Source organism: Xanthomonas campestris pv. badrii (assembly GCF_012848175.1).
Classification (GTDB): Bacteria; Pseudomonadota; Gammaproteobacteria; order Xanthomonadales; family Xanthomonadaceae; genus Xanthomonas; species Xanthomonas campestris_C.
Genome location: NZ_CP051651.1, coordinates 2,702,338 through 2,759,164 on the forward strand (window position 1 = coordinate 2,702,338; position 56,827 = coordinate 2,759,164).

47 protein-coding genes, 1 other RNA gene and 4 pseudogenes (2 of these 52 running past the window's edge) are annotated in these 56,827 nt (G+C 66.9%); 25 read left to right on the forward strand and 27 right to left on the reverse strand.

The features are described from left to right. A protein-coding gene (gene leuS / locus HG421_RS11400) for a leucine--tRNA ligase (RefSeq protein ID WP_169706470.1) crosses the window boundary here: on the reverse strand, positions 1 to 432 show its 5' portion. It extends 2,211 nt beyond the left edge of the window; the window shows 432 of its 2,643 coding nt (coding positions 1-432); its start codon is at positions 430 to 432; the stop codon falls past the left edge of the window. A gap of 67 nt (positions 433 to 499) precedes the next feature. After that, the gene (locus HG421_RS11405; RefSeq protein ID WP_104580525.1) at positions 500 to 1,117 is read right to left on the reverse strand and encodes a DUF998 domain-containing protein; all 618 of its coding nucleotides are present in this window, start codon (positions 1,115 to 1,117) and stop codon (positions 500 to 502) included. A gap of 165 nt (positions 1,118 to 1,282) precedes the next feature. On the opposite strand from HG421_RS11405, the gene trxA reads away from it, so the two are divergent. The 4 genes from trxA to HG421_RS11425 all read left to right on the forward strand — a co-directional run bounded on the left by trxA (position 1,283) and on the right by HG421_RS11425 (position 4,251). Further along, positions 1,283 to 2,143, forward strand: coding sequence for a thioredoxin (gene trxA, locus HG421_RS11410; protein ID WP_169706471.1), 861 nt, complete (start codon positions 1,283 to 1,285; stop codon positions 2,141 to 2,143). 214 nt (positions 2,144 to 2,357) lie between these two features. Beyond that, positions 2,358 to 2,807, forward strand: coding sequence for a DUF4442 domain-containing protein (locus tag HG421_RS11415; RefSeq protein ID WP_169706472.1), 450 nt, complete (start codon positions 2,358 to 2,360; stop codon positions 2,805 to 2,807). A 181-nt stretch (positions 2,808 to 2,988) separates the two neighbouring features. Further along, positions 2,989 to 3,228, forward strand: coding sequence for a DUF378 domain-containing protein (locus tag HG421_RS11420; RefSeq protein WP_169706473.1), 240 nt, complete (start codon positions 2,989 to 2,991; stop codon positions 3,226 to 3,228). 117 nt (positions 3,229 to 3,345) lie between these two features. Continuing rightward, positions 3,346 to 4,251 carry a peptidylprolyl isomerase gene (locus HG421_RS11425; RefSeq protein ID WP_169706474.1) on the forward strand — a complete coding sequence of 302 codons (906 nt, stop codon included), beginning with the start codon at positions 3,346 to 3,348 and terminating at the stop codon, positions 4,249 to 4,251. Positions 4,252 to 4,303: 52 nt separating this feature from the next. Here the strand turns inward: HG421_RS11425 and HG421_RS11430 are convergent, their stop codons facing one another. Then, the gene (locus HG421_RS11430; protein ID WP_169706475.1) at positions 4,304 to 5,191 is read right to left on the reverse strand and encodes a DMT family transporter; all 888 of its coding nucleotides are present in this window, start codon (positions 5,189 to 5,191) and stop codon (positions 4,304 to 4,306) included. A gap of 170 nt (positions 5,192 to 5,361) precedes the next feature. Between HG421_RS11430 and HG421_RS11435 the strand changes: the two genes are divergently transcribed. From HG421_RS11435 to HG421_RS11445, 3 genes and pseudogenes are all read left to right on the forward strand, one after another. Then, entirely contained in the window at positions 5,362 to 6,354 is a 993-nt protein-coding gene (locus HG421_RS11435; RefSeq protein ID WP_169706476.1) for a LysR substrate-binding domain-containing protein, read from the forward strand. Between the two features lie 186 nt (positions 6,355 to 6,540). Then, positions 6,541 to 7,607, forward strand: a pseudogene (locus HG421_RS11440) (DUF2867 domain-containing protein); the annotation flags it as partial. A gap of 78 nt (positions 7,608 to 7,685) precedes the next feature. Next, entirely contained in the window at positions 7,686 to 7,979 is a 294-nt protein-coding gene (locus HG421_RS11445; protein ID WP_029220654.1) for a hypothetical protein, read from the forward strand. 194 nt (positions 7,980 to 8,173) lie between these two features. Here HG421_RS11445 and HG421_RS11450 read toward each other — a convergent pair whose 3' ends face one another. Together HG421_RS11450 and HG421_RS11455 are read right to left on the reverse strand one after the other, a co-directional pair. Beyond that, complete coding sequence (locus tag HG421_RS11450; RefSeq protein WP_429001920.1) at positions 8,174 to 8,929, reverse strand: DUF4349 domain-containing protein; 756 nt, start codon at positions 8,927 to 8,929, stop codon at positions 8,174 to 8,176. Between the two features lie 44 nt (positions 8,930 to 8,973). Then, entirely contained in the window at positions 8,974 to 9,330 is a 357-nt protein-coding gene (locus tag HG421_RS11455) for a GFA family protein (RefSeq protein ID WP_169706478.1), read from the reverse strand. 228 nt (positions 9,331 to 9,558) lie between these two features. On the opposite strand from HG421_RS11455, the gene HG421_RS11460 reads away from it, so the two are divergent. Beyond that, positions 9,559 to 11,367: a DUF885 domain-containing protein gene (locus HG421_RS11460; RefSeq protein WP_169706479.1), complete on the forward strand. Its 1,809-nt coding sequence runs from the start codon at positions 9,559 to 9,561 to the stop codon at positions 11,365 to 11,367. Between the two features lie 1,287 nt (positions 11,368 to 12,654). Here the strand turns inward: HG421_RS11460 and HG421_RS11465 are convergent. From HG421_RS11465 to rraA, 4 genes are all read right to left on the reverse strand, one after another. Then, positions 12,655 to 14,487, reverse strand: a complete 1,833-nt coding sequence (locus HG421_RS11465; protein WP_169706480.1) for an ABC transporter ATP-binding protein — start codon at positions 14,485 to 14,487, stop codon at positions 12,655 to 12,657. Positions 14,488 to 14,687: 200 nt separating this feature from the next. Next, on the reverse strand, positions 14,688 to 15,953 hold the full coding sequence (locus HG421_RS11470; RefSeq protein ID WP_169708168.1) for a cation:proton antiporter: 1,266 nt from the start codon (positions 15,951 to 15,953) through the stop codon (positions 14,688 to 14,690). A 215-nt stretch (positions 15,954 to 16,168) separates the two neighbouring features. Further along, positions 16,169 to 17,764, reverse strand: coding sequence for a serine hydrolase (locus HG421_RS11475; protein WP_169706481.1), 1,596 nt, complete (start codon positions 17,762 to 17,764; stop codon positions 16,169 to 16,171). 20 nt (positions 17,765 to 17,784) lie between these two features. Beyond that, positions 17,785 to 18,285 carry a ribonuclease E activity regulator RraA gene (rraA, locus tag HG421_RS11480; RefSeq protein WP_169706482.1) on the reverse strand — a complete coding sequence of 167 codons (501 nt, stop codon included), beginning with the start codon at positions 18,283 to 18,285 and terminating at the stop codon, positions 17,785 to 17,787. 282 nt (positions 18,286 to 18,567) lie between these two features. Between rraA and HG421_RS11485 the strand changes: the two genes are divergently transcribed. Next, a complete protein-coding gene (locus HG421_RS11485) occupies positions 18,568 to 19,413 on the forward strand; it encodes a DUF72 domain-containing protein (protein WP_169706483.1) in 846 nt (281 codons plus the stop codon). A 491-nt stretch (positions 19,414 to 19,904) separates the two neighbouring features. After that, on the forward strand, positions 19,905 to 20,852 hold the full coding sequence (locus HG421_RS11490) for a DMT family transporter (RefSeq protein WP_169706484.1): 948 nt from the start codon (positions 19,905 to 19,907) through the stop codon (positions 20,850 to 20,852). A 58-nt stretch (positions 20,853 to 20,910) separates the two neighbouring features. On the opposite strand, the gene HG421_RS11495 is transcribed toward HG421_RS11490, so the two are convergent. After that, the gene (locus HG421_RS11495) at positions 20,911 to 21,981 is read right to left on the reverse strand and encodes a GGDEF domain-containing protein (RefSeq protein ID WP_169706485.1); all 1,071 of its coding nucleotides are present in this window, start codon (positions 21,979 to 21,981) and stop codon (positions 20,911 to 20,913) included. Between the two features lie 213 nt (positions 21,982 to 22,194). On the opposite strand from HG421_RS11495, the gene HG421_RS11500 reads away from it, so the two are divergent. Continuing rightward, positions 22,195 to 22,271, forward strand: a non-coding RNA gene (locus HG421_RS11500) — sX9 sRNA. 4 nt (positions 22,272 to 22,275) lie between these two features. Here the strand turns inward: HG421_RS11500 and HG421_RS11505 are convergent. The 3 genes from HG421_RS11505 to HG421_RS11515 form a co-directional block, all read right to left on the reverse strand. Next, positions 22,276 to 22,998 carry a pseudouridine synthase gene (locus HG421_RS11505; protein ID WP_169706486.1) on the reverse strand — a complete coding sequence of 241 codons (723 nt, stop codon included), beginning with the start codon at positions 22,996 to 22,998 and terminating at the stop codon, positions 22,276 to 22,278. 172 nt (positions 22,999 to 23,170) lie between these two features. Then, complete coding sequence (locus HG421_RS11510; RefSeq protein WP_169708169.1) at positions 23,171 to 25,573, reverse strand: putative bifunctional diguanylate cyclase/phosphodiesterase; 2,403 nt, start codon at positions 25,571 to 25,573, stop codon at positions 23,171 to 23,173. A 396-nt stretch (positions 25,574 to 25,969) separates the two neighbouring features. Then, positions 25,970 to 27,868 carry a DEAD/DEAH box helicase gene (locus tag HG421_RS11515; protein WP_169706487.1) on the reverse strand — a complete coding sequence of 633 codons (1,899 nt, stop codon included), beginning with the start codon at positions 27,866 to 27,868 and terminating at the stop codon, positions 25,970 to 25,972. Positions 27,869 to 28,040: 172 nt separating this feature from the next. Here HG421_RS11515 and HG421_RS11520 point away from each other — a divergent pair. The 3 genes and pseudogenes from HG421_RS11520 to HG421_RS21620 all read left to right on the forward strand — a co-directional run. Continuing rightward, a pseudogene (locus tag HG421_RS11520) lies at positions 28,041 to 28,403 on the forward strand (RNA polymerase sigma factor); the annotation flags it as partial. Positions 28,404 to 28,565: 162 nt separating this feature from the next. Next, the gene (locus HG421_RS11525; protein ID WP_169706489.1) at positions 28,566 to 28,808 is read left to right on the forward strand and encodes an RNA-binding S4 domain-containing protein; all 243 of its coding nucleotides are present in this window, start codon (positions 28,566 to 28,568) and stop codon (positions 28,806 to 28,808) included. Further along, positions 28,805 to 29,002, forward strand: a pseudogene (locus HG421_RS21620) (hypothetical protein); the annotation flags it as partial. The gene HG421_RS11525 and the pseudogene HG421_RS21620, both read left to right, overlap by 4 nt. Here HG421_RS21620 and ubiM read toward each other — a convergent pair. From ubiM to HG421_RS11550, 5 genes are all read right to left on the reverse strand, one after another. Beyond that, complete coding sequence (gene ubiM, locus HG421_RS11530; RefSeq protein ID WP_169706490.1) at positions 28,987 to 30,165, reverse strand: 5-demethoxyubiquinol-8 5-hydroxylase UbiM; 1,179 nt, start codon at positions 30,163 to 30,165, stop codon at positions 28,987 to 28,989. The pseudogene HG421_RS21620 and the gene ubiM sit on opposite strands and share 16 nt — an antisense overlap. Before the next feature lie 159 nt (positions 30,166 to 30,324). Beyond that, positions 30,325 to 30,726, reverse strand: coding sequence for an MAPEG family protein (locus HG421_RS11535; RefSeq protein ID WP_169706491.1), 402 nt, complete (start codon positions 30,724 to 30,726; stop codon positions 30,325 to 30,327). Between the two features lie 25 nt (positions 30,727 to 30,751). Beyond that, positions 30,752 to 31,327, reverse strand: coding sequence for a DUF4019 domain-containing protein (locus tag HG421_RS11540; protein WP_169706492.1), 576 nt, complete (start codon positions 31,325 to 31,327; stop codon positions 30,752 to 30,754). 327 nt (positions 31,328 to 31,654) lie between these two features. Further along, complete coding sequence (locus HG421_RS11545; protein WP_169706493.1) at positions 31,655 to 31,909, reverse strand: hypothetical protein; 255 nt, start codon at positions 31,907 to 31,909, stop codon at positions 31,655 to 31,657. Between the two features lie 75 nt (positions 31,910 to 31,984). Continuing rightward, a complete protein-coding gene (locus HG421_RS11550; protein ID WP_169706494.1) occupies positions 31,985 to 33,166 on the reverse strand; it encodes a hypothetical protein in 1,182 nt (393 codons plus the stop codon). Positions 33,167 to 33,313: 147 nt separating this feature from the next. Here HG421_RS11550 and HG421_RS11555 point away from each other — a divergent pair, with 147 nt between their 5' ends. Genes HG421_RS11555 through HG421_RS11570 form a run of 4 tightly spaced genes read left to right on the forward strand, consistent with a single transcriptional unit; the run spans position 33,314 to position 38,036 of the window. Further along, positions 33,314 to 34,777, forward strand: a complete 1,464-nt coding sequence (locus HG421_RS11555) for an AlkA N-terminal domain-containing protein (RefSeq protein ID WP_169706495.1) — start codon at positions 33,314 to 33,316, stop codon at positions 34,775 to 34,777. Then, on the forward strand, positions 34,774 to 35,319 hold the full coding sequence (locus HG421_RS11560; RefSeq protein ID WP_169706496.1) for a methylated-DNA--[protein]-cysteine S-methyltransferase: 546 nt from the start codon (positions 34,774 to 34,776) through the stop codon (positions 35,317 to 35,319). The genes HG421_RS11555 and HG421_RS11560 overlap by 4 nt, the downstream gene beginning before the upstream one ends. A 37-nt stretch (positions 35,320 to 35,356) precedes the next feature. Continuing rightward, positions 35,357 to 36,664, forward strand: a complete 1,308-nt coding sequence (locus tag HG421_RS11565; RefSeq protein ID WP_169706497.1) for an ectonucleotide pyrophosphatase/phosphodiesterase — start codon at positions 35,357 to 35,359, stop codon at positions 36,662 to 36,664. Positions 36,665 to 36,698: 34 nt separating this feature from the next. Beyond that, entirely contained in the window at positions 36,699 to 38,036 is a 1,338-nt protein-coding gene (locus HG421_RS11570) for a chloride channel protein (RefSeq protein WP_169706498.1), read from the forward strand. A gap of 251 nt (positions 38,037 to 38,287) precedes the next feature. Here HG421_RS11570 and HG421_RS11575 read toward each other — a convergent pair whose 3' ends face one another. Together HG421_RS11575 and HG421_RS11580 are read right to left on the reverse strand one after the other, a co-directional pair. Continuing rightward, positions 38,288 to 38,470 (reverse strand): 30S ribosomal protein THX, encoded by a 183-nt coding sequence (locus HG421_RS11575; RefSeq protein WP_169706499.1) that lies wholly within the window; start codon positions 38,468 to 38,470, stop codon positions 38,288 to 38,290. Positions 38,471 to 38,748: 278 nt separating this feature from the next. After that, positions 38,749 to 39,165 carry a MerC domain-containing protein gene (locus HG421_RS11580; protein ID WP_169708170.1) on the reverse strand — a complete coding sequence of 139 codons (417 nt, stop codon included), beginning with the start codon at positions 39,163 to 39,165 and terminating at the stop codon, positions 38,749 to 38,751. A 160-nt stretch (positions 39,166 to 39,325) separates the two neighbouring features. Between HG421_RS11580 and HG421_RS11585 the strand changes: the two genes are divergently transcribed. From HG421_RS11585 to HG421_RS11610, 6 genes and pseudogenes are all read left to right on the forward strand, one after another. Continuing rightward, a complete protein-coding gene (locus HG421_RS11585; protein WP_169706500.1) occupies positions 39,326 to 41,392 on the forward strand; it encodes a TonB-dependent receptor in 2,067 nt (688 codons plus the stop codon). A gap of 501 nt (positions 41,393 to 41,893) precedes the next feature. After that, the gene (locus HG421_RS11590; RefSeq protein ID WP_169706501.1) at positions 41,894 to 44,275 is read left to right on the forward strand and encodes a TonB-dependent receptor; all 2,382 of its coding nucleotides are present in this window, start codon (positions 41,894 to 41,896) and stop codon (positions 44,273 to 44,275) included. Positions 44,276 to 45,117: 842 nt separating this feature from the next. Next, positions 45,118 to 46,911, forward strand: coding sequence for a S8 family serine peptidase (locus HG421_RS11595; RefSeq protein ID WP_169706502.1), 1,794 nt, complete (start codon positions 45,118 to 45,120; stop codon positions 46,909 to 46,911). 1 nt (position 46,912) lies between these two features. Then, the gene (locus HG421_RS11600; RefSeq protein WP_169706503.1) at positions 46,913 to 47,539 is read left to right on the forward strand and encodes a hypothetical protein; all 627 of its coding nucleotides are present in this window, start codon (positions 46,913 to 46,915) and stop codon (positions 47,537 to 47,539) included. Positions 47,540 to 47,662: 123 nt separating this feature from the next. Continuing rightward, a complete protein-coding gene (locus HG421_RS11605) occupies positions 47,663 to 49,432 on the forward strand; it encodes a S8 family peptidase (protein ID WP_169706504.1) in 1,770 nt (589 codons plus the stop codon). Between the two features lie 186 nt (positions 49,433 to 49,618). After that, positions 49,619 to 50,193, forward strand: a pseudogene (locus tag HG421_RS11610) (S8 family serine peptidase); the annotation flags it as partial. 363 nt (positions 50,194 to 50,556) lie between these two features. Here HG421_RS11610 and HG421_RS11615 read toward each other — a convergent pair. Further along, the gene (locus tag HG421_RS11615) at positions 50,557 to 50,760 is read right to left on the reverse strand and encodes a hypothetical protein (protein ID WP_169706505.1); all 204 of its coding nucleotides are present in this window, start codon (positions 50,758 to 50,760) and stop codon (positions 50,557 to 50,559) included. A gap of 213 nt (positions 50,761 to 50,973) precedes the next feature. Here HG421_RS11615 and HG421_RS11620 point away from each other — a divergent pair, with 213 nt between their 5' ends. Continuing rightward, a complete protein-coding gene (locus tag HG421_RS11620; RefSeq protein WP_169706506.1) occupies positions 50,974 to 51,882 on the forward strand; it encodes an AraC family transcriptional regulator in 909 nt (302 codons plus the stop codon). A 33-nt stretch (positions 51,883 to 51,915) separates the two neighbouring features. Here HG421_RS11620 and HG421_RS11625 read toward each other — a convergent pair whose 3' ends face one another. The 6 genes from HG421_RS11625 to HG421_RS11650 all read right to left on the reverse strand — a co-directional run. After that, the gene (locus HG421_RS11625; protein ID WP_169706507.1) at positions 51,916 to 52,437 is read right to left on the reverse strand and encodes a transcriptional repressor; all 522 of its coding nucleotides are present in this window, start codon (positions 52,435 to 52,437) and stop codon (positions 51,916 to 51,918) included. 13 nt (positions 52,438 to 52,450) lie between these two features. Continuing rightward, a complete protein-coding gene (gene gltX, locus HG421_RS11630; RefSeq protein WP_169706508.1) occupies positions 52,451 to 53,854 on the reverse strand; it encodes a glutamate--tRNA ligase in 1,404 nt (467 codons plus the stop codon). 70 nt (positions 53,855 to 53,924) lie between these two features. Beyond that, complete coding sequence (locus HG421_RS11635) at positions 53,925 to 55,016, reverse strand: DUF3616 domain-containing protein (protein ID WP_169706509.1); 1,092 nt, start codon at positions 55,014 to 55,016, stop codon at positions 53,925 to 53,927. Between the two features lie 144 nt (positions 55,017 to 55,160). After that, complete coding sequence (locus HG421_RS11640; RefSeq protein WP_169706510.1) at positions 55,161 to 56,057, reverse strand: carbon-nitrogen hydrolase family protein; 897 nt, start codon at positions 56,055 to 56,057, stop codon at positions 55,161 to 55,163. Between the two features lie 82 nt (positions 56,058 to 56,139). Further along, the gene (locus HG421_RS11645; RefSeq protein WP_169706511.1) at positions 56,140 to 56,748 is read right to left on the reverse strand and encodes a GNAT family N-acetyltransferase; all 609 of its coding nucleotides are present in this window, start codon (positions 56,746 to 56,748) and stop codon (positions 56,140 to 56,142) included. Positions 56,749 to 56,790: 42 nt separating this feature from the next. Next, a protein-coding gene (locus HG421_RS11650; protein WP_169706512.1) for a hypothetical protein crosses the window boundary here: on the reverse strand, positions 56,791 to 56,827 show its 3' end. 383 nt of this gene lie beyond the right edge of the window; the window shows 37 of its 420 coding nt (coding positions 384-420); its start codon lies beyond the right edge, outside the window — the gene reads right to left on this strand; its stop codon occupies positions 56,791 to 56,793.

Sequence of the window (56,827 nt, forward strand, 5' to 3'; positions counted from 1 at the left end):
GAACATGCGCTGCTCGTGCACGTAATAGTCCGGCGTGCAGGTGGCGAACTCGCGCGACCAGTCGATGGCGTAGCCCAGCGATTTGAGCTGCCCGCGCATGTGCTCGATGTTGGCGTAGGTCCACTTGGCCGGCGCGGTCTTGTTCTTGATCGCGGCGTTTTCGGCCGGCAACCCGAACGCATCCCAGCCCATCGGCTGCATCACGTTGTGGCCGGTCATGCGCTTGTAGCGGCTGACCACGTCGGAGATGGTGTAGTTGCGCACATGGCCCATGTGCAGCGCACCGGACGGGTACGGCAGCATCGACAGGCAATAGAACTTCGGTTTGTCCGAAGTTTCGTCGACCTGGAAGGCGCGAGTGGCGTCCCAGAACTGCTGGGCGGAAGATTCGACCTGCTGCGGGTCGTAGGCGTTCGGTTCGACGGTGGACATTGGGAGCGGATGCTCGGGCGGTGCAAAGCGGTACAGGGTACCGCAGTGCAGCAGGTGCTCCAAACCGTTACTGCAGCACGGGCGGCTTGGCTGGCCAACTCCAGGCGGCCAACGCCAGCCAGCCGACCCAGGCCAGGAACGCCAGCCGCTGGGCAATCGCCTGCCGCAGCAGGCCGGGCGGGCCGAACGCCAGCACCGCCACCAGCAGCCCGGCCACCAGGCTGAGCCAGGCCAGGCCACGGGTGTCGGCCCCGTTGAGCAGCGCGGCGGCGATCAACAGCATGGCCGGCACGAAGGCCACCGCCCACAACAGCCACGCCGTGGCATGCGCCTGGCTGGCGCGGCCGTCCAGGTCAGTGGGGTCCAGCGGCAGCATGCCCATGCCGACGAAGGCCAGCCCCGCCAGCACGATCAGTTGCCCACCCACGCGCAGGCTCCAGCCGGCCTTGGGCGGCATGCGCGCCAGCAGGCTGACCCCCGTCACCATGCCCAGCACGCCGACCAGCACGAAGGCCAGCAGGTTGAAGCCCAGCGCGTGCGGCACGCCGGCCGCGCCCAGCAGCGCGACCGGGTGGCTGGCCTGCAGATAGCCGGGCAGCGTGGCGCCGAACCCGGCCACCGCCAGCACGAAGACGGTGGCCGCGATCAGGCCCAGGTAGCGCTGTGCGCTGTCGGTACTTCCCATTGTGGTGCTCCGGTGCGGGGCGCATGCGCGCCACCAGGACGCGGCATTGTCGTGCCGGGCGGACGCGGCGTGAACCCCTTGGGCCTGGCAGCCGCGCCGGACTTGTGTCGGCCGGGTTTGCCACCATTACCCTCCACTGTTGCCGTCACTACTTTCAGGAAGCCCATGTCCGACAAACCGCATGTATTCGATGTCACCACCGACACCTTCGAGACCGAGGTCCTGCAGAAATCGTTGACGACACCGGTGCTGGTGGACTTCTGGGCCACCTGGTGCGGGCCCTGCAAGACGCTGACGCCGATCCTGGAAAAGCTGGCCGCCGACTACCACGGCGCCTTCGAGCTGGCCAAGGTCGATGTGGACAAGGAGCAGCAGATCGCGGCCGCGTTCCAGATCCGCTCGGTGCCGACCGTCTTCCTGGTCAAGGGCGGCGAGCTGGTGGACGGCTTCCCGGGCGCGATGCCCGAGGGCCAGATCCGCGAATTCCTCACCCAGCACGGCGTGCTGCCGGCCGAACCGCAGGTTGCCGAAGCGCCGCTGCACGAGGCGCCGCTGGACCCACAGGCGCAGGCCGCCGCGCTGCGCGAGGCGATCGCCGCCGAGCCGGACAAGGACGAGCTCAAGCTGGACCTGGCGCTGGCCTTGCTCAAGACCGGCGATACCGCCGAGGCCGAACAGCTGATCGATGCGCTGCCCGCCAATCTGGCCACCGATGACCGCGCGGTGCGTGCCAAGGCCCGCCTGAGTTTTGCCAATGTGCTCAAGGACGCCCCGGACGCGGGCGCACTGCAGGCCAGCGTGGACGCCAACGGCGCCGACCTGCGCGCCCGTCATCTGCTGGGCGTGCGCCATCTGCTCGACGGCAACGACGAAGCGGCGCTGGAGCAGTTCCTGGAAATGCTGCGCCAGGACCGCAGCTTCGACGACAACCTGCCGCGCCGCAGCCTGATCGACGCATTCCGCGTGATCGAAGACGAAGACCTGGTGGGCCGCTACCGCCGCAAGATGTCGGCGTTGGTGTTCTGATGCCGACGGCGCTGCGGCGCCAGATGGGACACTTAGGAGCGGACCTCGCCGTGGCGGGGCATTACTACCGGTCGCCAATCTGCCGCCCCGGTAAGGCTGCGTCGCAGCCAGGTCCGCTCCGACTGACACGAGCGGCCGAGGTGGGTGGCTAGCGCCCACCATACGCATGCGAATGTTATGCTGCACACCCGCCCCGCCATGGATCCCGGCCCGCATGCGCGCTTCACTGTTCAAGCTCGGTATCAACCTGTGGCCACCGTATCTGTTCGCCGGCATCCACGTCAGCGTGCTCTCGGCCGACTACCGCTTTGCACGGGTGGAACTGCGGCAGCGGCCCTGGAACCGCAACTACGTCGGCACCCATTTCGGCGGCAGCCTGTTCGCCATGACCGACCCGTTCTGGATGCTGCTGGTGATGCAGAACCTGGGCCGCGACTATTACGTCTGGGACAAGGCCGGCAGCATCGATTTCGTCAAACCCGGGCGCGGAACGGTTAGCGCGGACTTCGTGATCGACGACCAGGTGCTGGCCGAGCTGCGCGAAGCCACTGCCGGTGGCGGCAAGCATCTGCGCTGGTTCGAGAACGAAGTGCACAACCGCGATGGAGAGGTGGTGGCACGCGTTCGCAAGCAGCTCTACGTCAGGCGCAAACCGGCGCGGTGACGGCGCGCTGCCGTTGCATGCCAGCGCCGGTGATCGATGTTTCAGCCGCGCCAAGGCCGCGCGCCGGGCGCCCGGATGTGAGCGTGATGTCTGCACGCGGCGCCACGCGGCGACCATGCTCACGACATACTCGCTGCCGCATGCGGACCCTGGGGCCTCCCAACCCACATGGAATGCCTGCATGAAAGCGATCAACATCATCACCCTGGTGCTTCTTATCGTCGGTGGATTGAACTGGGGCCTGGTCGGCCTGTTCCAGTTCGATCTGGTGGCGGCGCTGTTCGGTGGACAGGATGCGCTGCTGTCACGTGTGGTCTACACGCTGGTCGGCATCTCCGCGCTCTGGCAGCTGGTGCCGTTGTTCCGCAACAACCATGGCGCAGCTGCGCATCACACCAGCCCGCACGTGCGCAACTCCTAAAGGGGGCCAAGCCTGCACCGCTGGCATCCTGCGCTGGCGGTGCGGTTTGCGAAACCGCGCTTTGCGTCCTTGCGTGCATTGGTCAAGAATCGGGCATCTTCCCGACTGGTTGCCTTCATGCTGCTGCGCACCGTTGCTTCTGCCTGTCTGCTCGCCCTGGTCCTGCCCGCTGCCGCCAACGCGGCCTATCGCAGCCCGCAACAGATACTGGACAGTTCACCGGCCGGCGCATGGCGCGTGCTCGATCCCGAGCGCACCCTGTATCTGGAGCTGGATGGCGGGCGGGTGATCATCGAGCTGGCGCCGCAGTTTGCGCCCGAACATGTCGCCAATATCCGCACGCTGGCGCATGAGCGCTTCTGGGACGGGCTGAGCATCTATCGCTCGCAGGACAATTTCGTGGTGCAGTTCGGCGACCCGGATGGCGAGACGCCGGGCAAGGCCAAGTCACTGGGATCGGCCAAAACGCATCTGCCGGCCGAATTCGAACGCGCCTCGCAGGGCCTGGACTTCCAGCGTCTGCCCGATAGCGACGGCTGGGCGCCGCAGGTCGGCTTCGTCGATGGCTTTCCGGTCGGCCGCGATGGCGCCAACGGCAAGACCTGGCTGGCGCACTGCTATGGCACCCTCGGTGCAGGCCGCAACAACGACGACGACAGCAGCATCGGCGCCGAACTCTACGTGGTCACCGGGCAGTCGCCGCGCCAGCTCGACCGCAATATCACCGTGGTTGGCCGCGTGGTCAAAGGCATGGAATTGCTGAGCGTGATCCCGCGTGGCCCGGACCCGATGGGCTTTTACGAAGACCCCGCCCAGCGCTCGCCGATCCGCGCGATGCGTCTGGCCAGCGAAGTGCCGGTACCCGAACGTACGCCCTTGCAGGTGCTGCGCACCGACAGCCAGACCTTCCGTGATGTGGCCGAAGCCCGCCGCAATCGCAAGGACGCTTTCTACAAGCGCCCGGCCGGGCATATCGATCTGTGCAATGTGCCGTTGCCGGTACGGGCGCCGCCTGCCGGCTAGTTCGGGATTGGGGTTTCGGGATTGGGGATTCGTAAAAGCGGGCGCGCTCGTTTTAGCGGGCGCGCTGGCTGAAGGCGACGCTGCCGAGGATCAGCACTGCGGCGACCAGCATGGTCCAGGTCAGCGGTTCGCCCAGCAGCGACCATGCCAACAGCGCGCCGAACACCGGCACGAGGTAGGTCACGGTGGATGCACGCGCCGGGCCGATGCGCTGGATCAGGCGGTAGTACATCAGGAACGCCAGCCCGGTGCAGACCACGCCCAGCGCGGTGGCGCAGGCCCAGGCCACTGCCGGCACCGGCGTGGTCGGCCACTGCCACCAGGCCAGCGGTGCCAGCAGCAGCGCACTGCAACCCAGCGTGGACGCCGCCGATGCCGCCGGCGGCAGGTCGCCCATGTGCCGCTTCACCAGGTTGTAGCCGATGCCGTACAGCAGCGACGCAGTGGCGCCCGCCAGTGCTGCCGGCCCCACGCTCAGCCCTGCCGATTTGCCGGTGGCCAGCACCAGCACGCCGATGAAGCCCACCAGCAAGGCCAATGCGCGCCGCGTGCCGATCTTTTCGCCGAAGAACAAAAACGCGATCAATGCGGTGAACAACACCGTCATCGCATTGCAGATCGCACCGACGGCTGCCGGGGCGTGTTGTGCGCCCCAGGCGAACAGCAGAAACGGCAACGCGGAGTTGAGCACGCCGATTGCCGCCAGCATCGGCCAGCGCCGCAGCGGGAAGCGCTCGCGTGCCAGCCACAGGAACGGCAGCAACACCAGTGCGCCCAGCGCCAGGCGAATTTCCACCAGCACCACCGTGCCGAACCTGGGTGCGGCCACGCGCATGAACAGGAACGAGCAGCCCCAGACGATGCCGAGGAACCCCAGCTCCAGCGGCGTACGCCATTCGCGTGCCGCCAGCTGCGGCTGCGTCGAGGGGTGTGCGCTCACGGGCAGGCTCCTGCGACGCGCCGCAGTGCGCTGAAACGGCAGGCAACGACATCCGGCAGGCAGGTGGACATGGCACGATCATCGCGATGGGATGACGCAGCATCGGCTGCGCCCGCAGGCGCGACAAGCGCGTAGTATCGCAGCCAGCCACAAATCTGACTCATGTCTGGATGAACCTGCGCCCCACCCTGTTGCCCGCGCTGGGCGTGTTCGCCGCGGCCGCCCGCCACCAGAATTTCGCGCATGCGGCCGAAGAACTGCACCTCACCGCCAGTGCGGTCAGCCACCATGTGCGCAAGCTGGAAGCGTTGCTCGGCGCGACCCTGTTCCAGCGGCTGCCGCGCGGCGTCAAGCTCACTGCCGAAGGCCGCCAGCTGGCCAATGCCGCCACCGCCGCACTGGCCGAGATCGCGGCGGTTGCCGGCAACCTGCATCCGCGCGACGAGGCCATCCCGCTGCGCGTCACCACACTGCGCTCGCTGTCGTATTGCTGGTTGCTGCCGCGGTTGCCGCGCTTCTGCCGCGCGCATCCGCACATCCGCCTGGACCTGCAGTCGGACCCGGCATTCTCGCGTTTCGAGGAAGGCGGCCCCGAGCTGGGCATTCGCTACGGACAGGGCGCCTGGCCCGGATTGACCTCGCAGCACCTGATGGACGACGAGCTGTTTCCGGTGGCATCGCCCTCGCTGCCGGAAGTGGCCGCGCTGCGCACCGCCGCGCAGATCGCGCAGCTGCCGCTATTGAGCGACATGTCGCCGCAAGGCTGGCGTGACTGGTTCCGCGCCGCGCAGGTGCGCGGCACCACGCTGCCGCCGATGCACACCTTCAACGACAGCACCGACGCCATGCGCGCGGCGGTCTACGGCCTGGGCGCGGTCCTGGCACGCAAGCACATCGCCCAGCCCTACCTGCAGCGCTACGAGCTGGTGCGCCTGCCCGGGCCCACGCTCAAGGCGCGCTACGCCTATTACATCGTGCACCCCAGCCACCGCGCGCCCAGCCCCGCCGCTGCGGTGTTCATCGACTGGCTCAAACGCGAAGCCCTGGACGAGCGCACGCCGATGCCGGCGCTGCCCGCCGAGCTGGTGACATTGCCGCCGAGCGACGGCGTGCGGGAGCTGCGGGGGCGTCGGAATACGCGCAAGGCACTGGCAGCAGATTGAAGCCTGGTGGAATCCGGGTAGGCGTGTGGCTTCGCCCGTACCCTCACCCCAACCCCCGCTCCGCACCCCGGCCCGCGCTTGCGGCGCGGGCGCTCCAAGCCACGCGCGCCAGTGGCGCGCAAGCTGTGCCTTCTCGCCCCGTGGGGAGAGGGGCTTTGCAAGAGAATCGCGCTGCAAGGGGCTTTCCCCTTCCACTGCCACGCCGGCAACCGCGTGTTTACTGCCATCACCGGCAGCGGCGGCGCACAGTTGCGCTTTTCCACCGCCTCGCCGCAGCAGATCGAAGCGGACCCGCATGCGTTCGTGCGCGCGCTGCGTTATGTGAACCTGCCCGGCGACAGCCTGTTCACCGTGCGCTTCGGCGGCGGCACCTGGCATCAGTTCGCACCGGCGCAGGGCGATGCCATGCATTCGGCCTTCTTTGCGTTGTCCTGCCACCCGGACGAAGCCGGCGGCGTACTGAGCGACGCGCAGCAGGCATTGGTCAACCGGGGCCAGGCCACCATCGCCAGCCTGACCGAGCTGCTGCCGGCCTCGGCTGGAAGCAACGCGCCTGCAGCCGCGCGCGCCGCTGGAGCGGCCGGCTGCGGCAGGCGCTGCCGCGGGTACGTCGGCCCGGGTTTGTCGCCACGCGCCTGGGCTTGCCGCAGATCCGCCCGCTGAAGGGCCTGCCTGCCGATGCATTGCTGCACGGCCAGCTCGGCGAGGCCGTACATTTCCAAGACAGCCACCAGCTGGAGCTGGACACGCGCCAGTTGCGCAGCGACAACCTGCAGGGCGTGCTCTGCGATCTGCTGCAGGCGTTCGTGGATCAGCCGCCGGGCGGGGTGAGCGGATTGATGCGGCTGCGCAACCTGATGGTCAAGCCGCTGGGGCTGCGTACCTCGCGCCTGGGCTGCCCGGTGTCGTCCTTGCTCGATCCGTCTGCAAAGCAGCTGTTCGCCGGGCGCTTCCCGGTGCTGGCGCAACGTCGCGATGCCGATGGGCAGCAGGTGCAGGTCGTCCTCGGCGCCGACGACAAGCATCTGCGTTTTCGTTCCTCGATCGGGTTGCGCCGCATCGGCGAGCATCGCATCGTGCTGACCATGGCCACGCAGGTCAGCTGCCGCAACTGGCTGGGACGCCTGTACTTGGCCTCCATCCATCACGTGCATCACCACTACATCGTGCCGAGCATGCTGCGCGCCGCAACGCAGCGCCTACTGCATGCCGAACAGGCGGCAAGCGATGCCTGGCTGGCGCATTCGCCGTGAACGGCTGCGGCGGCGCCATCACCTCGTTTTGTCCTCGCGCTGCCTAGGCTTGGGGTCCCCAATCCCCAGGACACGTCCATGCCCACTCTTCGCCTGCGTATCACCGGTACCGACGACGACGCGCGCGCCATCGCCAACCTGCTGCAGAGCATCGAAGGCATCGAGCACGTGGAAGAAGTCGACGACCTGATGCCGCACCTGGACGACGATGATTCCAGCTCGGCCGGCCTCTCCGATGATGAAGGCCCGGGCAGCCACGAATTCGAAGTGGATGCCGGCAATGAAGCCACTGCGCAGAAGGTGCGCGACGCAGTGCAGGAACTGGCACTGCAGCTGGATGTGTTCGTCGAATACGAATACGACGAAGGCTGAGCATCGCGTCGGGGGCTGCCCAACGCATGCGCGCACCGCTGCGCCGCAGTCGGCGGCAGCCCCTGATCCAATGTTGCCTGCGCCGCCTGCAAGGTGCAGACGGCGCATCCGTCTCAAGACTCCTGTCTAGCGCAATTGGCCTACTCGACATGACACGTCATCTCGGGGCCACGGAACAGCCGCCGCATGCGGGTTCAGGACATCCTGCGGCGCCGTTGGCGCCAGCGCCAGGCCAGCAGCGCCAGCCAGCCGACCACAGCGGCAACCACGCCCACCGGCAGCAGCGCCGCCACCGCACGAATCACGAATGCCACGCTGGCCGCGAACACCTGGCCGAACTCGGCTGCCGCCTCGGCGATCTCGCCCTTGCCCTGTTCGCCCCCGGTGCTGCTGAAATGCAGCGTCAGCAACTGGGTGCGCACGCGACGTTGTTGTTGCGCGGCCTCCTGCTGGGTCTGTTGCGCCTCGGCCTCGATGTCGGCCAGGCGCTTGGAGACCGCCAGCAGGTCGCCCACCGCCAGATCACGGCGTTGCTGCAGCTCCAGCAGCCGCGCGTGTTCCTTCTGCAGCCGCGCCTGCGCCAGCCCGGTATCGGCGATCTGCTGGGCCAGATCCTCGGCGCGCGTGCTGCGCGCGGCCACATCGCCGTGCTGGCCGGCCAGTTGCACCATCGGCTCGACGCCCTCGGGCACCAGTCGCACGCTGACGCTGCCGCCAGGATCGCGCCCGCCGTGCTGCTCCACCGTCAGCAGTGCGCAGGTGCCGTACTGCGCGCTCTGGCAGGCGCTACGCACCGCGGCGATGCGCTCGCCGATCTGATCGGCAGGCAGTTCGATGCGGACATCGTGTTCATAGGCCAGTGCCGCACCGGATGGTACCGGCGCCGGCGGTGCCGCAGCGCCGCCATCGGCCGCCATGTCGCCCTGCGGCCGCGCGCAGCCCGCCAGCATCCACCCGATCAGCAACAGCGCCGCATACCGCGGCAGGCCGCGCCTCACAGGCTGGCTCCATCGACCTTCTGCACGCTGAGCGTGGACAGATCCAGGTCGGGAATGCAGCGCACGTTGACGGCAACATTGGCTTCCCCGGTCTTGGGGTTGGCGCCCTCGCTGAACGGCGCAATGCCGCACGCTGCGCAGTAGTGGTGCGCAATATGCTGCCGATTGAAGCGGTAGCTGCCCATCTCCTGCGCGGCCCCGTGCAGCTGCAGCTGCGAGCGCGCACCAAACCACAGCAGCCCGCCGCGACGGCGGCAGAACGAGCAGTTGCAATCGTAGACTTCGGTGATCGGCGCATCGGTCTCGAGCTCGAACGCGATGCGTCCGCAATGGCAGCTGCCGGCGTACTGCATGGGTTTGCTCCTTGGAAAACAGTGCGATTGGTACATGACTCAGGAACCATGGACCGTTGCCGATGCACCACCGGCCCTGGGTGAGGCCAGCTGCAGTGCCGCTGCGGCAACAGCATGCGGTCGCGCCCGCCTGATCGGGTACCGCTCGGTGGCCACTCTAAACCAATGGCGGATGCGAACGGGCGCACAGATGCCTATGCTGGCGGTTTGCTCTGACCAGGATCCACGATGCGTCAACGCCTGCTTGTCCTCGCCCTGCTTGCCGGCCTCGGTGCCTGCCAGCAACAGCCCCAATCCCCGCGCGCCGATGCCACACCCGCTGCCGGCGCGCAAGATGCACAGAGCCCGGATGCGCGGTTTGCCGCGCTGTCCAAGCGTGCACTCGACACCTGGATGCAGCTGTCGCCGGTCACTGCCACGCAGACCGGCGACCACCGCTTCGATGCGCAGATCGACGACCTCAGCGACGGCGGCCGCCAGCGCAGCCTGGAAGCCAACAAGACCTTGCTGACCGAACTGGACGCGGTCGATGTCGCCAAGCTCTCGCGCGAGAACCAGGTGGACGCCGCCATCCTGCGCAATCAGCTGCAATCGGAGATCTGGAATACCGAGGTGCTGCAGAGCTGGGCCTGGGACCCGCAGGTCTATAACGGCCTGGCCGGCAGCGCGTTGTATGGTCTGATGGCGCGCGAGTTCGCGCCGCTGCCCGAGCGCCTGAGCGCCGCTACTCAACGCATGGAAAAAATTCCCAGCATCTTTGCGCAGGCGCGTGCCAACCTTGACCCGGCACGCGTACCGAAGATCCATGCAGAGACGGTGGCCAAGCAGAACAAGGGCATCCTCAGCATCGTCGACACCTTCATCGCGCCCAACATCAGCCAGCTGGGCCCGATCGAAGCGGCGCGCGCGCAAGCGGCCATCGACAACCTGAAGAAGGCAGTGGCCGAGCAGCAGACCTGGCTGGACACCGTGCTGGTGCCCAACGCCAAGGGCGACTTCCGCATCGGAGCGGAAAAGTACGACCAGAAGCTGAAGTTCGCGCTGCTGTCGTCGCTGTCGCGTGCCGACATCAAGCAGCGTGCCGAGTCCGAACTCAAGCGCGTGCGGGGCGAGATGTACGGCATTGCGCGCACCGTGCTCAAGGACAAGCCCGGCGCTCTCAAGCTGCCCGAATCGCCCAACGACGCGCAGCAGCAGGCCGCGATCGAAGCGGCGCTGGAACTGGCCTATGCCGACAAGCCGGCGCGCGACAAGGTGGTGGACCAAGCCAAGGCAGCGCTGGCGCAATCGACCGAATTCGTGCGCCAGAAGGATTTGATGACGCTGCCCGATTCGCCGGTGGACATCATCCTCATGCCGGAATTCCAGCGTGGCGTGGCAGTGGCCTATTGCGATTCGCCCGGCCCGCTGGACAAGAATCTGAAGACCTTCTACGCGGTGTCGCCGATTCCTGACGACTGGAACGACAAGCAGGTCGACTCGTTCCTGCGCGAATACAACACCCGCATGATCCACCTGCTGAGCATCCACGAGGGCACGCCGGGTCATTACCTGGAAGGCTGGCACTCGGCCAAGTTCCCGTCCACGCTGCGTGCGGTGCTGCGTTCGGGCATGTTCGCCGAGGGCTGGGCGGTGTACACCGAGCGCATGATGCAGGAACAGGGCTATCTGGATAACGACCCGCTGTTCCACCTGGTGCAGTTGAAGTTCTACCTGCGCACCATTGCCAATGCCATCCTCGACCAGGGCGTGCATGTGGACGGCTGGGATCGCGACAAGGCGATGCATCTGATGACCCACGACACCTTCCAGCAGGAAAGCGAGGCCTCCGGTAAATGGGTGCGCGCACAGCTGTCGTCGGCGCAGCTGCCGACCTACTTCGTCGGCGTACAGGAGCATCTGGATACGCGCAAGGCGGTGCAGGAGAAGCTGGGCAAAGACTTCAACCTGAAGGCCTACCACGACAAGATGCTGTCCTATGGTGCGCCGCCGGTGCGCTTTGCGCGCGAACTGATGCTGGATCAGCCGATCGAGTGATGAATCCCTTCTCCCATCGGGACATTGTCCTCCTTTATGGAGGAGAAGGTGCCCCGAAGGGGCGGATGAGGGGCGCCCCGCGAAGTTGTCACCGCCTGCGCGGTCCAACGCGTCGCCACGCGCCTTCAGAAATGACACACCAGTGGCTTCGCCCCGTACCCTCACCCCAACCCCTCTCCCGCAGGAGAGGGGCTTGCTGCTGCAGGCGAACGAAGGACTGCAGTGCTTCCTTCTCCCGCGCGCGGGAGAAGGTGCCCCGTAGGGGCGGATGAGGGGGCGCCCCGCGAAGTTGTCACCGCCTGCGCGGTCCGATGCGCCGCTACACGCCTCCAGAGGACACACCAAGTGGCTTCGCCCCGTACCCTCCCCCCAACCCCTCTCCCGCAGGAGAGGGGCTTGCTGCTGCAGGCGAACGAAGGACTGCAGTGCTTCCTTCTCCCGCGCGCGGGAGAAGGTGCCCCGCAGGGGCGGATGAGGGGCGCCCCGCGAAGTTGTCACCGCCTGCGAGGTCCAACGCGTCGCCACGCGCCTTCAGAAATGACACACCAAGTGGCTTCGCCCCGTACCCTCACCCCAACCCCTCTCCCGCAGGAGAGGGGCTTGCTGCTGCAGGCGAACGAAGGACTGCAGTGCTTCCTTCTCCCGCGCGCGGGAGAAGGTGCCCCGCAGGGGCGGATGAGGGGCGCCTTGCGAAGTTGTCACCGCCTGCGAGGTCCAACGCGTCGCCACGCGCCTTCAGAAATGACACACCAAGTGGCTTCGCCCCGTACCCTCACCCCAACCCCTCTCCCGCAGGAGAGGGGCTTGCTGCTGCAGGCGAACGAAGGACTGCAGTGCTTCCTTCTCCCGCGCGCGGGAGAAGGTGCCCCGCAGGGGCGGATAAGGGGCGCCCCGCGAAGTTGTCACCGCCTGCGAGGTCCAACGCGTCGCCACGCGCCTTCAGAAATGACACACCAGCTGGCTTCGCCCCGTACCCTCACCCCAACCCCTCTCCCGCAGGAGAGGGGCTTGCTGCTGCAGGCGAACGAAGGACTGCAGTGCTTCCTTCTCCCGCGCGCGGGAGAAGGTGCCCCGCAGGGGCGGATAAGGGGCGCCCCGCGAAGTTGTCACCGCCTGCGCGGTCGAACGCATCGCCACGCGTCTCCAGAGAACACACCAAGTGGCTTCGCCCCGTACCCTCACCCCAACCCCTCTCCCGCAGGAGAGGGGCTTGCATCATTGCTTTTTGCGTTGGCAGGCGGGGAACGCACACTCCAGTGTCACGCAGCTCTCGCACACAACGTCACCTCACGCATCCGCCGCAACGAACCCACCCGTCTGCCGCGCCCACAGGCGCGCATACAGCCCGCCGTGTGCGATCAGCTCCGCATGCGTGCCGGTCTCGACGATGCGGCCGCCGTCCATCACCACCAGCCGGTCCATGCGCGCGATGGTCGAGAGCCGGTGCGCGATGGCAATCACCGTCTTGTTGCCCATCAGCGCGTCCAGGCTGTCCTGGATTGCCGCCTCCACTTCCGAATCCAGTGCCGAAGTCGCCTCGTCCAGGATCAGGATCGGTGCGTCCTTGAGCAGCACGCGCGCGATGGCGATGCGCTGGCGTTGACCGCCGGACAGCTTGACCCCGCGCTCGCCGACGTGTGCATCGAAGCCGCGCCGGCCTTCGCCATCCACCAGCGTCTCGATGAACGCTTCCGCGCGTGCCTTGCGCACCGCATCCAGGATCTGCGCTTCGCTGGCCTGCGGCCGCCCGTACAGCAGGTTGTCGCGGATCGAGCGATGCAACAGCGAGGTGTCCTGCGTCACCAGGCCGATCTGCCCGCGCAGGCTTTCCTGCGTGACCCGCGCGATGTCCTGCCCGTCGATCAGGATGCGCCCCTGTTCCAGGTCGTACAGCCGCAGCAGCACGTTGACCAGGGTGGATTTGCCGGCGCCGGAGGGCCCGACCAGGCCGATCTTCTCGCCGGCGCGCACCTGCAGGTCCAGCCCGGCGATCACGCCGCCGCGCTTGCCGTAATGGAAATGGATCTGCTCGAACTGCACCTGCCCCTGCGTCACGCGCAGCGGCACCGCATCGGGCGCATCCTGGACCTGCACCGGCTGGGAGATGGTCTGCATGCCGTCCTGCACGGTACCGATATCTTCGAAGATGCCGTTGACCGTCCACATGATCCAGCCGGACATGTTGTGGATGCGGATCACCAGGCCGGTGGCCAGGGTGATGGCACCCACGCTGATCTGGCCGCGACTCCACAGCCATAGCGCCAGCGCGCAGGTGCCCACGATCAGGAAGCCGTTGGCCATGGCGATGGCGGTATCCATCGCGGTGGTCACCCGCGTCTGCCCGCGATGCTTGACCGCCAGCTCGTCGATGGCATCGCGGACGTAGGCTTGTTCGCGGCCGGCATGCGCGAACAGCTTGAGCGTGGAAATATTGGTGTAGCCATCGACGATGCGCCCGGTCGCCTTGGAACGCGCGTCCGACGCCACCCAGGCACGCGCCTTCATGCGCGGCACGAAGAACGCCATCAAGGCGACATACACCACCAGCCAGATCAGCAGCGGTGCCATCAACCACGGGTCGGCCTGGGCGAACAGCCACAGCGCACTGCCGGTATAGACCACGATGTACCACAGCGCATCGACCATCTGCACCGCCGATTCGCGCAACGAGGTACCGGTCTGCATCACCCGGTTGGCAATGCGGCCGGCAAAGTCGTTGTTGAAGAAGCCCAGGCTCTGCCGCACCACGTAGTTGTGCATCAACCAGCGCGAGCGGTTGCTCAGGCCGGGCACGATGGCCTGGTTGACCAGCAGGTTGTGCAGCCCGGTAAAGAACGGCCGCGCGATCAGGGTGATCGCGGCCATCCACGCCAGCTCGCCGGCATGCCGGCGGAAGAAGTCCGGCCCCGGACGCTCGGTGAGCATGTCGACGATGCGGCCCAGGAAGTCGAACATCGCCACTTCCACCAGCGCCAGCAACAGCCCGGCGATCAGCGTGGCCAGCAGGATCGGCCACAACGGCCGCAGGTAATGCAGATAGAACCGCCACACATTGCGTGGCGGCATCTCCCGCTCGATGGGCGGGAAGATATCGATCAGGGATTCGAACCAGCGGAACATTGCAGCCACATCGTCAGACGCCGGGCACCCAGGCTAGCCGATCGGGCGTCAAGCCGTGGTGCGGTGCCTGCTCAGCCGACCCTGGCTAACCGCTCTTGGTCGCGGATACGCAGCAGCAGCCGGTTGATCTCCGCCACATCGAACTGCGCCGGGTCGAAACGCCCGCCGAGCGTGGCCACCCACTACACGGCGGCAAGCCTTCAACGCCGTTGCAGACTCGGCACCGCATCGCTCACGTGGGCATGCCGGCGCATGATCCAGTTGAACAACGGCGTTGCCATCAAGGTGGACAGGATCGCCATCAGCACCAGTACCGAGAACAGGCCTTGTTCGATCACCCCGGCCTGCAGGCCGATGTTGATGATGATCAACTCCATCAGCCCGCGCGCGTTCATCAGCGACCCGATCGCCATCGCGTCGCGGTTGTTCTCGCCGGTGGCGCGCGCCGCGGCCCAGCAGGCCACGCCCTTGCCCACGAACGAGGCAAGCAGGATCGCCACCCCGGCCAGCATGATCTGCGGCTGCAGCAGCACGCTGAGCTGGGTCTTCAGGCCCGAATAGGTAAAGAACAACGGCAGCAGCAACACCACCACGAATGGTTGCATCATCGCGCGCAGCTTCTCGGTCAGCGCGCCCTTGGGCAGGCAGACGCCGAGCAGGAAGCCGCCGAACACCGCATGGATGCCGATCGCATCCATCGCCCAGGCGCTGACGCAGAACAGCATCAGCACGATCGCCAGCATGCTGTTGTCGAGCGGCTGGTCCGGCGCCACGTGGTCGGCCAGCCGGCGCAACAGATGCCGGCCGACGAAGAGCATGAACACCGCGTACGCCACGCCGCCGCCGATGGCCAGGTACGCACTGCCCCAGCTGCCGCCGAAGCTGGCCAACACCACGGCCAGGATGCACCAGGCTGCCGCGTCGTCGAACGCGCCGGCGGTCAACGCCAGCGTGCCCAGCGGGCTAGTGGTCAGGCCGCGTTCGTGGATGATGCGCGCCAGCATGGGGAATGCGGTGATCGCGATGGCCGCGCCCAGGAACAGCGAGGCCTCCATCAGCTTGGCCTTGTCCGAGAACAGTCCATCCACGGTGAGCAGCCACGGGCACATCGCAAAGGCCAGCGCGAACGGCACCGCGATGCCGGCCAGCGACACGCTCATCGCGCTGCGGTAGCGCGCGCGGAAGTGATCGCCACGGAAATCGGTGCCGACCAGGAACATGTACAGGCCCACGCCGAACTGCGCGAACACGTACAGCACGTCCATGGTCTGCTTGGGGAACAGCGCCGCCTGCACGCCCGGCGCCAGCAGGCCGAACAGCGACGGCCCCAGCATCACGCCGGCGATCATCTCGCCGACCACCTGCGGCTGCCCCAGACGCTTGGCCAGCCTGCCCACCAACCGACACACCAGCAGGATCGCAGCGGCCTGCAGAAAGAAATACACCGACATCTGCGGAGTGGTCATGCGTGCGGCGACATCCTTGAGAAGTGCGCGGATCATAACCACACGCGGCACCAGGCGGTAGCCGCACGGTGGCGATAACCACGGCCCGGGCGGGCGTGGATCAGGCGTCGACGATGGCCACTGAGCGGACTGTCGGCGCGCTTACCGACCGCTGCCGGCAATTCGGCCACCAGCGCACTCAATCACGCCCGGCACACCACCGGCCGAGCATCACCTCACTTCGGCGCTGCGGCGTCCGCCTCGACCGGGGTCAGCACCAGATCCTGAAAATCGAAGCTGAAATCGGTCAGCGGCGAGATCGCTTCCATGCGCATCTCGCGCACCGCACCATCGGGTGTCAGCGCGAAGTTGACGAAGGCATCGGCATTCAAGGAGCGGTCGTCCCAGCGCACGATGAAGCTGTCGTGCTGCCAGTGCTCCAGCGTGCCGACCAATTGCGCGGTCTTGGAGAACTGCAGGCGCAAGCGCGTGCCGTCCTGGCGGATCACCACATCGCCGTACCACGGGTCGCGATAGGTGGCCGCATAACTGCGCAATGGCAACGACGGCGTCGAACGCGCGGCGCGCGCGTCCTGGTGTTGCTTCCAGCTGGTATCGGCATCACCGGCCGCCTTGTCCACCGCCTTCACATAAGCCGCGGTCCAGTCGGTAGGCGGCGCCTGCAAGAACGCATCCAGCACCTGCCAGGTCACCGCGTTGAACGCTGCCCCCACTTCCTGATTGGTCAGCACCACCACACCCAGGTTTTGGTCGGGCACCAGCGTCAGCCGCGACACCATGCCCGGCCAGCCGCCGGTATGCGAGACCAGACGGTGGCCGCGGTAATCGCTCAACCCCCAGCCCTCGCCATACCCGGCAAAATTGGGCCGCGCGGCCGCCAGTTCGGGGACCGGCGCCTCGGCAATCGCAACCGGGGTGATCACCGACCACATTTCCTGCTGCCGCTTGGCACTGAACAGCGGTTTGCCATCCGGCAAGACGCCGCCGGCCAGTTGCACCTTCATCCACAGCGCCATGTCGTGCGCGCTGGAGTAGATGCCGCCGGCACCGGAGTTGTTGGACCAGGTCAACGGCGGCACGGTCCGCAGCTGGCTGAAATCGTATTTGGCGTGCCCGACTGCGGCATTGTCGCCGGGCTGCAGGTGGTCGGCATTGAAGCGCGTGCCGCGCATGCCCACCGGCGTAAAAATGCGCTGTTGCAGGAATGCTTGGTAGCTCTGCCCGGACACCTGCTCGATCACCTTCTGCGCCACCGCGTAGAGGATGTTGTCGTAAGCGTAGCGATCGCGAAATCCGCCCTTCAACGGCACCTTGGCCAGCCGCTGCACCACTTCTTCGGTGGTGTAGCTGGTGGTTGGCCAGAACAACAGGTCGCCCGCACCCAGGCTCAGACCGCTGCGGTGGGCCAGCAGATCGCGGATGCGCATTTCTCCACTGACGTACGGGTCGGACATGCGGAACCACGGCAGGTGGTCGATGACCTTGTCGTCCAGCGAGAGCTTGCCCTCGTCGGCCAGGATCGACAGCGAAGCCGCGGTGAACGCCTTGGTGTTGGAGGCGATCGCGAACAATGTGTCGGCCTGCACCGGCTCGGGTTTGCCGATCTCGCGCACGCCATAGCCGCGCTCCAGCACCACCTGCCCGTCCTTGACGATGGCCACCGCGATGCCGGGCACGTCGAACTGCTTGCGCACACGCTCCATCTGCGCATCGAACTGCTGCATGCCGGCAGGCAGCTCCGCCGCCTGCGTCGTTGTCACCAGGGTCGCCAGCATCAGCACGCCTCCCGTCAGCCATTGATTCACACGCATTGCCATTCCCCTGAGATCGATCAGACCAGGCCGCCGGCACTGTCCAGCGACAGTGGCAGCGGCGTCACCAGCACCCCGTTGCGGTCGGCGTACAGCCAATGCCCCGGCACGAACGCCACCCCGGCGAAATTCACCGGCACATCCACATCGCCCAGATCGCGCCGCTCGGTGCGCCGCGGGCAGGCCGCCAGCGCCAGCACGCCCAACGGCAGGCTGTCCAGGATTTCGACATCGCGCACGCAGCCGTGGATCAGCACGCCAGCCCAGCCGTTGGCCACCGCCTGCGCTGCGATCTGATCGCCCAGCAACGCATGCTTCAACGAGCCCTGCCCGTCCACCACCAGCACCCGACCATCGCCCGGCGTGGCGACCAGCTCGCGCACGCGCGAGTTGTCTTCGAAGCAGCGCACCGTCGCGATGGGGCCGGAAAACGTATCGCGCCCACCAAAGTGCCGGAACAGCGGCTCAGCGACGCTGACCTCCGAAAAACGGTCACATAGATCGGGCGTGGTCCAGGTCATCGATACGCTCCCATACGGCGATGCAGGCATGGTAGCCGGCTGCGCTGGCGTGCGGCAGTGGCTAGCGCACTGTGGCGGTGCGCGGCGAAGCGCGCGATCGCGCGGGCCGTAGCGACGAGCCACCCGGCGTGGGCGAGGAGATGGTTGCGCTCGCCATGGTCAGCGCTGGGCGCGATCATTCTCACCCGCCATGCAGTGCCGGTACGCGAGGCTGTACGCCGCAATCGCGGCCTGGTGCAGCACCGCCGCAATCGTGCACCTCCTGCCAACGAGCCCCCCGCGATGACCGACCTGTTCGCCTCCACCCCACCCGTCCTCGAAGGCATCCACGTCGGCATCGGCGGCTGGGTGTATGCGCCGTGGCGCGCAGGCATGTTCTATCCGGAAGGGCTGGTGCAGCGCCGCGAGCTGGAATACGCCAGCCGCCACGTCAGCGCCATCGAGATCAATGGCACCTATTACGGCGCACAGAAACCGGCAACCTATGCGAAGTGGCGCGACGAGGTACCGCCCGGGTTCGTGTTTTCGGCCAAGGCGCCGCGACGCATTACCCAGTCGCGCAGACTGGCCGGCACCAAGGCCCAGGTGGAAGACTTCATCGGCGGCATTGTCGAGCTTGGCGATACCCTGGGCCCGCTGGTGTGGCAGTTCGAGCAGGGGCATCGCCTGCAGGTCGACGACCTGGACGCATTCCTTGCGCTGCTGCCCAGGCGCGCGGGCAATCGCCGCCTGCGTCACGTGCTGGAGATCCGCGATCCGGAGGCGGTGGATGCATCGCTGCTGGCGCTGGTGCGTCGCCACGGCGTTGCGACCGTGTTCACCGATTCGGACGAACACCCGTCCTTCGCCGACCTGTCCACCGACTTCGTCTACGCACGACTGATGCGCAGCCAGGCGCGCCTGCATGCGGGTTATCCCGCGCCCGCGCTCGCACGCTGGGCCCAACGCATCCACGCCTGGCGGCGCGGGGAAGATCCGAACGATCTGCCGCACATCCAGGAGCCATCGAACGCGCGCGGTGCGGCGCGCGAGGTATTCGTGTTCTTCATCAGTGCGGCGAAGGAGCGCAATCCGGCAGCGGCGATGGCGCTGTTGGAGGCGTTGTCGGCAGATCAGGCACGTCGTTGACGTGGGTGCGGCAACCGTTTTCAACCATGGTGCGTGGCGGATTGAGGACGGATGCGACGACTGCACGCGTCTGCGGCTCGCCCTTGCTCCGTGTGGTCGCTGCTGCCGGGCGGACCGTGCGGCGTGCTTACGGGGATTTGTGCTGTGCGTGACCCATGGCATTGCGGCACGGTTGTAGGGGATGAGGCCAGCCACTGGGTGTGTCATTTCTGGAGGCGCGTAGCGACGCGTTCGATCTCGCAGGCGGTAACAACTTTGCGAGGCGTCCCCTCATCCGCCCCTGCGGGGCACCTTCTCCCGCGCGCGGGAGAAGGGAAAGCTGCAGTCCTTCGTTCGCCTGCAGCAGGTCGCCTGCATCAGGACCCATGCAGCGGCAAGCTCCTCGCCCGGCAGGAGAGCGGGTTCGGTGCGGCTTCCGTGCGCGGGGCTTGTCGCAGCAGGATTGCCGCGCCGCCCGGCGCCGGTACGATGCTTTTCGGCGACAATGGCCCATGCCCACCTCCGACCTGCGCAAGGCGCAACTGCAAATCCATTTCTGCGTCCTGCTCTGGGGGATCACCGCGATCCTGGGCAAGCTGATCACGCTGCAGGCGCTGCCGCTGGTGTGGTGGCGGATGCTGATCGTGGTGGTGGCGCTGGCGCTGTGGCCGCGGGTCTGGCGTGGGCTGCGGGGCCTGTCCGCGCGGGTGGTGCTGGGCTATTGCGGCATCGGCGCCCTGGTGGCCCTGCACTGGCTGACCTTCTATGGCGCCATCAAACTGGCCAATGCGTCGGTGGCGGCCACCTGCATCGCGCTGGCGCCGGTATTCACCGCGGTGATCGAGCCCTGGGTAACGCAGCGGCCGTTCCGCCCGCGCGAATTGCTGTTCGGCCTGGCGGTGCTGCCCGGGGTGGCGCTGGTGGTGGGCGGCGTGCCGGACGGCATGCACGCAGGCGTGCTGGTGGGCGCGGTTTCCGCGGTCTTCGTCGGGCTGTTCGGCTCGCTCAACAAGCGCATGGTGGCGCATGCCGACCCGCTCACCGTCACCGCGCTGGAGCTGGGCGCCGGCACGCTGACCCTGACCCTGCTGGCGCCGGCGATGCCGCTGCTGCTGCCATCGCTGCATGGCGATCTGCTGGTCATTCCCGGACTGCACGATGGCATTCTGCTGCTGGCCCTGTCGCTGGCCTGCACCCTGCTGCCGTTCGCCCTGGCGCTGGTCGCGCTGCGCCATCTGAGCGCGTATTCGGTGCAGCTGGTCACCAACCTCGAACCGGTCTACGCCATCGTGCTGGCCATCGCCCTGCTGGGCGAGCAGCGCGAGCTGACCCTGCAGTTCTATCTTGGCGTGGCGATCATCCTCGGCGCGGTGTTCCTGCATCCGGTGCTGGAACGGCGGCGCAAGGTGGTGCACCCGGAACTGCTGGGCACCGCCGAAGCCAAGACCATCGTCGACTGAGGCCGCGCCCGAACCGTCTTCTCCCGCGGCAGACACGACAACTCGTCACCAAGCGCCGCTAGTCCAGCGCCACCACCCGGTCGCGCCCACCGCGCTTGGCGGCGTACAAGGCCTGGTCGGCGCGCTTGATCACCGCCTCCACGCTTTCGTGCGGATACAGCATGGCCACACCGATGCTCACCGTGACCGGCAAGGCAATCGTCATGGTCGCCACGCTTTGCCGCAGGTATTCGCACTGCAGCCGCGCCTGCTGTAGGTCCACATTGGGCAGCAACAACACGAACTCTTCGCCGCCGTACCGCGCGATGGTGCCGCTACCGGCCACATGCGCACGCAGCAGCGTGGACAGCTCGCGCAGCACCGCGTCGCCCTGGTCGTGCCCGTGCACGTCGTTGACCACCTTGAAGTGATCCACGTCCAGCAACGCCACCGACAGCGGCTGGTTGGCCACCCGCGTCTGCTGGGTGGCGGCCGCCAGTGCGGCGGTGAAGGCGCGGCGATTGGGCAGGCCGGTCAGTGGATCGGTGCGGGTCTGCTCGACCAGGTCGGCATTGACCGCCTCCATTGCCGCGTAATACTGCGCCATCTGCTGCTCGTACCATTCGCGCTCGCGCAACTGCTGGCGCAGCTGCTTGCCGGCCAGGCGCAGTTCCAGCAGATGCGAGGCCTGCCGCGACAAGGCCTGCAAGGCAGCGCGCTGGTCATCGCGCAGGTGCGCCGGCGCCTGGTCGAACACGCACAGCGAGCCCAGCGGCATGCCTTCGCTGGTGACCAGCGGCGCGCCGGCATAGAAGCGCACTGCGCCCTCGCCGGTGACCATCGGGTTATCGAAGAAGCGCGGATCCAGCAAGGTGTCGTCGACCATCATCACTTCGTCCGGGCGCAGGATGGCGTGCGCGCAGAACGAGATGTCACGCGGCGCCTCGCTGCGCGGCACGCCATGGGCAGCCTTGAACCACTGCCGGTGCGCGTCCACCAGCACCACCGCCGCCATCTTCGTCTGGCAGACGGTGGAGGCCACCAGGGTGAGGTCATCGAAGGCGCGCTCGGGTGGCGAATCCAGCAGGTCGTACTGACGCAGGGCGATCAGCCGTTCGGCTTCGTTTCCCGGCAATTGCGGTTTGATCACGCAGTCAGCCCCCCTGCTGATTGGTTATCGTCGCAAGTATGCCGGAGCCGCATTGGGCGGGCCATGCATGCGCGACTTCGCACGTCTTCGCATAGCTTGCGGTTCATCCAGCCAGCCGGCTGGGACCGGCTGACAACTCGCCGGTTGACAGCTCGCCGACTGACAACATGAGTGCGCAGCCGCCAGGCGGGCGCGGCCGATGCGCGGCGCGGCATGTACCGCTCGTCCACTCGGGTTCTGCGCGCGTCGTCCACACCCAGCTCACGACCGCTCGCTCCGTTCTCTTGGCCGCTGTTACAAATCGGTGCGCTGCGGCAGCAACCCACGCAGCTCCGCATCGCTGAGATTGCGCCATTGCCCCGGTTTGAGCGCGGCCAGCTTGATGTTGTCGATCCGCACCCGGCGCAGCTGCGTCACCCGGTACCCGAACTCGGCGGCCATCAGGCGGATCTGCCGGTTCAAGCCCTGCTCCAGCACGATGCGGAACCCGAACTTGGCGATCCGCGCAGTGCGGCACGGCAACGTGGTCTCGTTATGGATGCGCACGCCGCGCGCCATGCCGCGCAGGAATTCATCGGTGACCGGCTTGTTGACCGCTACCAGGTATTCCTTCTGATGGCGGTTCTCTGCGCGCAGGATCTCGTTGACGATGTTGCCGTTGCTGGTCATCAGGATCAGCCCTTCGGAATCCTTGTCCAGACGGCCGATCGGAAAAATGCGCTGCTCGTGGCCGACGAATTCCACGATATTGCCCTTGACCGAACTCTCGGTGGTGCAGGTGATGCCTACCGGCTTGTTGAGCGCGATGTAGACATGCTTGCGGCCGCCGGGCTTCCTGGCCTCGCGTGCGCGCAGCGGTTGGCCGTCCACCAGCACGGTATCGTCCTCGCCCACCACCGCACCGGTGCCGGCCACCACGCCATTGACGGTGACGCGGCGCTCGCCGATCAGGCGGTCGGCCTCGCGGCGCGAGCAAAAGCCGGTCTCGGCGATATGCTTGTTGAGTCGGTTGGTCATGTGCCAATTATCGGCGATTTCGGTGGCCGTGCGCCGTTGCCTGCAGGCGGTAGCGCCTCACCTGCGTGCCGAGCGGCTTGCGCAGCAGTGGCGCATCCGGCAAACAACGCGTCCCCACACGCCGCCAGGGTCTCAGGGCCTTATGCCCCGCTGGCGACGGCAATGACCCACCCTAGCCGTTGACCATCAGCAGCGGCTGCGGCGCGATCAGGTCCTCCAGCGGACACGGGCGATGCAGGCTGAACCCCTGTACCTGGCCCACCCCCGCCTCGCGCAGGCCGGGAATATCGCACTCCGACTCCACGCCTTCTGCCACCACTTCGATGCCCAGCGCCAGGCCGACCTGGGCGATCGAATGCACCGCCGCGCGATCCACTGCATCGTGCGCGTAGTTGCGCACGAAGCCGCAATCGATCTTCAGCACATCCACGGTGAACTGCTTGAGGTAGCCGAACGAGGCCAGCCCGCTGCCGAAGTCGTCCAGCGCCACATGGCAGCCGCGCGCGCGCACGCTCTGCACGAAGCGCTGCGCATGTTCCAGGTCGCCGATCACGGCGGTCTCGGTGATTTCCATGCACAACTTGGGCACCAGCGCGGGATAACGCTCGAACAGGGCGCAGACGAAATCGAGAAAGTCCGGTTGCGCGATCGATTGCGCGGACAGGTTGACGTGGCACAGGTCCAGCGTGGCCACATGCATCGGGCTGGCGGCCAGCTGCGCGCACAGGGTTTCCAGCACATAGGCATCGACCATGCGCCCCAGCCCGTAGCGCTCCACCGCCGGCAGGAATTCGCCCGGGCTCAGCACCCGCCCGTCGCGCGCGCGCATGCGCACCAGCACTTCGTATTGCAGGCGCCCGGGGTCGTTCAGCACCTGGATCTTCTGCGCATACAGCAGCAGGCGCTGTTCGGCGATGGCCTGTTGCACGGCGCTGATCCAGCCACCGTCGTGACGCCGCCGCGCCAGAGCGAGATCGCTTTCGCCTAAGCAGCGAATGCGGTTGCGGCCTTCTTCCTTGGCCGCGAAACAGGCCAGGTCGGCCGCGGTCATCAAGGCATTGACGTCGCTGGCGCCCTGGCGGATCTCCACCACTCCGAAGCTGCAACTGGGCGTCAGCGGCCGGCCGTCCTGGTGGCTCCACGGCTGCCCGAGCACGCCATGCATGCGCTCCAGCAGCGCTTGCGCCTGCGCCAGGTCGGTATTGGCCAGCAGGATCGCGAACTCGTCGCCCCCCAGCCGCCCCAGCCAATCGCCCGGGCGCAGCTGCATGGTGATGACATCGGCGAAGTGGCACAGGAACTTGTCGCCGACCGCGTGCCCGAAGGTGTCGTTGACCAGCTTGAAATGGTCCAGATCGACGAAGCACAGCGCATGGCACAGCTGCGGCGACTGCGGCGGCTCGATCAGCCGCAGCAGGCGGCGCTCGATCTCGCGGCGGTTGATCAGGCCGGTCAGGGCATCGTGGCGCGCGTGGAAGGCGACCTCGTCGGCCAGTTCGTGCGCGTGCGAGACATCCTCGATCACCGCCAGCACCAGCGTGGGCTCTTCCGGGCCAGGCTCCACCAGCGAAGCGCTCCAGCGGCCCCACATCACCCCGCCATCGGCCCGCAGAAAGCGCAGCTCGCCCGATTGCATCAGGCGCGGCCAGTCGATCATCCCGCGGTCGTCCAGCACGATGTCGTCCAGATGCATCACGTCCGCCAGCGTGCAGCCCGGCAGTTCGTCCGGGCGGTAGCGCAGGATAGTGGCCATCGACGCGTTGGCATCGAGCACATGGCCACGCAGGTCGAACTTGACCATGCCCAGCGCGGCCTGCTGGAACGCGGTGCGAAAGCGCCCCTCGTGCGACAGCAGGTAATCGCGGATGCGGCGCATCGCCAGCACGCAGGTGGTCAGCACCAGCAGCAAGGTGGCCAGGCTGCAGACCACCATCACGTCGTGCAGCAGGCGCGCGCAGCGGGTCAGCAACACCAGGAATTCGGCCGCATCGCTGCGCATGCGCGCATCCAGCAGATGCAGTTCGTCGCGCAGCGCCTGCAACGTGCGCGGGTCCGGTTTGCCGGTGGCCTGTGCCGAGGCGGCGCGGTCGGCCAGCGCACTCAATTGCAGGATGTCGGCATCGGTGCGCTTCCACAGCGCAATCGCCTCGCCCAGGTACGGCACGCCCTGGCCATAGCGGTACAGCCGCACCATCTGCGCCATGTCCTCAGGGGCATTGCGGCCAGCGGCCAGACCGGCATGCACCGCGCCCCAGTCGATCACCGGCTGCTCGACCGCGATGCGCGCCGAGCGATCCCCCAGCGGCACTTCCAGCGCGCGGCAGGCGGCCTGCAGGTCGGCCGGATCGCCGCTGCCCAGGTACCGTTCCAGCCAGTACACCGATTCCTGCTGGGCCTTGGACCACTGGCTTTCGCCAACGATCCAGGCGGTTGCGCCGGACTGGGTTTCGATCACCAGCGCCGAGCCCACTGCCATGACCACCGCCATGCCGATCAGCAGCGCCAGGGGCAGCGTCAGCCAGCCGCGGACCAGGTGCAGGGTCTGCCCACCACGCTTGCGTGCTGCCTGTGCCATTGCCATGTGCCCTTCACCGCCCCAGTGCGATTCAGGCGCCCAGTGGGCGCCTGAAGGCAGTAACGGCCGCAACGGCGCACTCTGTATGGCCGGGTCCACTTCATCGGAACGCGGGTATCGGTTGCGGCGCCGGTCGCTCCCGGGTCCGCGCGACCGCTTCGAAACCAGGGACGGCGTGCCGGCGTTGCTATACCCTTGAAAACATAACGATTCCGGTCACAGGATGCAGACTTGCCGGCAATGCCGGCAGCCTGGGGCGGTCCCTACCAGGTCGCAAGCAGCCTTCAGGTGAATACGGCCGGTAAATTCGGAAACCGAAAGGCACGCACGGTGCATGCCGATTCAGGGCACCGGCCGCGCGCGCCGGGCGGCGACGCAGCCGGTATCCGACCCGCGCTACTCGCCGCGCGGCTTGGGCGGACCCTTGCGGTGCGGCGCGCCGGCGCGGTCCATCGGACGCCCCGGGCCATTCGGACGGCCGGACGGCTTGCCACCGCGCGGGAAGCGCGGCTTGGACGGCGCGGCGGCCTTGCCGTCTTCCAGCTTGCGCATGTTGAGCTGCTGGCCGGACACCCAGACCTTCTTCAGGTGCTGCAGCAGTTCGCGCGGCATGTCGGCCGGCAGGTCCAGGATCGAGTAATCGTCCTGGATGTCGATGCGGCCGATGTAACGGCTTTCCAGACCGGCCTCGTTGGCAATCGCGCCGACGATGTTGGCCGGCTTCACGCCGTGGCTGTGGCCCACTTCGATGCGATAGCTCTCCATGCCGAACTCCGGTTCGCCACGCGGGGCAGGCTCACGGCGCGGACGCTCGCTGCCGGCATCCTCGCCACGCGGCGGGCGCGGTGCGCGGTCGCTGTCGGCACGCGGGCCGCGCTCGAACTTCGGCTCGAAGCGCGGACGATCGCCGCGGTCGGCACGCTCATGACGCTCGCGCGGTGCAGTGTCCTCGCGCGCACCACGCACCGGCGGGGTCAGCAGGAACGGCGCATCGCCCTGCAGCAACCTGGCCAGCGCGGCGGCGATATCGATCGCCGGCACGTTGTTTTCGGCCTCGTAGCGCTGCAGCAGATCACGGTACATCTCGATCTGGCCGCCGGCCAGGGTCTCGGTGATGCGGGTCATGAAGCGCGCGACGCGGGTGTCGTTGACCGCATCCACGCTCGGCAGCTGCATCTCTTCGATCGGCTGGCGGGTGGCGCGCTCGATCGAACGCAGCATGCCCTTCTCGCGCGGGGTGACGAACAGGATCGCCTCGCCGCTGCGGCCGGCACGGCCGGTACGGCCGATGCGGTGCACATAGCTTTCGGTGTCGTACGGAATGTCGTAGTTCAGCACGTGGCTGATGCGCTCCACGTCCAGGCCGCGCGCGGCCACGTCGGTGGCGACCAGGATGTCCAGCTTGCCGTCCTTGAGCTGGGCGATGGTCTTCTCACGCGCTGCCTGCTGCATGTCGCCGTTGATGGCGGCGGCAGCCATGCCGCGCGCCTGCAGCTTCTGCGCCAGCTCTTCGGTGGCGGCCTTGGTGCGCGCGAAGATGATCATGCCGTCGAACGGCTCCACTTCCAGGATGCGGGTCAGCGCGTCCAGCTTATGCAGCCCGCTCACCCACCAGTAACGCTGGCGGATATTGGCCGACGTAGTGGTCTTGGCCGCGATGGTGACTTCGGCCGGGTCTTTCAGATAGGTCTGCGCGATCCGGCGAATGGCCGGCGGCATGGTGGCCGAGAACAGCGCCACCTGGCGCTGCTCGGGCAGCTTCTTCAGCACGGCCTCGACATCGTCGATGAAGCCCATGCGCAGCATTTCGTCGGCTTCGTCCAGCACCAGCGTCTTCAGCTGCGACAGGTCCAGGGTGCCGCGGTCCAGGTGATCGATCACCCGGCCCGGCGTGCCCACCACCACATGCACGCCGCGCTTGAGTGCACTGAGCTGCTGGGCATAGGGCTGGCCGCCGTAGACCGGCAGCACGCGGAAGCCGGGAATGGCTTCGGCATACTTCTGGAACGCCTCGGCAACCTGGATGGCCAGCTCGCGGGTCGGGGCCAGCACCAGCGCCTGCGGCTTGACCTGGCGCAGGTCGGCATTGGACAACACCGGCAGCGCGAACGCGGCAGTCTTACCGGTACCGGTCTGGGCCTGGCCGAGCACGTCGCGGCCGGCCAGCAGCGCCGGGATGGTGGCGGCCTGGATCGGCGAAGGGGTCTCGTAGCCGACGGCGGCAACGGCCTTCATCACAGCGTCCGAGAGGCCGAGGTCTGCAAACAGCAGCGGCGCGGAAGATTCTTGGGTCATGGGTAACTCCGGAGGCGCCGCACGGAGCCGGCAGGCGCAAAGCAGCGTAGTGTGCGCCCTTCCCCCCCCTGCTGTCGAAGGGCCGTGACAGTCCGTTCAGGTTGTGAGGATTTGCCCGCGCCAGCGAATCATCCCCTCAAGCCAACCTTTTCTCCTCCCCACGCCCTGCCCCATGCCCCTGGACACAGACCTCCAGGCCCGTTTCAGCAGCCTGTTGCAGCAGCACCGCGGCATCGTGCTGAAGGTCGCGTCCAGCTACTGCCGCGACCGCGACGACCGCGACGAGCTCGCCCAGGAAATCGCTGCCCAGCTGTGGCGGGCCTTTCCGAGCTACGCCCCGGGCCGGCGCTTTTCCACCTGGATGTACCGCATCGCGCTGAAGGTGGCGATCAGCGACCTGCGCGGCCGCAGCCGCATGCCCGGCGAACCGATCGCGCTGGATGCGGTGGTCGATCGCATCGCCGATCCGCTGGCACACGACCCCGTCCGCGAGCAGCAGGTGCGTGCGCTCTACGCCTTCATCGCGCAACAACCGTGCAAGTGAGCGTGTGCCCAGCTGCGTCGAATGCGCACCTCCTGGCCCGGACAGTGGCCGGGCCAGGACCACCGGCGGCGTGCGCCATTGCGGCGCGATCGGTGGTGGTGCTGCCGGCTGCCGCGGGCGGATAATCGCCCTCTTTTGGTCAACGAGCGCAGCATGCAGATCCTGGAATTCGACATCGACGGCGAGTACATCGAGCTCCATCAGTTGCTCAAGCTGGCCGGCCTCGCCGACAGCGGCGGCCAGGGCAAGGCGATCGTCGCCAGCGGGGCGGTCAACGTCGACGGTGCGCAGGAGCTGCGCAAGACCGCCAAGATCCGTCCCGGCCAGGTGGTGCAGCTGGAGGACGTGGAGATTCGCGTGATGGCGATGGGCCCGGACGCGGCACCGAGCGAATGAAGGTGGTGGAGATCGGCCAGCGCAACACCGCACCCTCGGCCGACGACCCGGAGCACGACGTCCATGTGTTTTCGATCGCCATCGGTTCGGCAACGCCGTTCTGGTTGGAGCACTCCATCCGCGGCGGCCATGCCGAGCGTGGCGGCTGCAGCATGCTGGCCCTGCACGAGCTGGCGCCTCAGACACCCCGCTGGACCAGATGCGCAGCAATCGCCCGCTTGAATGGTGCCACCGCATGTGCGGCCCGCAGCGCTCCCGCTCGGGCGAGCCGTGCCGGCAGGCGATCGTCCGTGTAGAGCGCCGCCAGGGCATTGGTGGCCTCGTACAAGGGACGTGTGGCGACGCGATGCGCGTGCTCGTAGTCGTGCAGCAGCGCGGCGCTGCCGATGTCCCGCCCGCTGGCCGCGGCTCGACGCACGCGCTCGGCCAGGCGTGCCTGGCTCTGCAGTCCGAAGTTGAACCCGTGGGCGGTGACCGGATGCATGCCCACCGCCGCATCGCCGATCAACGCCGCACGCGCGCTCACGAAGCGCTGCGCATAGCTGGCGATCAGTGGATACGCATGCCGGCTGCCGTCCTGATCCATCGGACCCAGGCGGTGCTCGAATGCGTCGGTCATCGCGGCGCCGAACCGCACGGCGTCGAGCGCAAGCAAGGCCTCGATCCGTCGCGGCGGCAAGGTCAGCACCGCGCCGGCGCGATTGCCATGCAGAGGCAGCAATGCCAGCGTCTTGCCATAGCCGAACCACTCCCACGCCGCATGGTGATGCGGCAGCGCATGCCGCATGCGACACACCAGCATGGTCTTGCCGAAGTCGCGCAGCTGCGCACCAATACCGAGCAGGCGCCGGGTACTGGAAAACCGGCTGTCGGCAGCCACCAGCAGATGCGCCGACAGCCGCCGGCCATCGGACAGTTGGAGCTGCACGTCGGTGCTGCTGTACTCGATCGCCCGCACGCTGCAACCGCAGCGCAACTCCACCCCGTCTTGGCCCTGCACCGCCTTCCAGGCGGCGCGCCGGATCAGGTGATTGGGCACCAGCCAGCCGAGATCGGCCACGCCAGGTGCAGATGCTGCGAAGGTCAGCGCAAATGCAGACCGTCCGTCCATGACCCGCGCATCGCGCAGCGGCGAGATTGCCTCGGCCGGGAATTGCTGCCAGATGCCCGATTGCTCCAGCAAGGCGCGCGAGGCATGGGTCAGCGCGATCTCGCGCCCATCGAAGGCGGGGTCGGCCAGCTGCGCGTGCGGCTGCTGATCGACCAACACCATCGACAGGCCCGTGCCAGCCAGCGTGCGCGCAAGACTCAGACCCACCGGCCCGGCACCAACGATCGCGATATCCACCCTCTGCATGCCGTGCATCCGTGATTGCCGATGCAGGCAGTCTAGAGCCGGCAGACTGCGCAGCGCTTGATCCAGATCAAGCGCTGCGTCTTTCAGGCGTGCTTGTGATCTGCCGGGTCATGCCGCCAGCGTTGGCCAGGCAGCACCGGCATCGCCATCGGTATCCGATCACAGACCCAGCAGTGCACGCACCAGCTTGATGATGCCCCAGAACGACACCACCCAGATCGCACTGCGCAGGTAGGCAATACCGGCCGCATAGACCGGCACATAGGCCACGCGCGCCCACAGGTACAGCTGCACGGCCAGTGCAGTCTCCGCACTGGTACGCCCCGCCACGCTCACCGCCAGCACCGCAGCCGCGAAGATCGGAAAGGTCTCCAGATAGTTGCGGAATGCGCGGTCCAGGCTGGCCGCCACACCGGTCAGCGGCTTGGCATCGCCATCGCGTGCGCTCGCGTTCCACTTGGTGCCGCGCTGGGCGGTCATGCTGGCCGAGGCGGCCAGCAGCTGCACCAGGCCGAGCACCATGGCCCAGCCCAGCATCTTCAGTTCGATCGTCAGTTGCATGCGCGTTTCCCGGCCGGTTGCTGCATCACTTCACCGCCGTGCGCAGGCTGTAGCCCGCCACACGCCAGGTCTTGTCCTCGTCCAGACGGAACGACACCAGCTCGCGCACCGGCTGCTGCGCATTGGCGAACCGGGTCGGGAAACTGACGTTGACGTACAGCCCTTCGGGCACCTGTGCGCCAGGACCGTACTTGACCCGCGTCACCGAGCTCTGGCCGCGACCGACGACCGCACCCAGGCGCGCGCGCTCGCCGCCCAACTGCGCCACGAAGGCATCGCGCTTGACCGCGCTCTTGGCCACGCGGGAGGCACCATCCCAGATCGCCGCGGCCTTGTAGGTGTCGACCATCTGCGCCACGCGCAAGGCGGCCTGGGTCATCTCGATGTCCTGCTTGGCCACCTGTGCCTGTTGAGCGGGACTCAGTGCCGGCGCCGCCGGCTTTTGCGCCGCAGCCGCTGGTTGCGCCGTCGCCGCAGTGCGCGTGACGGGTGCCGGTTGCGCCGCAGGTGCGGTGGCGGCGCGATTGGAAGACGGCGGTTGTTGCGCGAACACCAGCGCTGGAGCAAACACCAGCGCAACAAGCAAACGAGGATGACGCATGGACAGGCACCTTGACTGGATCGGATGGAAGGGTGAGCCGCACACCGTGCGGCCAGTGGCGCAGTCTATGCCGCGCCCTGTGCAAAACAAGCAACGAGACGCCGGGAAGATCGCTGATCGAATCGAACAGATGGCGTCCCCAGGAACAATGCAGCCGCGCAACGAGTGGGACTGCCGCTGCAGGGACTCAAACGTGGCTGACGAACCATCGCCAGCAGTCATCAGTGCGTGGGCGACGCAAAGGGAGCCGCACGCACGGTGATAGGTGACGATTCCAGGCAGCCGCCGCGCCGGCCCTGAGGCTGTGCAGTCGGTATGGCTATCGCCCTAAACCTCGCCACCAGGCGCTGGGGGCACCGCAGCTGCCCCGCGCGGCCGCCACAGCCGCCAGCTCACCCAGAACGCGCGCGCGATGGCTGCAATCAATGCCGCCAGGCTTAGCCACATCGCCAGCGTGGCCGGCCATTGCTCGCGCATTGCCTCGGCGGCCAGGCGCAGCAGTTCTGCCACGCCGAAGCCCACCAGCACCAGCAACGCCGATGGCAGGTACGCCAGTAAAACGCCTTTGGTCTTGCCTCGCATACTGCCCCCTGACCCGGTTGTATGCGGCGACCATAGGCAGCGTTCAGTGCGATACGCGTGAAAGCTGCAGCGGCCTCAACCGTCGGCGGGCGCAGGCGCCGACGCATCGGCCTGCGCAGCATCCCGGGCCGGTTCGGCCGCCGGCGCGAGCGGCTGCGTGGCGTCGGCCGGCGCCCCATCCTGCGCATCCAGCGCCGGCGTGACCGGCAGGGCCGCCGCATCGGTTTCGGCCAGCGGGCTTTCTTCCGGGCAGGCCGCATCCGGAAAACCGAAGCGCTGCTTCAAGGCCAGACCGCAGGCGTTGACCGCATCCAGATCCGCACCCTCGCCTTTGCACTTCTGGTCGAACGCTACCAGAAACGCGTCCTTGCGGCGCACGAATGCATCACCGCACTTGCGCATCTGGCGGATGCGTTCCAGGTCGTCCTGCACGGCATTGGTGCCGTCCAGGCCGTATTCGCGCAGCTCTTCGATGGTGAGCAGGCGCAGGCTGCGGTTGGGCACGGTCATCATCAGGTCGGCCACGGCCACCGCCACGCCGTTACGCTCCAGATAATCCTTGACGTTGCCATAGACCTCGCGCAATTCGCGATTGAGCTCCGCCCGCGACGTCGCCTTGGAGCTGATCCGCATCATCCGGTGGATGCCCACCTTGCCGGCCACCAGGCGGTTGTCGCCGGCCGCCAGTACGAACACGCAGGCGCTATGGCAGATCGAGCCTTCGCGCACCCAGATGGTCCAGTTGGATTCGCCGATGGTATCGCCGGCGCGGATCGCTGCCTCCACCTGGCCACCGCTGGAATCCAGATCCAGGATGCGATGCGGCAACTTCCACTGCTCGGCCACTGCGGCCAGCCGCCACACCAGCGCCGCGAAACCAGCGTTGATCTTGCCCGCGTAGCGCACCCGCACCAGGCCGGTCTCGCGGCACGGCGCCAGCGCCGCCTCCACGCTGGCCCGGTCCAATGCCGGCAGCAAAGTGCCATCGCCGGCTTCCTTGCCGTAATCGGTGGCGCAACTGATCCAGGCCTGGCCCGCTTCCAGTTCCGCCTGCGGCCAACCTGCCTCGCCAACCTGCGCACGCGGGCGTGGCGCCGGGACCGGATCGGGCGTATCCACCGACACCATATGGTCGCCATCGCCGACCTGCGCCACTCCAGTCTGCTGCGCCCCGGCAGCATCGGCGGACGTACCGCCGCGGTCGCAGGCAACCAGCAGGAACACGCAGGCAAGTGACAGACAAAGCGGTTTGAGCATGGGCGAATGTGGGAGCGCGACGGAGATCACCTTCAGTCTATGGCTGAAGCGGTCAAGGATTTGACCGCGCCATGAACATGCACCCGCTTGTGCAACCCTGTCCGAAAACGGCCAGCCGGTGCCGTGGCCAGGGCATAGACTGGCGCCATGCAGATGCTCACGCCCGACCGGACCCAATGCGACCGCGCCCGCCTGGCGCGCGACGCGCGCTTTGACGGGCTGTTCTTCACCGCGGTGCGCAGCACCGGGATCTATTGTCGTCCGGTGTGCCCGGCACCGGCGCCAAAGCCGGCCAATGTCAGTTATTACCCCACGGCTGCGGCGGCCAGTGCGGCCGGCTATCGGCCGTGCCTGCGCTGCCGGCCGGAGCTGTCGCCGCAGGCGCAGCAGCACCTGGGCGAAGAGAGCGTGCAACGCGCCCTGGCGATGATCGCCGAAGGCGTGTTGCAGGAGCAGCCGGTGCAGCGCCTGGCCGATGCGGTGGGCGTCAGCGCGCGGCAGCTGCAACGGCAGTTCGTGCAGCAGCTCGGCGCCACCCCGATCCAGGTGCATGGCACGCGCCGGTTGCTGCTGGCCAAGCAGTTGCTCACCGAGACCGCCTTGCCGGTGACCGAAGTCGCGCTGGCGGCCGGCTTCAACAGCCTGCGTCGCTTCAACGCGGCGTTCCTGGAAGGGTGCGGGATGCCGCCGTCGGCGTTACGCAAGCAGCGCGCCGAGGTGCCGGGCGGCGAACTCACGCTGCGCCTGAGCTATCGGCCGCCGCTGGACTGGCCGGCGATGCTGGCATTTCTGCAACGCCGGGCGATCCCGGGGATCGAGCAGGTCGATGCCGGCAGCTACCGGCGGGTGATCGGCGCCCCCGGCCACGCCACCTTGATCGAGGTCGCGCCGGCGCCGCAGCGCGCAGAACTGCTGCTGCGCATCGGCGCCACCGATCCGCGCCGGATTCCGCAGATCGTGCGCCGGGTACGCCGTGTCTTCGATCTGGATGCGGACCTGCATGCGGTGCACGCCACGCTTGCGGCCGAGCCGCTGCTGGCCGAGGCGATCGAACGCCGGCCCGGCCTGCGCGTGCCCGGCGGCTGGGATGGCTTCGAGACCGCGGTACGTGCGGTGCTGGGTCAGCAGATCAGCGTGGCCGGCGCGGCCACGCTGGCGGCGCGGCTGGTGGAGCGCCACGGCGGCCGGCATGCCGAGATGCCGCCAGGGCTGGATCGCAGTTTCCCCACCCCCGAGCAACTGGCCGAGGCGCCGCTGGAACAGCTCGGGCTGCCGGGCGCACGCGCCGCCACCCTGCGCGCACTGGCCTGCGCCTGCGCACAGGGCCGGCTGCACTTCGGCGCCGGCCAGCGCCTGTCCGAGTTCGTCGCCGCGTGCGTCGCCCTGCCCGGTATCGGGCCGTGGACGGCGCACTACATCGCCATGCGTGCGCTCTCGCATCCGGACGCATTTCCGGCCGGCGACCTGATCCTGCAGCAGGTACTCGGCGCACCGCTGCGGCTGAGCGAACGCGCCACCGAGGCGCGCTCGCAGGCCTGGCGCCCTTGGCGCGCCTACGCCGTGCTGCACCTGTGGCATCTGGCCACCGACCGCAAGGAATCCCGCCCATGAGCACCGTGCATTACGACCTTTTCCCCTCGCCGATCGGCACGCTGACCGTCGCCGCCGACCAGACCGGCGTCCGCCATATCCTGTTCGCGCAGAACCGCTACGACGCGGCCGGACGCGCACGCTGGGTGCACGATCCGGACGCCGCGCTGGTGCGGCAGGCGCGCGAGCAATTGCTCGATTATCTGTATGGCGGGCGACGCCGGTTCGACCTGCCGCTGGCACCGGTGGGCACACCCTTCCAGCTCGAGGTCTGGCACACGCTGGCGCAGATTCCGTTCGGCCAGACCTGGAGCTATGCGCAGCTGGCGCAGGCGGTGGGCCGCCCCGCTGCCAGCCGCGCGGTGGGCGCGGCCAACGGACGCAACCCACTGCCGATCGTGCTGCCCTGCCATCGCGTGATCGGCGCCAACGGGGCATTGACCGGGTTCGGCGGCGGACTGCCGACCAAACGGGCCTTGTTGCAACTGGAAGGCTGGTCGCCGCAGCCGATCGCACGCGCCAGCGATCTGTTCGCCGATGCCCCCACCGCAGGCTCGCGATGACTTCGCGGCGTCATCGCTGCCCCGTACACTGGGCCACATGATCGACCGACGTTGTGTGGTTGCCGCGGCAGCCGCGGCCCTTTTCTCCGCCTGTACCAGCCAGCCCCTCCAGCCCAGTGCCCAGGCGCACTCCGCCAGCGCATCCCCCCCGCCGGCCGCCACGGCAGCAGCGGACGATACCCCGCACACCTTGCTGCTGATCTCCATCGATGGCCTGCGTGCAGACATGCTCGATCGCGGCATCACCCCGACGCTGTCGCAGCTGTCCCGCGATGGCGTGCGTGCGCGCTGGATGACGCCCTCGTACCCGTCGCTGACGTTTCCCAACCACTACACGTTGATCACCGGCCTGCGGCCCGACCACCACGGCATCGTGCACAACAGCATGCGCGACCCGGCACTGGGTGGTTTCTGGCTGAGCAAGCCCGAGGCAGTGGGCGATGCACGCTGGTGGGGCGGCGAACCGCTGTGGGTGGGCGCCGAACGCGCCGGCCTGCGTGCGGCCACCTGGTCATGGCCGGGCAGCGAAGCGGCGATCCAGGGCGTGCGCCCCTCGCAGTGGCGCCATTACGAAGAGGGTGTGAGCCTGGACGCACGCGTGGACGCGGTGCGCGGCTGGCTCAAGGCCGACGGCGCCCAGCGCAATCGCCTGGTCACGCTGTACTTCGAACATGTGGACGAAGCTGGCCACGACCACGGCCCGGAATCGCGCGACTATGCCGACGCCGTGCGCGCGGTGGATGCCGCCATCGGCAGGCTGCTGGACGGCATGCAGCGCGACGGCACCCGCGCGCGCACCAACATCATCGTGGTCTCCGACCATGGCATGGCCCAGGTGCCGCCCGGCCATGCCATAAGCGTGGAATCCATGGCGCCGCCCGGGCTTGCCACCGCCACCACCGACGGCCAGGTGATCGGGTTCGTGCCACTGCCCGGGCAGCAGGCCAAGGCCGAAGCGCATCTGCTCGGCGCGCATGCGCACTACGACTGCTGGCGCAAGGCGCAGCTGCCGGCGCGCTGGCATTACGGCACCCACCCGCGCATTGCACCCATCGTGTGCCAGATGCACGAAGGCTGGGATGCACTGTTCCCCGACAAACTGGCCAGGCGTCCGCAGCAGGGCATGCGCGGCTCGCACGGCTTCGATCCGGCATTGCCGGTGATGCGCGCGGTGTTCGTGGCGCAAGGCCCGGATCTGGCGCAGGGCAAGACGTTGCCGGGCTTCGACAATGTCGACGTGTATGCCTTGATGACGCGCCTGCTGGGCATCGAGGCCGCGCCCAACGATGGCAACCCGGCCACCCTGCTGCCGGCATTGCGCGTGCAGCCAGCGACGGTGCGTTGACCCAACACCGGCACGTCGGTGCGACAATAGGGCGATGTCTGCTCCCGACCCATTGCCGCGTCGCCTGCGGCCGTTGTTGTCCAGCCAAGGCTGGCGTCGCCGTGCCGCACTGTGGGGCGGCGCGATCGCGGTGGCCCTTGTCGCCATCGTGTTCGCCAAGGCCAGCGATGCCGCCTTCCACCTGTTCCAGCGCATCATCGCTCACTCGATCTGGTGGGCGCTGCTGCTGACCCCGGGCATCTTCGCCCTGCTCGCCTGGCTCACCTCCGGCGCCTTGCGGCCCACCCGCGGCAGCGGCATTCCGCAGGTCATCGCTGCGCTGGAGCATCCGGACCCGGCATTTCGCGACAGCAACCTGTCGCTGCGCGTCTCGGTCGGCAAGCTCGCCTTGACCACCCTGTCGCTGCTGGGCGGCGCCTCGGTGGGCCGCGAAGGCCCCACCGTGCATGTGGGCGCCAGCCTGATGCATGTGTTCGGGCGCTGGTTCGGCTTCCATGATCCGCGCGAGCTCTCGCACTTTTTGCTGGCCGGCGGTGCGGCCGGCATCGCGGCGGCATTCAACACCCCGCTGGCCGGCGTGGTCTTTGCGATCGAAGAACTGAGCGGGCGCTTCGAGCACCGCTTCTCCGGCACCTTGCTCACCGCGGTAATCGTCGGTGGCGTGGTGTCGCTGGGCCTGCTGGGCAGCTACACGTATTTCGGCAAGGTGGCGGTGGCGCTGCCGTTGGGCCGTGCATGGGTGGCGATTGCCTTATGCGGCAGTGTGGCCGGCCTGCTCGGCGGCATCATCGCGCGGCTGGTACTGGCCAGCGTCAGCGGCAAACCGCGCTGGTTGGGTGCACTGCGCCAACGGCATCCGGTGCTGCTGGCCGCGTTGTGCGGCGTCGCCCTGGTCGGGCTGGCGGTGGTGTTCGGGCAAGGCGCCTTCGGTACCGGCTACGAGCAGGCGCGCAGCCTGGTGCAGGGGCATGCCGTGGTCGGCCACGAATTCGGCCTGATGAAGCTGCTCGCCAATCTGGTCTCGTACCTGGCCGGCATTCCGGGCGGCCTGTTCTCGCCGGCGCTGGCGGTGGGTGCCGGCATCGGCCACAACCTGTCGGTGCTGATGCCGGGCGTGGACCCGCGCACCTTCGTGCTGCTGGGCATGTGCGCCTATCTCACCGGCGTGACCCAGGCACCGCTGACCTCGGCGGTGATCTCGCTGGAGCTCACCGACACCAGCCAGATGCTGCTGCCGATCCTGGCCACCGTGTTGATTGCACGCGCGGTATCGGGGCTGGTGTGCAAAACGCCGATCTATCGTGGGCTGGCCGAGCAGTTGCTGACCCCAGCGGCGAAGAACACCGCACCGGCGGCGAACACAGCGCACTAGAGACGTTGCACCATCGAGGCGCGCAGGCTGTCTCCGATCCATCACGGACAACGCCGATGGATCCCATGGCGCAAGCCACCGTTGAGTGTCTTGCCTTGATTTGCAGCCGCTACCGATGGCGGTGACGCGCCACTTGGTCCGCGCGGACCAGCGTCACATCAACAGGCAGACCGACAGCCTGTTGCGCTGACACCGGACATAAAAAAACGCGGCGCAAGCGCCGCGTTTTCAGATCGCACAGCGGGCTGGGGTCAGCTGGCCTTGGCGACGGTCTTCTTGGCAACAGCCTTCTTGGCCGGCGCCTTGACCACGCCCTTCTTGGCAACCGGGGCAGCTGCACCCACGACAACCTTGCTCACCGCGTGCGAACGCGCATTGCCGTAGCTGGCGTTGTAGCGCTTGCCCTTGGCGGTCTTACGGTCACCCTTACCCATTTCGTCGACTCCTGAATGTGAATACAAATTCCCGTGCTGGCACAGGTCTGGCGAGGTTTGCACCGAGCGGCGCCCTCGCGCAAGGCCGGCAAGCCTACCACGTCGGCCCGGGACCGCGCAGCGGTGGGGGCCTGCCAGGCTGTGAACCAGTCGCCTCTGGAGCAGATCCACCATCGGCGGTGCCCGGCGGCCAGCGAACGGGCCGGCCTGGCGCTGGCATGAAACAGGCTTCTGAGTCGCTGACTGCAACCATCGCGCAGCTGCCTGTCGGCGCATCGTCAGTGCGCGCAGCTCGCGTCGTGGACGTGCCCATGCCCGTGATTCAGGCGCAGATTGACCAGGTGCGCGATCCCTACCAAGACGCCACCCAGCGTCATCACCACCGCGTGCGGCACCACCGAGTGGTGCAACGGGTCGTACAACAGGCCCAGCCACAGCAGCGCCAGGCCCGGCAGCAGCAACGCCAGCGCATGTAGCGCCTTATGGCGGCGATACCCCAACACCAGGCTGAAAAGCCCCAGCAGGGTCACGAAGACGACGATCGCCTGTTCGACCCCGTCGCCCAGCCAGAACGACAATCCCAGCGACGGGGCCAGGGCCAGCACCAGCGGCAACACCGCGCAGTGCACGGCGCACAACAGCGACCCGGTCGCACCGAAGCGGTCCAGCAAATGGCGAAGTGTGGGCAGAGGCATGACTTCCAGCAGGTGCTCGCGGCAACGTGGAATAATATAACATCTTGCTTGTTCCAGGCCCGCACCACTGCATCGCGCAGGACGGGCCTTGCCGTCGGCACAGCAGGCAAGCTGCGCCATCCTATTGATATATAGTAACAATTCAGAGAGCCCGGTCGACATGTCCCCCTCCCTCGCTATCTCCTTGCGCCGCTCCACCCTGTCCCTGGCGCTGGCCAGCCTGCTGACACCTGCGCTGGCCATGGCCGAAGACGCCCCGGCCGTTGCCGACCCGCAGACCCCGCCGTCGTCCGATACTCGCCATGACGCCACGCCGTCCAGCGGACGCCACATCAAGGACCTGGACAAGGTGGTGGTCACCGCCAGCCCGCTGCGCGATGCGGCCGGCGAGTTGAGCCGCCCGGTCGAGGTGCTGGCCGGCGAGCGGCTGGACGAAGTGCGCAGCGAGAGCCTGGGCGAAACCGTGGCCAGCCTGCCGGGCGTGCAGAGTTCCAACTTCGGCCCCGGCGTGGGCCGGCCGATCATCCGCGGCCTGGACGGCCCGCGCGTGGCGGTGCTGCGCGATGGCCTGTCCACCCAGGACGTGTCCACCGTCAGCCAGGACCATTCGCCGGCGATCGAGCCGTTCCTGGCCAACCAGATCGAAGTGCTCAAGGGTCCGTCCACCCTGCTGTATGGCTCCGGAGCGATCGGCGGCGTGGTCAACGTGGTCGATGGCCGCATCGCCGAAACGCCGGTGGACGGCTTCAGCGGGCGCGCCGAAGTGCGTTTCGACGGCGGCGACAAGGACGGCAATACCGACATGTTCCGCGTCGATGCCGGCAACGGCAGCGGCTTGTCGATCCATGCCGATGGCGTGTACCGCAACCAGAACGACTACGACACCCCGCAGGGCCGCCAGCTCAATAGCTGGATCGATTCCAAGGTGGGGTCGATCGGTGCATCGCTGTCCGGCGACTGGGGGTTCGTCGGCGTGTCGGCCTCGCGCTTCCGCGACAACTACGGCAATCCGGGCGAACCGGGTGACCCGTCCATCGGCGAGCGCGGGGTGTCGTTGAAGCTGCAGCAGGACCGCTACGACCTCAAGGGCGGGCTGACCGATCCGTGGGGCGAAGGCAGCGCGCTGCGCTACAGCTTCGGCCACACCGATTACGCGCATACCGAGTTCGAAGGCGACGAAGTGGGCACCGTGTTCACCAAGCGCGCCAACGAAGGCCGCGTGGAAGCATCCTTCACCTTCGGCGGCGGCTGGCAGACCGCGTTCGGCCTGCAGGGCAGCGACTCCACCTTCCAGGCGATCGGCGAAGAATCCTTCGTGCCCAAGACCGATACCCGCTCGCTTGGCGCCTTCGCCGTGGCGCGCAATAGCTGGGAACGGGTGAGCGCCGAGGTCGGCGCACGCGTGGACAAGGTCAAGTACAAGACCGACACCGGTGCGGACCGCGATTTCACCCCGACCAGCTTCTCGGCCAGCGGCGGTTTCCGCTTCAACGAGCAGTGGCGCCTGACCGCCAACCTGGACCACGCCGAACGTGCACCGGCCGAAGAGGAACTGTTCGCCAATGGCCCGCACATCGCCACCCTCGCCTTCGAGATCGGCGGTGCCGATCTGAAGACCGAAAAGGCCAACCAGGCCGAGCTGGGCCTGAACTTCCAGAACGAATGGGTGGATGCCAAGGTGGCGGCGTACTACAACCGCTACGACGACTTCGTCTACATCGTCGACACCGGCGGCCAGTGGTTCAACGAAGAAGACAACGACTTCCTGCCGATCCGCCAGTGGACGCAGGCCGATGCGATCTTCCACGGCTTCGAAGGCGAAGCGACCTTCCACCTGGCCAACAACGACACCGGCGCCTGGGATCTGCGCGTGTTCGGCGACACCGTGCGTGCGCGCCTGAGCGACGGCGGCAACCTGCCGCGCATCGCACCGGGCCGCTTCGGTGCGCAGATGCGCTGGAATGCCGACCAGTGGCGCGCCTCGATCGGCGCCACCCGCACCATGAAGCAGGACAAGGTAGCGGTGAACGAAACCCCGACCGACGGCTATACCTTTGTCGACGCGCACCTGGCCTATCACATGGACCACGGCAGCACGGCATGGGAAGTGTTCCTGGACGGCAACAACCTCACCAACCAGGACGCACGCGTGCACACCTCCTTCCTCAAGGACGATGTGATGCTTCCTGGCCGCAACGCCTCGTTCGGCGTGCGCTTGTTCTTCTGACGGCGGTCTCTCTCCCCCGCCGAGTAGAAGCGAGGCCGCCTTCGGGCGGCCTCTTGTTTTTTGCGTGGCTGACAACAGCTGGCGCGCAACCGCCAGCTGGCAGGTGCAGCGCACGAGAACGAGAACGAGAACGAGAACGAGAACGAGATCAGATGATTGGCAGCGCCAGCGCCCGCCTGGCGGTTGAACAGTCGTCTGGGTCGCTGCACTGGAGTTGCTGCAGTCATCGCCTGCGCCAAGGTTGTGCATATCGATACATGCGCCACCCCGCACGGCTGCGAGCGCTTGCGAGGCAATACATGCATGCGTGCGCAGCCGCTGGCTGCTGCGTCGCACAACGCGCGCTGGCGCATCTGCGGTACAACGTCCGTGCAATGCGCTGACAGGGGGCGCCAGTGATGCGCCGATGCGGCGCGCACTTGCGCGTGCACTGCCTGCCGCCCCATGCGCCACCACACGCGTCACGGCAGTCCTCTCGCAGTGAGACAAGGAGCCTTGCGCATGCGTTTTCCCGCACCCCGTTACACCCTTTCGCTCGCCGTTGCCGCCGCGCTGCTGGCGCCGGATGGCCGTGCCCAGACATCGCCCGCCGCCTCCGGCACGCCGGATGCCACCACCCTGGATGCCGTGATCGTCAGCGGTACCGCACGCTTCAAGGGCCTGGCCAAGCGCGACGCCAGCTTTTCGATCACCACCGCCAGTCCGGAGCAGATTCAACAGGCCGTCCCGCAAAGCACCGCCGACCTGTTGAAGATCGTGCCGGGCGTGTGGGCCGAGCCCAGCGGTGGCGGCACCGGCGCGAATATCTTCGTGCGCGGCATGCCCTCCGAAGGCGATGCGCCATTCGTGACCATGCAACTGGATGGCTCGCCGCTGTTTCCGCCACCCACGCTGTCGTTCCTGGAAAATTCCACGCTGTTCCGGGTCGATGACACCGTCGAGCGCATGGAAGTGCTGCGTGGCGGGTCCAGCCCGATCTTCTCCAACGGCCAACCCGGGCTCACCGTGAACTTCATCCAGAAGAAGGGCCAGGACGAGGCGGAGGGCAGCGTGCGCCTGACCGGCGGCAACAACGCGCTACGCCGCATCGATGTGTTCAACAGCGGCCCGATGGGCAATGGCTGGTACTACAGCGTCGGCGGATTCTTTCGCGAGACCGACGGCGTACGCGACCCGCAGTTCTCCGCCGACAAGGGCGGCCAGTTCAGTGCCACCTTGAGCAAGCGCTGGGACAGCGGCGAGCTGTCGTTCCATGCGCGCCACACCGACGACAACAACGCGTTCTATACCGCCATTCCGCTGCTGTCGCGCAACGACGGCAACGACCTGTCCAGCTTTCCCGGCCTGAACGCGCAAACCGGCACCCTGCTCGGCCGCGATTTCCGCAATGTGGAGCTGCAGGTCGGCCCGAACGGCCAGAGCCTGCAACGCGACCTGGCCGATGGGCGTGGCGTCAACATCGACGTGTTCGGCGGCGAATTGAACTGGGACATCGGCGACTGGACCATCGCCGATCGCTTCAACGTGATGAGCGGCAGTGCGCCGACCTACGCGCTGTTCACCGGCGACGCACCGCAGCGGTTGAGCGACTTCATTGCCGGCTACGGCACCACCGGCAGCGGCAGATTCACCAACGGCGGCGGCGCGGTGGACCCCAATCAGCAAGTGCTGGAAGCAGGCTGGTGGTCGGTGGACAAGCGCCTGAATTCGGTCACCAACGATCTGCGCCTGAGCCGCGAGTTGTTTAGCGGCAACACACTGACCGTGGGCACCTATTACGCCAGGTATTCCTCCGCCGACACCTGGTACCTGGGCAATACCATGCTGCTCACCGCGCAGAACAACGCGCGCCGCATCGACGTGGATCTTGCCGACGGCCGCCAGCCGACGCGCCAGGGCTTCACCAGCACTGCGTTTTTCAACCTGCGCGCCAACTACGACGGCGAGAACCTTGCCGCCTTCGTTGCCGACGAATGGGACCTCAACGCACGCCTGCGGCTGGACCTGGGCGCACGCTACGAGCGCCAGAGCGTCACCGGCAATGTGCACGACACCAGCACGGTGGACCTGGACGGCAACCCGGCCACGCTCTACGACAACGCCACATCGCTGGCGCTGGCAACCACCCGCCGCATCGATCAGGACGATGAAGCGTTTTCGTGGACGGCAGGCCTGAACTTCAAGCTCGACGACAGCAACAGCCTGTTCGCACGCGTCAACTCCGGGGTGAAGTTTCCCGGCTTCGACAATCTGCGCGATGGGCAGAACCGCGTACAGGAAGTGGACCAATACGAGCTGGGCCTCAAATCCGGCGCCAGCAGCTACGACCTGTATCTGACCGCGTTCTACAACACCTTCAAGAACTCCCCGTTCCAGGCGTTCCTGGCCAATGGCGAGAACTTCACCGCGGTGGGCGACTCACGCGCACGCGGCCTGGAAGTGGAAGGGGCGATCCGCCCGTTCGGTGGCTTCGAGCTGGCCGGCACCGGCGTGTGGCTGGATGCGAACTACCGCAACTACCGCGAGTTCACCGGCAACCAGGTGATGCGCCAGCCCAAGCGGCAGTTCCGGCTGACGCCAAGCTACTACTGGATGCTGCCATTCGGCGATCTCAAGGTATTTGCCACCTATTCCTACATCGGCGATCGCTTCGCGGACCTGGCCAACAGCCAGCGCCTGCCCTCCTACGACATGCTCGATATCGGCGCCAACCTGCACGTGGGCGAGCATTGGGAAGTGACCGCCAGCGGCAGCAACGTGACCGACACGCTGGGCCTGACCGAAGGCAATGTGCGGGTGCCGGGCGCGGCGACCGGCGGCGTGTTCATGGGCCGGCCGATTGCCGGACGGCAATACCAGATGTCGGTGGCCTACCGCTGGTGAGCGATAGGTGACTGGCCCGCGCAGCGGCGCAATGCTGCTGCGCGGAGCCTGGCAACAGGCCTTGCGCTGGCTTCTTGGCCACGCATTCTTGTCGTAGGCCAAACGCCGGCGACAGTCGCTGATTCGTTGCGCAACACCCTGCGCTGCGGGTGTGCCAGTTTCCGCATGACGTGTGCGGTGCGGCTAGGTGATGGCAACCGCCTCGCAGCGGTCGCCGCGGCGAAGCAGAACGACGCATCGCGATGCGTTATTTCGATCGATACGCTCGCTCCTGCAAATTTTTTCGACAGCCTCTGTGCGCAAAACTTTGCATGCAACGCGTAAATCCGCATGCCAGCCATGGATTGCGCGATGTATCACGCAGATGGCGTACGTCGCGTGCCTTGCAGGCGATGAGTGCCCCATCTTTAATCGAGGCGTTGGCGCTGCAGCTGCATCGCCAACATCGGCTGCGTTCAGACGCACAGGGGAGCCGACGCACCACCTGACCGCATCCACTCCATCGCCGGAGCGATGCGCTGTGTCGCTCTCCTGGGATAAACGGACATGACTCCTGCCGCTGCCGCTGCCGCACTGATTCTTTTCGCACCCCGTCATCGCCACATGGCGGAGGCCGGCCCCTGGTGCAACCCACCTGCAGGCGAGGTTGCCTGACGAGCGTTTCCTGGCCCGGGCGATCGCGCCGGGCTTTTCGACCGCAATACATCTTCCGGCTTTAACGACTCGGGCTTCACAGGCGCGTCCCGAGGCAATGGCGCAGCTGCAACGGTCGATCGTGCGATTGGCCGAACGGAAGAACGTGTCGCTTCGACCGCGCCTACCTTTGACTGGAATCGAACGGAATGAACTCTTTTCGCAGGCAACCCCTCGCAGTGTCGATCGGCGCCCTGGTGATCGCCAGCACCTCACTTTCGGCGCTGGCTGCTCCACCGGTCATGGCTGTTACCAGCAACGCAATCAATGCCACTACCGCCATCGCCAAATCCGGGGGCAACGACCCCTTGTTTCGCTATCAGTGGCATCTCTCCAACCAGGGCCAGGCCGTGATCGGCGACAGCCGTCCGGTGCCCGGCGTGGACCTGGACGTGGATATCCTGCATGGCTTGAACATCCGCGGCCGCGGCGTGCGGGTAGGTGTGGTGGATGACGGGCTGGAGCTACGCCATGAAGATCTGGCCGACAACATCCTGCCAAACGGTTCGTACAACTTTGGCGATGGATCCCACGACACCACGCCCGCCGATCCGTTTAACGAACACGGCACTGCGGTGGCCGGCATCATCGGCGCGGTTGGCTGGAACGGCCGCGGCGGACGTGGCGTGGCGCCCGAGGTCCAGATGGCAGGATTCGATTTTCTTGCGCGGGACTCGTCCGCCACCGACGCAGGCATCTTTTATTCCTGGGGTGAAGGGCCGGAGGCACGCAGCATCGATGTATTCAACAACAGCTGGGGCGGTATTTCCACGTTCTACGTCGATTTTTCTCCGGAGGAACAGCGCCACTGGCAGACATTGATGCGTTCCACGCGCGGCGGCCTCGGCGGCGTCTACGTCAAGGCGGCAGGCAACGAGTTCGGGGAAATGCCTGGCATCGATGCAGAAGACAACGACGTCGATCTGTGCAGCGCGGCAACGCGCGCGTTGAATGTGGGCTGCACATTGACCAACATCGACCCGTTGAACAACCTGGCTGGCACCATCGTGGTCGGCAGCGTCAATGCAAGGGGCGTACGTTCGTCGTATTCCTCGCCCGGCTCGGCACTGTGGATATCCGGGCTTGGCGGAGAATATGGGCACCAGCGCAAATTTGATCCCGGCTTCAAGGACCCGAACGTCTATGCGCCGGCAATCGTCACCACCGATCTCAGCGGCTGCGCGGCAGGCAGCAACGTTGATAGCCCCATAGTCGAAAATGCCCTGGATGGCAGCAAGTCCAGGATCGATGCGTCCTGCAACTACCGCGCAACCATGAACGGCACATCTGCAGCGGCGCCCACCGTCGCCGGCATCGCGGCACTAATGTTGGGCACCAACCCGAGCCTGAGCGCGCGCGAGGTCAAATATATCCTGGCAAAGACCGCGCGGCAGGTCGATCCCTGGCAGCCTGCTGCGGTCTACCAGGGGAGCGTGATCGACCCAGGCTGGGTCACCAATGCGGCCGGACACCATTTCAGCAACTGGTACGGGTTTGGCTTGGCCGATGGTGCCGCCGCCGTTTATGAAGCGAGGTACTTCAAGCCGCTACCTCCGGTCCGCGATACCCAATGGGTCGCATCCACTGCTGCCGCGAGCCAGATTGGCGGCCCCGCGCGACCAGCCAAACAACGCATCCGCATCACCCAGGCCATGAAGGTGGAAGGCGTGCAGCTGTCGCTCGCCACGTCGCATCGCACTCCGGCCAATTTGCGCGTGGTGCTGGAATCCCCCAGCGGAACGCGTAGCTATGTCGTCACGCCGTTCTCGGTACTGGACCCATCCGCCTATGCGAAGACCGGGTTCTATATCGATTTCACCTCCAGCAACGCATTTCTCGACGAGCGCGCGCAAGGCGTGTGGACCCTGGAGGTGACCGACATGACCGAGCCTAAGACCACCGCGGCACTTCAGAACTTCAAACTTCGCATCCTGGGACATTGACATGAAAAGCACTCTACTTGCGTCGGCACTCGTTGCTTCCTTGACCGCAGGCGGGTTCGCACACGCCGGCCAATACATGGATGCGCAAGCGCTCGGCGCTGCCGCTACCGGCGAGCGATTCAAGTCCGGAAACGACACCTATCGTATGTTGCCCGGCGTGGTGATTTCCGACCCGGTGCCTAGCGACCGGCCCACTACGGCTTCGGCGTCTGCCGCCAAAGTGCGCGCAAGCAGCGCAGCAAACATCGATGGCAAGGTTGCCGCGCGGGTCGGCCCTTATGCTGTGGTGCTTCCGTCAGGTAGTGCCGCGCGTAGCGCCTCCACGCTCGCGTCCACATCGACGGCCTCTGGGGAACGCGTCATCGCTGCGGCATTGAACGAACGCAATGGACGCGTGGTGCTCGTGCAACCGCAGCTCAAGCTGACCGCGACAACGCCAAGCGCTGCCACTGCACTTGCGAACAGCTCCGGAGGGCGCATCGTCTACGCCTCGACGATCGATCACAGTGCAGTGATCGCCTATCCGTCGATCGAGAAGACGCAGCAGGCCTTGCGTCAGTTGCGTGCCGACACGCCTGGCACGCAAGCGGCGCTTGTAGTGCAACAGTCGGTGATGCAGCCGATGTAGCGGCCTTGGCCCAGCCCTTGCGCAAATGCGCAGCGAGCAACAGCGCGTCGTTCGTCAACACAGCACCGTTGAAAAGCCCGCGCTTCCATCAGCGCGGGCCTATCATCGACCGGAGATAACTGCATGACTGCTGTCCGCAACCGCCTTGGCTTGTTGATCATTGGCGCACAATTGATCGGCGCCCCGCTTTCCGTGGCAATTGCTGCGCCTGCGCGTACGACCGCAGACGATCCTCTGGTGCGGTATCAATGGCACATCTTGAATCGCGGGCAGCATGTCATTGGCGACAGTCGGCCAATCGCAGGCGTCGATATGGACGTGGACATCCTGCACAGCCTTGGCATTCGTGGCAGAGGCGTGCGTGTAGGCGTCGTGGACAGCAGCGTGGAGATCAGGCACGAGGACCTTGCGGCGAACGTCATTCCAAACGGCTCCTACAATTTCGGCGACGGTTCGAACGACCCGACGCCGACCGTGCCTGACGATTATCACGGAACGCAGACCGCAGGCGTGATTGCGGCCGTCGGCTGGAATGGGCGCGGCGGCCGAGGCGTTGCGCCGGAAGCCTCGTTGGCAGGCTTCGCCTTTGGTCCGGATCCGTCTGTGGTGACGTATGCGGCAGTTCGCTATGCGTGGGGCGACGGCCCTCAATCCGCAGCATTGGATGTCTTCAATTTTTCCTGGGGCTCGTCAATACCGTTTTATGAAGACACCAGCCCACAGGATCTGCGTGCATGGGATGCGTTGATGCAATCCAGCCGGCACGGGCTGGGGGCGATCTACGTCAAGTCGGCCGGAAACGGCTTCCTCAGCATGTACGCGCCGGATCCGGAAGGCAACTTCGTCAACGTCTGCCGAGAGCGCGCCGGCCGATTTGGCGTCGGCTGTGGGCTCAGCAACCAGGACCTACTCAACAACCTGACCGGCACGATAGCGGTAGCGAGTGTCGATGCGACCGGCAAGCGCGCCGTCTATTCCTCGACCGGTTCGGCGCTGTGGGTGTCCGGGCTGGGCGGATTGATTGGATTCCAGCGCGCCTACTATCCGACTGCAGCGGAAGATCTTGGCATTGAACGGGCGCCTTACGCCTACGACCCGGCCATCGTCACGACCGATCCGAGCACCTGCGCTGCGGGTTCAAACATCGACCACGACGGGCCTGCACTGAACGCATTGGATACCAGCGCCTCGAAGCTCGACCCTTCCTGCAATTACGCCGCCACCTTCAACGGTACGTCCGCCGCCGCGCCAGCCGTGGCCGGCGTCGCCGCCCTCATGCTGAGCGCCAATCCCAGCCTCAGCGCCCGCGATGTGAAATACATCCTGGCCACTACTGCGCGCCAGGTCGATCCATGGCAGCCACGCGCGACGTACCAGGGCAGCGTGATCGACCCAGGCTGGATCACCAATGCGGCGGGGCACCGTTTCAGCAACTGGTATGGCTTCGGCCTGGCCGACGGCGCAGCCGCTGTTTACAAGGCGATCGACTTCAAGACATTACCCCCACTGCGCGATACGCAGTGGCGCGCATCCACCGATGCAGCAAGCCGAATCGGCACTCCCACCCGCCCGGCAAAGCAGCGCATCCGCATTACGCAGGATATGAAGGTCGAAGCGGTGCAACTTTCGCTTGCCACGACACATCGCACACCGACCGATCTGCGGGTGGTGCTCGAGTCCCCCAGCGGCACCCGCAGCTATGTGCTTACGCCGTTCTCGGCGCTGGATGCCAGCGCCTATGCCAAGACCGGGTTCTATATCGACCTGACCTCCAGCAATGCATTTCTGGACGAGCGGGCGCAAGGGAGCTGGACACTGGAAGTCACTGACATGACCGGGCTGAACGCCACTGCAGTGCTGCAGGACTTCAAGCTGCGCATTGTGGGGCACTGACGCGAACGCAACGCTTCCGGCTTGGTGATGTCTGCGGTCGTTGCCATGGATGGCCGCGCAAGCCCGGTTGATGCATGGATATCCACGCAACGCGGCCCTGCGCGCTATAGCGCTTCACGGCGACAGCAAGCCCCCGCCCGTCCCTTTCGATCCCGTCCGTTTCAACAAGGCATCGAGATGAAACCGGTCTCCGGGCTCTCGGGTGAGTTCGGGTTTCAGCGCCGCTTCGATGCACATCCGGAAACCTTCAAGGAGCTCTAAGGACTTCTCGATGCACAGGGGCCACGGCCGTTCTTTTCACCACCGATCTGAGCGGCTGCACCGCGGGCAGCAACCGCGAGCGCTCGCGCCCACCGCAAAATGCGCTCGACACCGGCCGTTCCAAGATCGATGCATCCTGCAATTACGATGCACGCATGAATGGCACCTCTGCTGCCGCACCGACAGTGGCAGGCGTCGCTGCGTTGATGCTGAGCGCCGATCCGCAACTGACCCTGCGCGATATCAAATACATTCTTGCCACCACTGCCTTCCAGATCGATCCCCACCAGCCCAAGGCACGCTACAACGGCACCGTGATCGACCCTGGCTGGATCACCAATGCAGCGGGCCACCATTTCAGCAATTGGTACGGATTCGGTTTGCTAGACGGTGCCGCAGCAGTGGAACGCGCCATGCGGTTCACTGCGCTCCCTGCGCAGCAGGACACCAGCTGGAAGGTCTACGACGGCAAGAGCAGCACCATCGGTGGCCCAGGCGCTGCAACCACCCCGCGTACGCGCCTTCGTGGAATTCCTGTTGGAGCGCCTGGGCGAGCGACCGCCGTGGGAGCAAGCGACCTAGCGCCGATTGCACTGTTCCCGCATACACGACCGTTATCTTGTCGCGCCGTGGTCAGCGCGCTGCGCTCGATACGCGATGGCAGCGTCGCTGCTGCAACCGCAAGCGGGTAATGCAGCACGTGTAACGGATCTCTGATGCGTAAGGCACACCTGCACGGTGTGGCTGCGATAAGCCTGGCCGACGACTACTGCGATGACATCGCAGAGTGCATCGGGTTGAACCAAGGCGAGGTTTCGCACCGGGGACAGCATCGCGGGCGCGCACCGGTCCTGCGTGAGCCGTCAGCGCCCGGCGCGGTGCAGCCGTTTGTGCAGGCTGCGGCGCTGCGCATCGCTCAACAGATGCCCATGCGTGCTCAACAGCCCCAGGATCTGCTGATGCGCCTGCATCGTGCGACGGGCGAGCTCTGCGGTGGCGGCAGCTTCCAGCCTCTTCCACTCGGCGGGGCTGGTCGGCGTCGGCAGGATCAAGGATTTGGCGGGCATGGGGCGCTGCAGGCACTGGCTGGAGGCCCATGATACGGCCCGAACGTGAGCGCCCTATCATCGCCGCGGCGGGCCACTGCACTGGCCACACCGGTCACTGACACCGGCCGCGTGCCCGCCTTGCCGCTTGGTCGCTTGGCGGCTGCGTGACCGGCGCTCTTGTACGATCGGCCCATCGCGGCCAGGCCGCCTTATGCCATTGACGGGTTCTGCATGTCTTCGCTGAGCGAGTTGAGCACCCTGCTGCTGCGCCATGCGCCGGCCGACGGGATGCATGCCACCCCGATTCCCGGGCTGCAGATCATGCGCAGTGCCACCCGGACGGTGTCCATTCCCACCGTCTATACACCGATGCTGTGTCTGGTGGCGCAAGGGCGCAAACGGGCGATGCTGGGCGCGCAGGCCTTTCACTATCACCCCGAGATGTATCTGGTGGCCTCGGTGGACCTGCCCATCGTCGGCTCGGTGGTCGAGGCCAGTGCCGAGCATCCCTATCTGTGCTTCTGCCTGGACCTGGACACGGCAATCCTCAGCGAGCTGGCCATCCAGCATCCCGAACTCACCGAACACCAGCGCGACGCCGCGCCGGCCGGGCTATTGCTCAACCGCAGCACGCCGCAGCTGCAGGACACCGCGGTGCGGCTGGCGCGCCTGCTCGACCAACCGCACGAGATCGCCGCATTGGCCCCGCTGGTGACACGCGAGCTGCTGTATCGCCTGATGGCCGCCCCCGCCAACGCGGTGGTACGCCAGATGGCGATCGCCGACAGCCGGCTCAACCAGATCTCCAAGGCCATCGTATGGTTGCGCGAACACTATGCGCAGCGCTTCAGCATCGAGCAGATCGCCGATCTGTCGGCGATGAGCCGTTCCACCTTCCATGCGCATTTCAAGGCGGTGACCTCGATGACGCCGCTGGAATACCGCTCGCAGCTGCGCGTGCATGAAGCCCGCCGCCTGATGGTGGCCGAGGCGCTGACCGCCGCCGATGCAGGCTTCCGGGTCGGCTACGAAAGCGCCTCGCAGTTCAGCCGCGACTACGCGCGCATCCTCGGCAAGCCGCCGGCACGCGATGCGCAGCGGCTGCGCGCGAACATGCCCGGTGCTGCCGAACTGGCGTAAGCACGGCCAGCCGGCACGCGTGCCAAGCCTGCGCTACGCCGCCGACGGCGACTCCACCACCGCGCACTTGGCGCACAGGCCATGCACCTCAAGCGTCTGCGCCTGCGGCTGAAACCCGAGCGCCTTGGCGCGGGCTTCCAGTTGCGAGACCACGTCGCGGTCTTCCAGCTCCACTGCGCTATGGCAGCGGTCGCAGATCAGGAACGGTACCGAGTGCTGGGCGCTGTTGGGGTGGTGGCAGGCGACGAAGGCATTGACCGATTCGAGCTTGTGCACGAAGCCATTGGCCATCAAAAAATCCAGCGCGCGATACACCGTGGGCGGGGCATCGGCGCCCACGCCCTTGCCTTCGCGCACCCAGTCCAGCAGCTCGTAGGCCTTGACCGGCTTGCCGGCGTCGGCGATCAGCCGCAGCACGTTGGCGCGGATCGGCGTCAGCCGCAGGCCGCGCTCGCTGCAGGCGCGCTCCACCGCACGCACGAAGCTGTTGGCGTCGTCGACGTGGTGATGCGGTGCCGTGCAGGCGTGGTCTTGTGCGTGGGTGTGCTTGGTCATACAGGCTCCGGCGTCAGGCCGCTCCTATCTTGATGAGTGCCGCATCGATGCGTTTCAAGGCACCCTCGCGGCCGGCCAGGTACACCGTCTGCGAAATGTCCGGGCTGACCTGGGTGCCGGTGATGGCCACGCGCAGCGGCTGGGCCACCTTGCCCATGCCCAGTTCCAGCGCCGCGGCGGCATCGTGCAGCGCCGCCGAGACGCTTTCCACGGTCCATTCGCGCTGCGCCGCCAGCAGCTCGCGCGCCTTGCCCAGCGGCACTTCGGCGCCCAGCTTCAGGTGCTTGATCACCGCCGCTTCGTCGTAGACCTCCAGCGGCTGGTACCAGACCACGGCCTTTTCGGCCATGTCCTTGAGGGTCTGCACCCGCTCGCGCAGCGCCACCACCACGTCGGCGGCAGCCGGGCCCTGGGTCACGTCGATGCCGAGCTTGCCCAGCTGGTATTCCAGCTGCGGCGCGATGCTGGCCGGGTCGTCGGTCTTCAGATAATGCTGGTTGACCCAGCCGAGCTTGGCCATGTCCAGCCGCGCAGCCTTGGAATTGACGTCGGTGATGTCGAACAGGTCCAGCAGCTCCTGGCGGCTGAACAGCTCCTGGTCGCCATGCGACCAGCCCAGGCGGGCCAGATAGTTGACCAAGGCATGCGGCAGGTAGCCGGCGTCCTTGTACTGCATCACATCGGCCGCGCCGGTGCGCTTGGAGAGCTTGGCGCCCTCCTCGTCCAGGATCATCGGCATGTGGCCGAAACGCGGCACCGGCGCACCCAGCGCTTGGTAGATGTTGATCTGGCGCGGGGTATTGTTGATGTGGTCGTCGCCGCGGATCACCTCGGTGATGCCCATGTCCCAGTCGTCCACCACCACCGCGAAGTTGTAGGTGGGATAGCCGTCCGGACGGAAGATCACCATGTCGTCGAGCTCGCTGTTGGCGATCTCGATGCGGCCCTTGATCAGGTCGTCGAAGACCACGCTGCCGCCGACCGGATTCTTGAAGCGGATGACGCGATTGGGGTCGTCGCGGTACGGCAGCTGCTGCTCGCGCGCGGCGCCGTTGTAGCGCGGCTTTTCCTGTTTGGCCATGGCGGCCTCGCGCATGGCATCGAGCTCTTCGCGGGTCTCGTAGGCGTAATACGCCTTGCCCTGCGCCAACAGCTGCTCGGCCACCTCCTGGTAGCGCGCGATGCGCTGGGTCTGGTAGATCGGGCCTTCGTCGTAGTCCAGGCCCAGCCAGTCCATCGCTTCCAGGATCGCGTCGATGGCCGCCTGGGTGCTGCGTTCGCGGTCGGTGTCTTCGATGCGCAGCACGAACTGCCCGCCGCGACGACGCGCCTCCAGCCAGCAATACAGGGCGGTGCGGGCGCCGCCGATATGCAGGTAACCGGTGGGGCTGGGGGCAAAGCGGGTGCGGCAGGTCATGGAGCGCTCGGGCAAACGTGGGATGGGCCGATTTTACCTTGCGCAGCGTGGCCCTGCCCGGCCCGCCGGTTCAGCGGTTGCGCAACAGGTCGCCGTACACCACGCATTCGCCACCGCTGCGCGCCGGGCCGGGTGCGTCGTACAGCACCAGCCAGCTGGGCGTCTTGCCAGCCAGCTGCGGAGGCAGGTTGCAGATCGCCTCGGCGCGGTCGCTGTCGCTGCCGTGCGGCAGTACCGCCGACTCCAGCAGCGTGTGCTGAAAACGCACCGGTTCCTGATTGGCGGCCAGCTGCTTGCGCGCGTCCGGCCATTTGAACAGGCGGATTTCGCCATTCAACACCATGGTCGGCCCGGCCAGCAGGTACAGGTCGTCCCGGGAATAATGCAGGTCGCGGATGCCCAGCCCGCCCAATTGCAGGAAGTGTTTGCGCAACAGCGTGCCGTCGTCGTCCAGCGGCGCCAGGCGCAGATGGTCGCCATGCGCCTCCACCCGGATTTCCAGCAGCGCCGACCAGCCACGCAACACCGGCCCGCGCAGGCCCAGCAACAGGCGCTGGCCATCCACCACGATGCCTTCGATATCGAAGCCGTTGTCCTTGCCGGGAATCTTCAGGAACGGGCCGAAATGCGGGTCGTCGGCCAGCAGCTCGGTGAGCTGGTTGTGCTTGGCATCGCCCTTGAGGCGCAATGCGCGGCGGCCGTCGGCGGCCTGCCGTACCAGCCGCGGCGTCCCATCGTCGTCGCGCTCGATCGGCAGGCAGGCCAGCAGGCGGCGGTTGGCGTCGAGCTTGAGCTTGGTCAGGCGCTTGGCGTTGTCGGCATCGTCGCGGTCGGGCTTGGCGTTCTTGCGCTTCAGCCCATGCGACCCCACCACCCACAGGTACCCGTCGGACAGCCCCATGCCTTCCAGGTCGGCTTCCTCGGCGTCTTCGCCGGGCAGATCCAGCAGCTCGGCCAGCGGAAAACTCTGCCCCTGGCCGAAGCGCAAGGCCTCGCGCTGGCCGGGCGGCAGCTTGCGCAACCGGTCCACCGCACAGGCTTCGTCGCCGGCGACCCACAGCCAGTCGTCGGTGAACGCCGCGCCGGAAAGATTGCTGTGCACCAGGGCGCCCGGGGTGAACTCAAGCCGGACGCTATGCGGGATCAGGGTTTTCTTGGCCATGAGCAGGTGGGCAACCGTCCGGAAGAAGACCGCCAGTACACCACGACCACAGCGCCGATGGACGCTGTGCTGACGCAACGGACAGCAGCACGGCGGTGCTGGCGCGACTCGCCGGCCTGCTCCCTGGCCGCGATCAACGCAGGCTCACTCCCACGCTGCCGGCCGGGCACGCGCCAGGCCGGCCGCCCACTGCCCGGGCCAATCGCGGTCGTTGGCCACCTGCGCCTGCGCACGGCTGGCCTCGAAAGCAGCGATATCCAGCGCCGCATACGCCCACACCGTCTCGCCCCGGGTCTGCGCCACCACGCCGTCATCCGGGAAGCCCACATCCATCGGCGCGAACACCGCTGCCTCGCCGGTATTGATGTCCAGCGCCGGGCTCCAGGGCGCCTGCCCGGCGGTGACCGATTGCGCGACGAACATGCGGTTTTCCAGCGCGCGCGCCAGGCAGCCGATGCGGACCCGGGTGGCGCCGGCGGCGGTGTCGGTGCAGCTGGGCACGATCAGCAGGCGTGCACCGGCCTCGTACTGCGCCCGCACCGGCAGCGGGAATTCGCTGTCGTAGCAGATGGCGATCGCCGCGCGCACACCATCGACCTCGAACACCTTCAGCGCATCGCCCGGCTCGATCAGCCCGGTGGCCTTTTCGAAGCCGGTGAGCTGCAGCTTGTCCTGCCAACCGTGGCGGCCATCGGGGGTGAACCAGTCGCTGCGATTGCGGTAGCGGCCCTGGCCCAGATCCAGCAGGAAACTGCCGGGTATCAGGTGCAGCCGATGCTGGCGCGCCAGGCCGGCAAAGAGGTCGAGCCATGGCGCACGCAAGGCCTGGATGGCGGCCAAGGATTCCGGCAGGCCGGCAGACACCTGCGTGCCGAAGGTCGCGCCCAGCTCCAGCGACAGGTATTCCGGCAACACCGCCACGCGGGCACCGGACGACGCAGCCTCGCCGACCAGGGCCGAGACGCGCGCGGCAAATGCATCGAAATCCGCCGGGCGGCCGATCGGGTACTTGGCAACGGCAATGGTGAGCGGCGCATTCATGGGCTGGGTCCTGTCGCGGCAGTGGAGACACGCGGGCGGGCAATGGTCGCCGCCAGCGACAACGCAGACGGTGCAAGCGCGGCTAGTCTGCCAACGTGCGTGTCCACACGCTCAAGCTGTGGTCGATCTCGCCGTGTTGCAACTCTGCCCAGGCCAGCCGCACCTGCATGTGCGGCTGCGGCGCATAGCCGCGCTTGCGCCAGAACGCGTCGTTGGGGCGATAGTCGGCCGGTTTGCGCGGATCGTCGGGTGCACGGTCCACCGAACAGAAGGCGGTCAGCGCAACGCCGCCCAGCGCGCGCGCATGCGCCTCGCGGTGGTCGAAGAACGCGTGACCAATGCCTCGCCCGCGATACGCGGGCAGCAGCACCGACTCGCCGAAATAGAACACGCAGGCCGGGTCGATGCCGGCTGCGCGGAAGGGCGTATGGAAGGCATCGCTGTCATCGAGCAGCGGCAGGCCGGTGGAGGCACCGATCACCGCATCGCCATCGCGTGCCAGCACGAAGACGCTCTGCGGCGACGCCGCATATGCCGCCAGATAGCTGCGTTCGTAATCGGCATCGCCGTCGTACAGATACGGCCATGCACGAAACACCGCGATGCGCAGCTGCGCCACCGCGTCCAGATACGGCAACACCGCGTTGCCGCTCACCGCTTCAACACTCAGGGAACCCGTCATGCCGGCCATGGTAAGCGAGCCGGCTGCATTGCGCTGCTGCGCGACCGCACCTCAGCGCAACCAGCTGCGGTGGCGCCGCTGCGTGGCA

Bases quoted from the DNA above. Each gene is read 5' to 3' on its own strand.
- HG421_RS11595 (WP_169706502.1), top strand. From the start codon at position 45,118: ATGAACTCTTTTCGCAGGCAACCCCTCGCAGTGTCGATCGGCGCCCTG.
- HG421_RS11580 (WP_169708170.1), bottom strand. From the start codon at position 39,165: ATGCCTCTGCCCACACTTCGCCATTTGCTGGACCGCTTCGGTGCGACC.
- HG421_RS11405 (WP_104580525.1), bottom strand. From the start codon at position 1,117: ATGGGAAGTACCGACAGCGCACAGCGCTACCTGGGCCTGATCGCGGCC.
- HG421_RS11455 (WP_169706478.1), bottom strand. From the start codon at position 9,330: ATGCAGTACGCCGGCAGCTGCCATTGCGGACGCATCGCGTTCGAGCTC.
- HG421_RS11615 (WP_169706505.1), bottom strand. From the start codon at position 50,760: ATGCCCGCCAAATCCTTGATCCTGCCGACGCCGACCAGCCCCGCCGAG.
- HG421_RS11505 (WP_169706486.1), bottom strand. From the start codon at position 22,998: ATGACCAACCGACTCAACAAGCATATCGCCGAGACCGGCTTTTGCTCG.
- HG421_RS11620 (WP_169706506.1), top strand. From the start codon at position 50,974: ATGTCTTCGCTGAGCGAGTTGAGCACCCTGCTGCTGCGCCATGCGCCG.
- HG421_RS11550 (WP_169706494.1), bottom strand. From the start codon at position 33,166: ATGCTCAAACCGCTTTGTCTGTCACTTGCCTGCGTGTTCCTGCTGGTT.
- HG421_RS11490 (WP_169706484.1), top strand. From the start codon at position 19,905: ATGCCCACCTCCGACCTGCGCAAGGCGCAACTGCAAATCCATTTCTGC.
- gltX (WP_169706508.1), bottom strand. From the start codon at position 53,854: ATGACCTGCCGCACCCGCTTTGCCCCCAGCCCCACCGGTTACCTGCAT.
- HG421_RS11640 (WP_169706510.1), bottom strand. From the start codon at position 56,057: ATGAATGCGCCGCTCACCATTGCCGTTGCCAAGTACCCGATCGGCCGC.
- HG421_RS11645 (WP_169706511.1), bottom strand. From the start codon at position 56,748: ATGGCCGGCATGACGGGTTCCCTGAGTGTTGAAGCGGTGAGCGGCAAC.
- HG421_RS11575 (WP_169706499.1), bottom strand. From the start codon at position 38,470: ATGGGTAAGGGTGACCGTAAGACCGCCAAGGGCAAGCGCTACAACGCC.
- rraA (WP_169706482.1), bottom strand. From the start codon at position 18,285: ATGACCTGGACCACGCCCGATCTATGTGACCGTTTTTCGGAGGTCAGC.
- HG421_RS11465 (WP_169706480.1), bottom strand. From the start codon at position 14,487: ATGTTCCGCTGGTTCGAATCCCTGATCGATATCTTCCCGCCCATCGAG.
- HG421_RS11435 (WP_169706476.1), top strand. From the start codon at position 5,362: ATGAACCTGCGCCCCACCCTGTTGCCCGCGCTGGGCGTGTTCGCCGCG.
- HG421_RS11540 (WP_169706492.1), bottom strand. From the start codon at position 31,327: ATGCGTCATCCTCGTTTGCTTGTTGCGCTGGTGTTTGCTCCAGCGCTG.
- HG421_RS11450 (WP_429001920.1), bottom strand. From the start codon at position 8,929: ATGCTGGCGGGCTGCGCGCGGCCGCAGGGCGACATGGCGGCCGATGGC.
- HG421_RS11635 (WP_169706509.1), bottom strand. From the start codon at position 55,016: ATGGCCAAGAAAACCCTGATCCCGCATAGCGTCCGGCTTGAGTTCACC.
- HG421_RS11535 (WP_169706491.1), bottom strand. From the start codon at position 30,726: ATGCAACTGACGATCGAACTGAAGATGCTGGGCTGGGCCATGGTGCTC.
- HG421_RS11565 (WP_169706497.1), top strand. From the start codon at position 35,357: ATGATCGACCGACGTTGTGTGGTTGCCGCGGCAGCCGCGGCCCTTTTC.
- HG421_RS11415 (WP_169706472.1), top strand. From the start codon at position 2,358: ATGCGCGCTTCACTGTTCAAGCTCGGTATCAACCTGTGGCCACCGTAT.
- HG421_RS11425 (WP_169706474.1), top strand. From the start codon at position 3,346: ATGCTGCTGCGCACCGTTGCTTCTGCCTGTCTGCTCGCCCTGGTCCTG.
- HG421_RS11585 (WP_169706500.1), top strand. From the start codon at position 39,326: ATGTCCCCCTCCCTCGCTATCTCCTTGCGCCGCTCCACCCTGTCCCTG.
- HG421_RS11420 (WP_169706473.1), top strand. From the start codon at position 2,989: ATGAAAGCGATCAACATCATCACCCTGGTGCTTCTTATCGTCGGTGGA.
- HG421_RS11445 (WP_029220654.1), top strand. From the start codon at position 7,686: ATGCCCACTCTTCGCCTGCGTATCACCGGTACCGACGACGACGCGCGC.
- HG421_RS11460 (WP_169706479.1), top strand. From the start codon at position 9,559: ATGCGTCAACGCCTGCTTGTCCTCGCCCTGCTTGCCGGCCTCGGTGCC.
- HG421_RS11525 (WP_169706489.1), top strand. From the start codon at position 28,566: ATGCAGATCCTGGAATTCGACATCGACGGCGAGTACATCGAGCTCCAT.
- HG421_RS11485 (WP_169706483.1), top strand. From the start codon at position 18,568: ATGACCGACCTGTTCGCCTCCACCCCACCCGTCCTCGAAGGCATCCAC.
- HG421_RS11545 (WP_169706493.1), bottom strand. From the start codon at position 31,909: ATGCGAGGCAAGACCAAAGGCGTTTTACTGGCGTACCTGCCATCGGCG.
- HG421_RS11570 (WP_169706498.1), top strand. From the start codon at position 36,699: ATGTCTGCTCCCGACCCATTGCCGCGTCGCCTGCGGCCGTTGTTGTCC.
- HG421_RS11475 (WP_169706481.1), bottom strand. From the start codon at position 17,764: ATGCGTGTGAATCAATGGCTGACGGGAGGCGTGCTGATGCTGGCGACC.
- trxA (WP_169706471.1), top strand. From the start codon at position 1,283: ATGTCCGACAAACCGCATGTATTCGATGTCACCACCGACACCTTCGAG.
- HG421_RS11515 (WP_169706487.1), bottom strand. From the start codon at position 27,868: ATGACCCAAGAATCTTCCGCGCCGCTGCTGTTTGCAGACCTCGGCCTC.
- HG421_RS11510 (WP_169708169.1), bottom strand. From the start codon at position 25,573: ATGGCACAGGCAGCACGCAAGCGTGGTGGGCAGACCCTGCACCTGGTC.
- HG421_RS11625 (WP_169706507.1), bottom strand. From the start codon at position 52,437: ATGACCAAGCACACCCACGCACAAGACCACGCCTGCACGGCACCGCAT.
- HG421_RS11600 (WP_169706503.1), top strand. From the start codon at position 46,913: ATGAAAAGCACTCTACTTGCGTCGGCACTCGTTGCTTCCTTGACCGCA.
- HG421_RS11470 (WP_169708168.1), bottom strand. From the start codon at position 15,953: ATGACCACTCCGCAGATGTCGGTGTATTTCTTTCTGCAGGCCGCTGCG.
- HG421_RS11605 (WP_169706504.1), top strand. From the start codon at position 47,663: ATGACTGCTGTCCGCAACCGCCTTGGCTTGTTGATCATTGGCGCACAA.
- HG421_RS11555 (WP_169706495.1), top strand. From the start codon at position 33,314: ATGCAGATGCTCACGCCCGACCGGACCCAATGCGACCGCGCCCGCCTG.
- HG421_RS11590 (WP_169706501.1), top strand. From the start codon at position 41,894: ATGCGTTTTCCCGCACCCCGTTACACCCTTTCGCTCGCCGTTGCCGCC.
- HG421_RS11560 (WP_169706496.1), top strand. From the start codon at position 34,774: ATGAGCACCGTGCATTACGACCTTTTCCCCTCGCCGATCGGCACGCTG.
- ubiM (WP_169706490.1), bottom strand. From the start codon at position 30,165: ATGCAGAGGGTGGATATCGCGATCGTTGGTGCCGGGCCGGTGGGTCTG.